At 70.9% G+C, this 55,411-nt stretch carries 65 protein-coding genes, 1 tRNA gene and 1 other RNA gene (1 of these 67 running past the window's edge); 27 read left to right on the forward strand and 40 right to left on the reverse strand.

Annotated features, from left to right (window positions below; translation table 11 throughout):
* The 36 genes from IEY55_RS18610 to IEY55_RS18785 all read right to left on the reverse strand — a co-directional run.
* Positions 1-197: the 5' portion of a hypothetical protein gene (locus IEY55_RS18610; protein ID WP_189059587.1), read on the reverse strand. The gene continues 67 nt to the left of window position 1, outside the view; the window shows 197 of its 264 coding nt (coding positions 1-197); the start codon lies at positions 195-197; the stop codon falls past the left edge of the window.
* Positions 198-199: 2 nt separating this feature from the next.
* A complete protein-coding gene (locus tag IEY55_RS18615; RefSeq protein ID WP_189059589.1) occupies positions 200-664 on the reverse strand; it encodes a hypothetical protein in 465 nt (154 codons plus the stop codon).
* A 63-nt stretch (positions 665-727) separates the two neighbouring features.
* Entirely contained in the window at positions 728-2,062 is a 1,335-nt protein-coding gene (locus IEY55_RS18620; RefSeq protein ID WP_189059591.1) for a major capsid protein, read from the reverse strand.
* Between the two features lie 197 nt (positions 2,063-2,259).
* Positions 2,260-3,105, reverse strand: coding sequence for an HK97 family phage prohead protease (locus tag IEY55_RS18625; RefSeq protein ID WP_189059593.1), 846 nt, complete (start codon positions 3,103-3,105; stop codon positions 2,260-2,262).
* Entirely contained in the window at positions 3,102-4,478 is a 1,377-nt protein-coding gene (locus tag IEY55_RS18630; protein WP_189059595.1) for a phage portal protein, read from the reverse strand. Before IEY55_RS18630 ends, IEY55_RS18625 begins: the two co-directional genes overlap by 4 nt.
* Positions 4,478-4,696: a hypothetical protein gene (locus IEY55_RS18635; protein ID WP_189059597.1), complete on the reverse strand. Its 219-nt coding sequence runs from the start codon at positions 4,694-4,696 to the stop codon at positions 4,478-4,480. The genes IEY55_RS18630 and IEY55_RS18635 overlap by 1 nt, the downstream gene beginning before the upstream one ends.
* A 14-nt stretch (positions 4,697-4,710) precedes the next feature.
* On the reverse strand, positions 4,711-6,198 hold the full coding sequence (locus IEY55_RS18640; protein WP_189059599.1) for a terminase large subunit domain-containing protein: 1,488 nt from the start codon (positions 6,196-6,198) through the stop codon (positions 4,711-4,713).
* Positions 6,146-6,676: a hypothetical protein gene (locus IEY55_RS32130; protein ID WP_229686523.1), complete on the reverse strand. Its 531-nt coding sequence runs from the start codon at positions 6,674-6,676 to the stop codon at positions 6,146-6,148. The genes IEY55_RS18640 and IEY55_RS32130 overlap by 53 nt, the downstream gene beginning before the upstream one ends.
* Positions 6,677-6,685: 9 nt before the next feature.
* Entirely contained in the window at positions 6,686-7,489 is an 804-nt protein-coding gene (locus tag IEY55_RS32815) for an HNH endonuclease (protein ID WP_308424770.1), read from the reverse strand.
* Positions 7,455-7,730 carry an HNH endonuclease gene (locus IEY55_RS18655; RefSeq protein WP_189059602.1) on the reverse strand — a complete coding sequence of 92 codons (276 nt, stop codon included), beginning with the start codon at positions 7,728-7,730 and terminating at the stop codon, positions 7,455-7,457. Before IEY55_RS18655 ends, IEY55_RS32815 begins: the two co-directional genes overlap by 35 nt.
* 165 nt (positions 7,731-7,895) lie before the next feature.
* Positions 7,896-7,964 (reverse strand) — tRNA-OTHER (locus IEY55_RS18660).
* 167 nt (positions 7,965-8,131) lie between these two features.
* Positions 8,132-8,977, reverse strand: a complete 846-nt coding sequence (locus IEY55_RS18665; RefSeq protein ID WP_189059604.1) for a hypothetical protein — start codon at positions 8,975-8,977, stop codon at positions 8,132-8,134.
* A gap of 191 nt (positions 8,978-9,168) precedes the next feature.
* Complete coding sequence (locus tag IEY55_RS18670; RefSeq protein ID WP_189059606.1) at positions 9,169-9,606, reverse strand: hypothetical protein; 438 nt, start codon at positions 9,604-9,606, stop codon at positions 9,169-9,171.
* Entirely contained in the window at positions 9,599-9,856 is a 258-nt protein-coding gene (locus IEY55_RS18675) for a hypothetical protein (protein ID WP_189059608.1), read from the reverse strand. The genes IEY55_RS18670 and IEY55_RS18675 overlap by 8 nt, the downstream gene beginning before the upstream one ends.
* Positions 9,857-9,892: 36 nt before the next feature.
* Complete coding sequence (locus tag IEY55_RS18680; RefSeq protein ID WP_189059610.1) at positions 9,893-10,795, reverse strand: DUF2637 domain-containing protein; 903 nt, start codon at positions 10,793-10,795, stop codon at positions 9,893-9,895.
* Complete coding sequence (locus tag IEY55_RS18685; protein ID WP_189059612.1) at positions 10,792-11,034, reverse strand: hypothetical protein; 243 nt, start codon at positions 11,032-11,034, stop codon at positions 10,792-10,794. Before IEY55_RS18685 ends, IEY55_RS18680 begins: the two co-directional genes overlap by 4 nt.
* A gap of 146 nt (positions 11,035-11,180) precedes the next feature.
* On the reverse strand, positions 11,181-11,381 hold the full coding sequence (locus tag IEY55_RS18690) for a hypothetical protein (RefSeq protein ID WP_189059614.1): 201 nt from the start codon (positions 11,379-11,381) through the stop codon (positions 11,181-11,183).
* Positions 11,378-11,608 carry a hypothetical protein gene (locus tag IEY55_RS18695; RefSeq protein ID WP_189059616.1) on the reverse strand — a complete coding sequence of 77 codons (231 nt, stop codon included), beginning with the start codon at positions 11,606-11,608 and terminating at the stop codon, positions 11,378-11,380. The genes IEY55_RS18690 and IEY55_RS18695 overlap by 4 nt, the downstream gene beginning before the upstream one ends.
* Positions 11,605-12,210 (reverse strand): hypothetical protein, encoded by a 606-nt coding sequence (locus tag IEY55_RS18700; protein WP_189059618.1) that lies wholly within the window; start codon positions 12,208-12,210, stop codon positions 11,605-11,607. Before IEY55_RS18700 ends, IEY55_RS18695 begins: the two co-directional genes overlap by 4 nt.
* Complete coding sequence (locus tag IEY55_RS18705; protein WP_189059620.1) at positions 12,207-12,464, reverse strand: hypothetical protein; 258 nt, start codon at positions 12,462-12,464, stop codon at positions 12,207-12,209. The genes IEY55_RS18700 and IEY55_RS18705 overlap by 4 nt, the downstream gene beginning before the upstream one ends.
* Positions 12,454-13,602 carry a helix-turn-helix domain-containing protein gene (locus IEY55_RS18710; protein ID WP_189059622.1) on the reverse strand — a complete coding sequence of 383 codons (1,149 nt, stop codon included), beginning with the start codon at positions 13,600-13,602 and terminating at the stop codon, positions 12,454-12,456. The genes IEY55_RS18705 and IEY55_RS18710 overlap by 11 nt, the downstream gene beginning before the upstream one ends.
* Before the next feature lie 118 nt (positions 13,603-13,720).
* A complete protein-coding gene (locus IEY55_RS18715; protein ID WP_189059624.1) occupies positions 13,721-14,119 on the reverse strand; it encodes a hypothetical protein in 399 nt (132 codons plus the stop codon).
* The gene (locus IEY55_RS18720) at positions 14,112-14,366 is read right to left on the reverse strand and encodes a hypothetical protein (RefSeq protein WP_189059626.1); all 255 of its coding nucleotides are present in this window, start codon (positions 14,364-14,366) and stop codon (positions 14,112-14,114) included. The genes IEY55_RS18715 and IEY55_RS18720 overlap by 8 nt, the downstream gene beginning before the upstream one ends.
* Positions 14,345-14,545 carry a hypothetical protein gene (locus IEY55_RS18725; protein ID WP_189059628.1) on the reverse strand — a complete coding sequence of 67 codons (201 nt, stop codon included), beginning with the start codon at positions 14,543-14,545 and terminating at the stop codon, positions 14,345-14,347. Before IEY55_RS18725 ends, IEY55_RS18720 begins: the two co-directional genes overlap by 22 nt.
* Positions 14,538-15,248, reverse strand: a complete 711-nt coding sequence (locus IEY55_RS18730) for a hypothetical protein (RefSeq protein ID WP_189059630.1) — start codon at positions 15,246-15,248, stop codon at positions 14,538-14,540. Before IEY55_RS18730 ends, IEY55_RS18725 begins: the two co-directional genes overlap by 8 nt.
* The gene (locus tag IEY55_RS18735; protein WP_189059632.1) at positions 15,238-15,609 is read right to left on the reverse strand and encodes a response regulator transcription factor; all 372 of its coding nucleotides are present in this window, start codon (positions 15,607-15,609) and stop codon (positions 15,238-15,240) included. The genes IEY55_RS18730 and IEY55_RS18735 overlap by 11 nt, the downstream gene beginning before the upstream one ends.
* Entirely contained in the window at positions 15,606-16,082 is a 477-nt protein-coding gene (locus IEY55_RS18740) for a helix-turn-helix transcriptional regulator (RefSeq protein WP_189059633.1), read from the reverse strand. The genes IEY55_RS18735 and IEY55_RS18740 overlap by 4 nt, the downstream gene beginning before the upstream one ends.
* Complete coding sequence (locus tag IEY55_RS18745) at positions 16,079-16,285, reverse strand: hypothetical protein (RefSeq protein ID WP_189059635.1); 207 nt, start codon at positions 16,283-16,285, stop codon at positions 16,079-16,081. Before IEY55_RS18745 ends, IEY55_RS18740 begins: the two co-directional genes overlap by 4 nt.
* 242 nt (positions 16,286-16,527) lie before the next feature.
* Complete coding sequence (locus IEY55_RS18750; RefSeq protein ID WP_189059637.1) at positions 16,528-16,962, reverse strand: hypothetical protein; 435 nt, start codon at positions 16,960-16,962, stop codon at positions 16,528-16,530.
* On the reverse strand, positions 16,959-17,189 hold the full coding sequence (locus tag IEY55_RS18755; RefSeq protein WP_189059639.1) for a hypothetical protein: 231 nt from the start codon (positions 17,187-17,189) through the stop codon (positions 16,959-16,961). Before IEY55_RS18755 ends, IEY55_RS18750 begins: the two co-directional genes overlap by 4 nt.
* The gene (locus IEY55_RS18760) at positions 17,186-17,629 is read right to left on the reverse strand and encodes a hypothetical protein (protein ID WP_189059641.1); all 444 of its coding nucleotides are present in this window, start codon (positions 17,627-17,629) and stop codon (positions 17,186-17,188) included. Before IEY55_RS18760 ends, IEY55_RS18755 begins: the two co-directional genes overlap by 4 nt.
* Positions 17,622-17,909 (reverse strand): hypothetical protein, encoded by a 288-nt coding sequence (locus IEY55_RS18765; protein WP_189059642.1) that lies wholly within the window; start codon positions 17,907-17,909, stop codon positions 17,622-17,624. The genes IEY55_RS18760 and IEY55_RS18765 overlap by 8 nt, the downstream gene beginning before the upstream one ends.
* Entirely contained in the window at positions 17,906-18,301 is a 396-nt protein-coding gene (locus tag IEY55_RS18770) for a hypothetical protein (protein WP_189059644.1), read from the reverse strand. The genes IEY55_RS18765 and IEY55_RS18770 overlap by 4 nt, the downstream gene beginning before the upstream one ends.
* Positions 18,298-18,882 carry a hypothetical protein gene (locus IEY55_RS18775; RefSeq protein ID WP_189059646.1) on the reverse strand — a complete coding sequence of 195 codons (585 nt, stop codon included), beginning with the start codon at positions 18,880-18,882 and terminating at the stop codon, positions 18,298-18,300. Before IEY55_RS18775 ends, IEY55_RS18770 begins: the two co-directional genes overlap by 4 nt.
* 129 nt (positions 18,883-19,011) lie before the next feature.
* Positions 19,012-19,224: a helix-turn-helix domain-containing protein gene (locus tag IEY55_RS18780; protein WP_189059648.1), complete on the reverse strand. Its 213-nt coding sequence runs from the start codon at positions 19,222-19,224 to the stop codon at positions 19,012-19,014.
* Entirely contained in the window at positions 19,221-19,490 is a 270-nt protein-coding gene (locus IEY55_RS18785) for a helix-turn-helix domain-containing protein (RefSeq protein WP_268239333.1), read from the reverse strand. The genes IEY55_RS18780 and IEY55_RS18785 overlap by 4 nt, the downstream gene beginning before the upstream one ends.
* 182 nt (positions 19,491-19,672) lie before the next feature.
* Between IEY55_RS18785 and IEY55_RS18790 the strand changes: the two genes are divergently transcribed.
* The 4 genes from IEY55_RS18790 to IEY55_RS18800 all read left to right on the forward strand — a co-directional run bounded on the left by IEY55_RS18790 (position 19,673) and on the right by IEY55_RS18800 (position 23,332).
* Positions 19,673-20,077, forward strand: a complete 405-nt coding sequence (locus IEY55_RS18790; protein ID WP_189059652.1) for a hypothetical protein — start codon at positions 19,673-19,675, stop codon at positions 20,075-20,077.
* Positions 20,078-20,989: 912 nt separating this feature from the next.
* Positions 20,990-22,210 carry a site-specific integrase gene (locus IEY55_RS18795; RefSeq protein ID WP_189059654.1) on the forward strand — a complete coding sequence of 407 codons (1,221 nt, stop codon included), beginning with the start codon at positions 20,990-20,992 and terminating at the stop codon, positions 22,208-22,210.
* Positions 22,211-22,302: 92 nt separating this feature from the next.
* Entirely contained in the window at positions 22,303-22,434 is a 132-nt protein-coding gene (locus IEY55_RS32575; protein WP_268239334.1) for a hypothetical protein, read from the forward strand.
* Positions 22,427-23,332, forward strand: a complete 906-nt coding sequence (locus IEY55_RS18800; RefSeq protein WP_189059656.1) for an SURF1 family cytochrome oxidase biogenesis protein — start codon at positions 22,427-22,429, stop codon at positions 23,330-23,332. The genes IEY55_RS32575 and IEY55_RS18800 overlap by 8 nt, the downstream gene beginning before the upstream one ends.
* A 173-nt stretch (positions 23,333-23,505) precedes the next feature.
* Here the strand turns inward: IEY55_RS18800 and IEY55_RS18805 are convergent, their stop codons facing one another.
* Positions 23,506-24,477, reverse strand: coding sequence for a cobalamin biosynthesis protein (locus IEY55_RS18805; protein ID WP_189059658.1), 972 nt, complete (start codon positions 24,475-24,477; stop codon positions 23,506-23,508).
* 121 nt (positions 24,478-24,598) lie between these two features.
* Here IEY55_RS18805 and IEY55_RS18810 point away from each other — a divergent pair, with 121 nt between their 5' ends.
* From IEY55_RS18810 to IEY55_RS18830, 5 genes are all read left to right on the forward strand, one after another.
* A complete protein-coding gene (locus tag IEY55_RS18810) occupies positions 24,599-26,146 on the forward strand; it encodes a TIGR02677 family protein (RefSeq protein ID WP_229686525.1) in 1,548 nt (515 codons plus the stop codon).
* Entirely contained in the window at positions 26,143-27,339 is a 1,197-nt protein-coding gene (locus IEY55_RS18815) for a TIGR02678 family protein (RefSeq protein WP_189059660.1), read from the forward strand. The genes IEY55_RS18810 and IEY55_RS18815 overlap by 4 nt, the downstream gene beginning before the upstream one ends.
* Positions 27,340-27,423: 84 nt before the next feature.
* A complete protein-coding gene (locus IEY55_RS18820; RefSeq protein ID WP_189059662.1) occupies positions 27,424-31,620 on the forward strand; it encodes a TIGR02680 family protein in 4,197 nt (1,398 codons plus the stop codon).
* A 6-nt stretch (positions 31,621-31,626) separates the two neighbouring features.
* Positions 31,627-32,301 carry a TIGR02679 domain-containing protein gene (locus IEY55_RS18825; protein WP_189059663.1) on the forward strand — a complete coding sequence of 225 codons (675 nt, stop codon included), beginning with the start codon at positions 31,627-31,629 and terminating at the stop codon, positions 32,299-32,301.
* A gap of 146 nt (positions 32,302-32,447) precedes the next feature.
* Entirely contained in the window at positions 32,448-33,305 is an 858-nt protein-coding gene (locus IEY55_RS18830; RefSeq protein WP_189059665.1) for an esterase/lipase family protein, read from the forward strand.
* Between the two features lie 168 nt (positions 33,306-33,473).
* Here the strand turns inward: IEY55_RS18830 and IEY55_RS18835 are convergent, their stop codons facing one another.
* Positions 33,474-33,896 (reverse strand): hypothetical protein, encoded by a 423-nt coding sequence (locus tag IEY55_RS18835; protein WP_189059667.1) that lies wholly within the window; start codon positions 33,894-33,896, stop codon positions 33,474-33,476.
* A gap of 279 nt (positions 33,897-34,175) precedes the next feature.
* On the opposite strand from IEY55_RS18835, the gene cobC reads away from it, so the two are divergent.
* From cobC to IEY55_RS18925, 18 genes are all read left to right on the forward strand, one after another.
* The gene (gene cobC / locus IEY55_RS18840) at positions 34,176-35,252 is read left to right on the forward strand and encodes an Rv2231c family histidinol phosphate aminotransferase CobC (RefSeq protein ID WP_189059669.1); all 1,077 of its coding nucleotides are present in this window, start codon (positions 34,176-34,178) and stop codon (positions 35,250-35,252) included.
* Positions 35,249-36,418 carry a Nif3-like dinuclear metal center hexameric protein gene (locus IEY55_RS18845; RefSeq protein ID WP_189059671.1) on the forward strand — a complete coding sequence of 390 codons (1,170 nt, stop codon included), beginning with the start codon at positions 35,249-35,251 and terminating at the stop codon, positions 36,416-36,418. The genes cobC and IEY55_RS18845 overlap by 4 nt, the downstream gene beginning before the upstream one ends.
* Entirely contained in the window at positions 36,415-37,152 is a 738-nt protein-coding gene (locus IEY55_RS18850; protein WP_189059673.1) for a zinc ribbon domain-containing protein, read from the forward strand. Before IEY55_RS18845 ends, IEY55_RS18850 begins: the two co-directional genes overlap by 4 nt.
* The gene (locus tag IEY55_RS18855; protein ID WP_189059675.1) at positions 37,149-38,285 is read left to right on the forward strand and encodes a bifunctional RNase H/acid phosphatase; all 1,137 of its coding nucleotides are present in this window, start codon (positions 37,149-37,151) and stop codon (positions 38,283-38,285) included. The genes IEY55_RS18850 and IEY55_RS18855 overlap by 4 nt, the downstream gene beginning before the upstream one ends.
* A 127-nt stretch (positions 38,286-38,412) precedes the next feature.
* An RNA gene (gene rnpB / locus IEY55_RS18860) (RNase P RNA component class A) lies at positions 38,413-38,811 on the forward strand.
* 320 nt (positions 38,812-39,131) lie between these two features.
* Entirely contained in the window at positions 39,132-40,577 is a 1,446-nt protein-coding gene (locus IEY55_RS18865) for a serine/threonine-protein kinase (protein ID WP_268239335.1), read from the forward strand.
* A gap of 1,262 nt (positions 40,578-41,839) precedes the next feature.
* Positions 41,840-42,100: a hypothetical protein gene (locus tag IEY55_RS18870; protein WP_189059676.1), complete on the forward strand. Its 261-nt coding sequence runs from the start codon at positions 41,840-41,842 to the stop codon at positions 42,098-42,100.
* Between the two features lie 4 nt (positions 42,101-42,104).
* On the forward strand, positions 42,105-42,563 hold the full coding sequence (locus IEY55_RS18875) for a hypothetical protein (protein ID WP_189059678.1): 459 nt from the start codon (positions 42,105-42,107) through the stop codon (positions 42,561-42,563).
* On the forward strand, positions 42,529-45,432 hold the full coding sequence (locus IEY55_RS18880) for an ATP-binding protein (protein WP_229686527.1): 2,904 nt from the start codon (positions 42,529-42,531) through the stop codon (positions 45,430-45,432). Before IEY55_RS18875 ends, IEY55_RS18880 begins: the two co-directional genes overlap by 35 nt.
* Positions 45,429-47,411 carry a hypothetical protein gene (locus tag IEY55_RS18885; RefSeq protein ID WP_189059680.1) on the forward strand — a complete coding sequence of 661 codons (1,983 nt, stop codon included), beginning with the start codon at positions 45,429-45,431 and terminating at the stop codon, positions 47,409-47,411. The genes IEY55_RS18880 and IEY55_RS18885 overlap by 4 nt, the downstream gene beginning before the upstream one ends.
* 19 nt (positions 47,412-47,430) lie before the next feature.
* Positions 47,431-48,027 carry a hypothetical protein gene (locus tag IEY55_RS18890; RefSeq protein WP_189059682.1) on the forward strand — a complete coding sequence of 199 codons (597 nt, stop codon included), beginning with the start codon at positions 47,431-47,433 and terminating at the stop codon, positions 48,025-48,027.
* A 1-nt stretch (position 48,028) separates the two neighbouring features.
* A complete protein-coding gene (locus tag IEY55_RS18895; protein ID WP_189059684.1) occupies positions 48,029-48,997 on the forward strand; it encodes a C40 family peptidase in 969 nt (322 codons plus the stop codon).
* A gap of 121 nt (positions 48,998-49,118) precedes the next feature.
* Positions 49,119-49,571 carry a hypothetical protein gene (locus IEY55_RS18900; RefSeq protein ID WP_189059686.1) on the forward strand — a complete coding sequence of 151 codons (453 nt, stop codon included), beginning with the start codon at positions 49,119-49,121 and terminating at the stop codon, positions 49,569-49,571.
* A gap of 111 nt (positions 49,572-49,682) precedes the next feature.
* Positions 49,683-49,877 carry a hypothetical protein gene (locus IEY55_RS18905; protein WP_189059688.1) on the forward strand — a complete coding sequence of 65 codons (195 nt, stop codon included), beginning with the start codon at positions 49,683-49,685 and terminating at the stop codon, positions 49,875-49,877.
* Between the two features lie 189 nt (positions 49,878-50,066).
* Complete coding sequence (gene npdG / locus IEY55_RS18910; RefSeq protein WP_189059690.1) at positions 50,067-50,732, forward strand: NADPH-dependent F420 reductase; 666 nt, start codon at positions 50,067-50,069, stop codon at positions 50,730-50,732.
* 79 nt (positions 50,733-50,811) lie between these two features.
* A complete protein-coding gene (locus tag IEY55_RS18915; RefSeq protein WP_189059723.1) occupies positions 50,812-51,576 on the forward strand; it encodes a helical backbone metal receptor in 765 nt (254 codons plus the stop codon).
* A gap of 58 nt (positions 51,577-51,634) precedes the next feature.
* Positions 51,635-52,672 (forward strand): DNA polymerase IV, encoded by a 1,038-nt coding sequence (locus tag IEY55_RS18920; protein ID WP_189059691.1) that lies wholly within the window; start codon positions 51,635-51,637, stop codon positions 52,670-52,672.
* A 211-nt stretch (positions 52,673-52,883) separates the two neighbouring features.
* The gene (locus tag IEY55_RS18925; protein WP_189059693.1) at positions 52,884-53,861 is read left to right on the forward strand and encodes a glutathione S-transferase family protein; all 978 of its coding nucleotides are present in this window, start codon (positions 52,884-52,886) and stop codon (positions 53,859-53,861) included.
* Between the two features lie 101 nt (positions 53,862-53,962).
* Here the strand turns inward: IEY55_RS18925 and panB are convergent, their stop codons facing one another.
* Both panB and IEY55_RS18935 read right to left on the reverse strand, forming a co-directional pair.
* The gene (gene panB, locus IEY55_RS18930) at positions 53,963-54,841 is read right to left on the reverse strand and encodes a 3-methyl-2-oxobutanoate hydroxymethyltransferase (protein WP_189059695.1); all 879 of its coding nucleotides are present in this window, start codon (positions 54,839-54,841) and stop codon (positions 53,963-53,965) included.
* A gap of 229 nt (positions 54,842-55,070) precedes the next feature.
* Complete coding sequence (locus IEY55_RS18935) at positions 55,071-55,370, reverse strand: DivIVA domain-containing protein (protein WP_189059697.1); 300 nt, start codon at positions 55,368-55,370, stop codon at positions 55,071-55,073.
* Positions 55,371-55,411 lie beyond the last annotated feature (41 nt).

The raw sequence follows: 55,411 nt of genomic DNA on the forward strand, positions 1-55,411 counted from the left end.
GGCTCGTCCGGTTCCGGTTCGACCTCCGGTGCCGGCGGGGGTGACGGTGCCACCGGGGCCAGGGTGTCCGGCGAGTCACGGTTGACCCACTCCGCCTCCTCAGCCTCCAAGTCGACCTCGGTGTCGGGCTGCCAGGGCCCGTAGCGGCGGCCGTTGTGCTCGGCCCGGTAGGCGTGCTGGACGGTGTAGCGGGGCATGACTAGATCCCCTCCAGTGCCAGGATCACCCACACCGTGACCGCCAGGTCCGAGCTGGTGCCATCCCAGCTGGAGTTGGTGGTGATCTCCGCACCGATCTTGTCGTCCTTGGCGAACGGGATCGTGCCGCGCAACACGGTCGCGGACTTGGCGGTCTCGGTGGTGATGGCCAGCGCCAGATCGGTCTTCTCGGTGCCGCCGATCGTGGGCCCGATGTCGAGCTGGCCGGCCGTGGCCGCGGCCGTCAGATGCGCCGAGATCGCGATAATTTCGCCCTCAAAAGGCATCACGTAGGCGTCGTTCGCCGGGTAGTCGAACGTGGCGTCCGACGTTCCCGCCGAGAACACCATGTTCATGATCTCGAGCTGCACATCGGTTTGCGATGCGGCGACCTGGTCCTGGGTGAACAGCAGCGGCACCATCTGCCCCTTGCTGATCATCCGCTCGATTTGCGTGGGGCGGGACACGATGTCTCCTCCAAGCAGTGCCGGCCGGGCGAAGCATCACCCGGCCGGCGTCTGATCAGCAATTCACAGGGAAATGTTGCGCAGCGTGGCGGCGGCCTCGATCCCGGACGCCGCACCAGTCGGCGTAAATCGCCCGAAACCCATCCGCAAGGAATACACGATGCGGGTCTGGTCGGTGGCCGGGAGCCGCTCGGTTTCCACCCGCACCCGCCGTCGCCACCCGACCTTGAACGCGCGCCGGTTGAAAGCGATCACCTGGCCCTTGGTGTTGTTGGCGGCCGTGTTCGACACCTTGCCGTCGTCTTCGGTCTTGGACACCGCGATGGAGGGGATGTGCGGGTGACCCTGGATCCGGGCCAGTTCCCCGTTGAGGACGGTGGCCGCGGGGCCGTACTTGTCGACGGTGAGCACCTCGTCCAGAAGCGCGATCTTGTCCGCGGTCTCCGGATCCGACACGTACACCAGGTCGTTCATGTCGGTGGGGTGGCCCCAGTCGACCTTGCGCGTGGTGTCAATCATTTTGCCGCGCAGGTCGTTGAGCAGGCTCAACGTCACCGCGCCGGCCGCATTGACGTCGTTACCGGTGTTGTCCACCAGGGCAGCGTGCCGAATGCCATCAAAGGCGAGGTAATGCTTGGTATCGGCCGGGTCGGCATCGTCCAAATTAATGTTACCGGTGCCGGCATTGGTGGTGTCGCCATTCAGCACCAACGAATCGGAATGGAACCCGATGGACAGCCCGGCCTGACGGCGCAGGAACGGGATGAACGGGATAATGGAATCCTCTTCCATCTCACCCGACCACATCTGGTGGATCACGAATTTCTTGGCATCCACCTGAACGCGCTCGCTGCCAGTCTTGACGGTGGCGTAGTTGCTCGAGTTGTTCGCCGTCGACTCCGACACGAACAGCATCTCCGGGAAATCAACCTCAACCGGAAGGAACGCGGTCGGGTCGGTCATCTCGAACGTGTCGATCAGTCCGAAAACCCGCGACTCGCGGCGGGCGGCCTCCCACAGCTCCCCCACGTACTGGTTGCCGATCAGTTCCTTGCCGAACCCGGTCTCGGCGGTGTCCATGGCTCGGATCGCGGACTGATAGGCGCCGGTGAGCTCGTATTTGCCTTCGCGGGCCAGCGCGCGGTCGCCGCCGCGGAACCACCGCAGCGGGATCCGCGGGAACATGTCATCGATCGCCTTGCGGTCGATCTCCCGCACCTTCTCGGCCGGCAGGTAGCAGGCGTTCGAGATCGCCTCGAACGTGCGGGTCAGCTCCTCCGACGGTCCCTCGTACACCCCGCCGGAGACCTTGCGCTGACCGCGCAAGCTCTCCTGCATTTCAAACAGGAATTCGATGTCAGATAGGGATAGACCCCAGCGGGCGTACTTGGTGCCCACCAACGTCCGGTCCGGCGTGGCCGGGCCGAACTTCAGCTTGCGGACGAACTCCGGGTCGGACTCGACGATCTGGGACAGGTTGGTACGCACGAGTTCGGCGAGCCGGGTGTCCGAGATGGATTCGGACAGCTTCTCGTCCAGGGCGGACATGCGCTGCCGGACTTCGCTTGCCAGCGTGTCCAGAGTGATCTGCTCACTCATCGGCTGTGCTCCTCGAGATGGAAGGCTGCGAGGAGGTCCTGCGCAGCGCTGCTTTCGATACGGGTGGGGACATCGGTGAGGGACTGGGTGCCCGCGGAGGCGTCCAGCTCAACCACGGTCGTGTCATGGGAAGCGACCGCGTCACGCTTCTGGTCCGCCGGGACGGGCCCACGTTCCGCGATTGCCCGAAACTCCCGGGCGATGGCTACGCCCATCAACAACGGATCAGCAGATGCGGCCAGCTCGTGAGCAACCTTGACGGTGACCCACCGGCCCATCGGCTCGTCGACGATGTCGACGATCCCGGGTAGGACGTCGAGTTCGGTCAGGCCGTCGAGCTCGGGGGCCTCGAGGAGCCGTGCCAGGGTGGCGGTGCGTCCGGACTCGACCACCGCCGCAGCGTCCATCGGCACCGAGACCGCGGAGAGCTCGAGGAGTTCCCACTCCTCGGCCACACCCCCGCCCCAGTAGGAGCCCTTGCCGCCTTCCCACTTGGTGACGTCGAACCCGATGGACGCTGCGTTCATCCAGCCGTCGCGGTACTTCTTCTCGATCCGCCGCGCGAAGTCGTCGTCTTGGTCGAACTCGACGTCGATGAGCAGCCGCGGACCGTCGACCTCCACGCCGGTGGCACGGCCGATCGGCAGGTCGTCGCGGGAGAAGTAGCGATGCCCGTAGAGGAACACCGGATTGGCCCGGTACCGGTCGAGCTGAGCGCCGGTCATCCGCAGGTCGATGTTGTCTCCCTTGCGGCCCTCGGTGGCGGCGACGAACCGGATCGGGCCTGCGCCGGCGCGGGTGGCCTCCCGGTCGACGTAGCCACGGGTGTAGGCGAGGGTCATCGCAGACTCCAGAAGGGAAGATCCAACGCGGACAGCAGAGCCCGCGCCTCGTCGTCGCCGTTGGTCGGTGGCGGAGGTCCGCCAGTCGGCAGCGCGGTGGGCGAGGTGTCGCCCTGCGGCTGGCTGCCGGCGGACGTGACCGCGGCCTTGTTGACCGGCGCCCACCACACGTCCCCCCAGTCGACCGGGGGCATGCCGTGCTTCTTGCGCCACTCGTTGACCGTCAGCGCACCGACCTCGATGGCCTGACGTTCCCGGTCCCACGCCTCGGACTGGGACTCCTGCAGTGCGGCGATGCGGGAGAAGTCGAACGCGACGTGGTCGGGTGTGGAACGGCCGCGGCGCCCGAACATCGGCAGGAACTGCTCCTCGAGTTCCTGCGCACGCAGCGTCAGGTCCGGCACCAACGAGTGTTCCCACAGGGCCTTTTGGAACTCGCGCAGGTTGGCCAGGGTGGCGTGCTCGAGATCGTTGAGCAGCGGCGCCGGGACGCCGAAGGCGTTGGCCACCTGGCGCAGCGTCAGCCCGAGACCGTTGATGAACTCGGCATCCTTGGGGGTGATGTTGACCGGCTTGAACTGCGCTTCGTAGCGCATCACGGCCCATCGGTGTGCCTTGTCGGCGCCGGCGAACCGCTTCTGCAACCGCTCCTCGAGCTCGCGGGCTTGTTCCGAGGTGAACTGAACGTTGGCGGGCGGAACGACCATGCCGGCGATCTGCAATCCCTGGCTGTGCAGGTTGCGGTTGGCCTTCATCATCGCCGACGCGGTATCCGCCGCGAGCCGTGCGGCCGCGATCGGGCTGAGCGCCGAAAACTCGTCGAGCGGGTTGGGGTAGCGCTGCCACACGATTTCATCCGGGCGGAACGAAATAACCTGGCGTGTTCCGTCCGTTCCCACGACGTTCGACTCATACAGGAAACCGGCGAGGTAGTTGTTCTCGTTCGGTACCGGCTTGACTCGGCTCGGCTTGAGCCACCAGATCTCTTGTGGCTCACCGCGGAACTTCTCGACGGCCCAGACGGTCTCGCCCCACACGTCCATGCACAGCGAGTCCATGCGTGCCAACCTGGCCTGTGTCCAGAATGGGTTGACGAACCGCAGCAACTTCGCCGCGGCCGAGTCGGGCAGCTCCCGTTTGTCCTCGTCGCGGCCCCGATACACCCGCAGCGGCACACTGGAGGCCAGCTTCGCCCGCAGCGACGCGGCGGCGAACACCTCGTTGCTGGTGACGATGTAGTCGCCGTAGTTCTCCGGGCTGAACAGCTCGTCGTCGTGGCCGTGCGCCTTCTCGAATGGCTCGACCACGGCCGGGCCGACCGGCCACGACCGGCGCCGATCCTGTACCGCCCGCATACGCTCCAGCAGTCCCATCACGGCCCCTCGTCCCTGCGGCCGGATGCCTGCTCCCAGCCGACGACGGCTGCGGACCACATCCACGCGGCCACCACCCACACGACCCGATAGGACAGACACGCGAGTAGGCCGGCGAGGAAGAACGGGACGGCCAGGAGCGTCAACAGCAGACGGGCAGGCCGGAACTCGGCGGCCTTGGCTTGGATGCGGTCCGCGGTCGCGACGATCGACGCCATGCCGCCCCCTTTCCTCACGCCATGAGCGATCCCTCGAGCACGACTTGGTCCTCGATGTGCGCCCGGGTGGTGTGCCCCCAGGCGGCCAGCGTCACCGCCACCAGGGGCGAGATGTCCACCGACAGGCCCCGGCGGGCCCACGCCCAGGCATCGCCCAGGGGGCGCCGTTGCGCGCCGGCAATCGCGGCGTTGAGCACCGGCTGATCCAGGTGTCGCAGCGTCGTGCCGTTCCGGTCGGTGATCGCGTCATAGATCTGGCCACACGCTTGGGCCACGTCCCGGGCGGTCGTGAGTGTCACGTCCACGCCCTTCGCCTCGATCGGGGCGATCAGGGAGCCTGCGGGTCCGCCGGCGTCGATCACGACCGCGCACGGGTGCCAGCGGTCGCGGAGCTCGACCACCCGGTCGATCGCCCAGCCGGTTCCGGCCCGGTGGTCGACGATCTCCACGTGCAGCAGTCCGTCCTCGCGACGGCCGGCGGCGGCGATGGAGGTGAACGCCCGTTCCGGTGTGGTGTCCACAGCGAACGCGATCGGGTCGACCAGACGGGAGCGGGGATCAGCCAGCGCCGTCCACAGTTCGGTGTCGATTGCGCCGCCGCCGACCCGCGGCTTGGGCCAGATGCCCAAGATTTCACGGGCGAACTCGACATCTCCCATGGATCTGCGTAGCCGCAGGATCGTCTCTTCGGTGATGCGGATGCCCAACGCCGGGTTGCTCGCCGCCCACAGTGACCGATCGTCCAGGTCGATGTCGGTGAGGTTGTCCAGATCCCCGGCGATGCCCCAGTCTCGCCAGCCCAGCGAGTCGTCCCCGCCGGCCTCGCCGCGGGCCCGCAAGCTGTAGAGGACGTCGCCGCTGTCGTTGTCCAGCGGTGGCGTGCTGGTGTAGATGATCTGCGGGTTGGGCCTGGCGTTCATGGTCGGCATGAGCGCCGCGTGCTGGACACCGGTGTAGGCGAACGTCTCGTCGATGAGGTTCAGGTCACCGGAGAAGCCCCGGCCGCTGGACTTGCTGCGGGCGATGAACTTCAACCGCTGGCCCGTGTCGAGACGCTCGACGCTCTCCTCACCGTTGGTGTTGATGACCTTGAGAAGGATGCCGCCGACATCGATGAGGTTGTCGGTGATCGGCGTGCCCAACCGGCGAAGCAGTGTCAGGACACGGCGGAAGCTCTCCATCGCGGTCTTGTATTCGTGGGCCGACCACATGATCAGCTGCTCACCGAGGAGCAGTAGCCCGGCCAACGCCCTGCCTTCGAGGATGCAGCCCTTTCCGTTCTGGCGGCTGACCATCTCGCCGTACTCGAAACAGGCCCACTTGCCGTCCTCGCGCACACCGAGCAGCCGGTCAAGTGCACGTTCTTGCCAGAAGTCCGGGGGCTGTCCGGCCCGTCGCAGCAACTCGGCCGCCTCCGGGCCGTAGGTGTGCACCGCCGGCGGGCCCAGCTCAACCCGCGGGTGACGCGCGCCGCGCAGCGATCCGGGCGGTGAGGTCGGCAAGACCACCCACCTCCCCCTGGACGGCCGGAGACGACCTGGTCGAACGGGTGGTCGCGGCGCGCAGCTCGGCGACAAGCTGTTTCAGCACCGCGGCCTGTTGGCGGGCCTCGGCCAGCGCCCGGTCAACGACGACCGTCACGGGCCCGCCGTCCTCGCCCGCGTTCTCCAGCTGCAGCCAGTCCCGGCCATCCAGCTGGGCATGCAACCGGTCGAGCCGGTCGGCGATCCGGCACGCCTCCCGCAGCAGCGTGGCCTGCAGCGGCGGGAGCTCGCCGGCGGCGGTGACCTCATCCCACAGTCGGCGGCCGCGGGCGCCGAGCTCATCACGTACTGGCTCCGGTCGAGGCGGTGCCGGAGGTGTTGGCGGGGCTGTGGAATCTCGCCGGGCGTATGGGCAGCGCTGCGGCCGGCACAGTGAGTGGTCGCCGCGCTGGTGCCGTCGGAAGCGCTGTGCGCGGAGGGTCGACGAATCAGCCATCGGAGGCCCCTAACCGATGAGGGCAAGCTGCTGGGATCCGCCGGTGCCCTTGCGGCTGTTGCAGCCGAAGTGCGCGAGCTGGACGTTTGCCCTGGTGTCATCACCACCCGCGGCCAGCGGAACGACGTGGTCAATCGTGGGCGACAAGGGATGCGGTGCCTTGTACGAAAGTCGGACCTTCCGCCCGCAGAGGCCGCACCTGCTGTTGTCTCGGACGACGATTTCGGCCAACGTGTACGGCTCCGACCCGACACGCCGTTTCAGGGCCCTGCGACGCCGGTTTGCTTGCTGCCATCGCTCCCGCTGCTGAGCATGGCGCGCTTCGATGGCCTCGGGAGCCGGCGGCGGAGCTGATGCAAGACTCAGCTTCCGACCGCATGACGGTGAGCAGGTCCTTACCGTCTGCTTGCTCGGGAAATACAGCGTTCCGCACCATTCGCATACCCGCGGCGGACGCCACTTCCGTACTCCGAAGGATTCACGCCGTTGTCGCCGACAGAGTCGGCACATTCGTTGACCAGCAGGAAGCGAGCCGTTCGTGGAGTACAGCAGACGCCCACAGCACGAACAGGGAGTGTCTGGCTTCTTGCCCACGCAGACACCTCCGCCTTCCGGGGTGCAACGTCGGCAGCGCGCAGCGTTATGCCCCTGACCTGCGGAAATGGTCTGGAATCGCTGCGGCGGCGCGGGGGGATAAAGGTGACCTCGGCGCGTGGTCACCAAGCCCCAGGTCAGCGTGATTTTCAGGGGGTTACCCGGTCCCGGGGGCCCGGCGCGGTCACCACCGGCGAGACGTGCGCGAACGGGTGACATCCGGTCGGTTGCCGCGCCGGGAGTTGCACCCGTAGTGAGCGGGCCGCAGGTTCGACAGGTCGACCTCCGGCCCTCCTCGGGACAAGGGCGCTACGTGGTCGGTGCTCTTGGACCATCGTGTCCGCGGTGGGGCGGTGTAGTCGATGGGGTGACCACAGATCCAGCACACCCCCGACTCGGCGTGCACCGCGGCTGTGGCCTGGCGCCAGCGGTGACCGGAACGGCCGGGGCTGCGGGGCATAGCTGTCACCTTCCCGCAAGGTCTGACGACGGCGACGCGGCAGTTCCCTAACGGGCCTCCACCTGGGTCGACATCGGTCCACCGTGTGTCGCCGCCGCCACGGACCTCACGGCACCCCGCATCTCGGACCAACCCAGGGAGCGACCCTGTGGTTTCCCGAGATCGGGCCGGGGGCGGGATTTGAACCCGCGGCCTCCTGTGCACCGGCGCGCTGCCCGACTGCGCTACCCCGGCGGTTTGCTAGCGGCCAGACTCTAGTGGGTCAGTGCTGCCGTGTCTTCCGGGTATGGCTAGGCCCCGCACCCTGGGGGTTGGTGCGGGGCCTAGCTCGTGATCGCCGCTGACTCTACTGGCCAGGTAATCACACGGTACGTTCGGTGCTGGTCAGTGGGCAAGCGCGACTACGCCGGCATGTCGTTGCGACGGTGGCGATAGGACGCGAGCGCCTCACGTCGGCTCCAGGCTGGACGGGATTTGTCGCCGTGCCGTGTCCATCCATCCTCAGCCGCCCAGCGACGTAGTGTCCCGACAGGAACACCGAGTTGGACCGAGAGCTCGTCATAAGCGGCGGTGGTGTCGCCAGGGTTTCCCAGCGCGGCACCGAGCTCATCCCAGTGCGCTCGCTCCCAACTGGCTCCGCAGACCCGACAACGGATCCGCTCGGCGTCCGGCCGCACGCGCAGCGGCGCACCACAGACCGAGCCGTCCTGGTCCGGCGACGGAGCAGGACAAGATCCGATGGGAACAGAGCCCGGCCGAGGGCGCAGTTGGTCATCGAGGGCGTGCTGCAGCTCGCGGAGCTCCCGGTACATCTCATCGATCCACGGCTGCTGACGGAGCCAGCTCAGCAGGCCGAGGAGCCACCGGACGTCGCCGGCCACGGTCGGTGGCTGCGGCGCGGCGTTGCCACTCTCCTCGGCGGCCGCGCGGATCCAGGAGTCGAGGACGGCGGGAACGGAGTAGGCGCCGCATCCGTCCTGGGCGGACCGGATGTCGGTCATGGCGACCACGGTGAGCTGGATGGGGACGGATGGTCCGGGGCCGGTGCGTCGTCCGCTGGTGGCCCCGGACCGTTCGGGTATGAGCTGCTCGTCCTGGTCGAGGAGAGCGTAGTCGTCGACGATCCGCCGCAGCAGATCACGCACACGTAGACCGCATGGCCGGCAGGTCAGGTAGCCGTTCTCGGCCGGATAGGGCAGGCCGTCCGGGTCCTCCGGGTCGCGGCAGCCCAGGACACAGCGGATCATGCCGACAGTCTGCGCCTACCGGCCACGAGACGGCGAGGGCCAGTCAGAACGGATGGTCGGCGCACTCGCAGAACCGGCCGGGCACGCCCGGTTCGCCGGGTCGCCACACAGGACGCGCCGTGCACTTCGCGCAGATGAGGATGCAGTCGGTGAGGTTCATCATGCCTCCGTGCTGTCGTGACGGCGCAGTCCTACGGCGTTGCCCAACGGAGCATGGTGCCGCAGACGTTGAGGATGGCGGCCACGTTGTTCGACCACTGCTGGTCGCTGTCGACGGACTCGATAAGAGCGCTGAACTGTTCCTGGTCATCGAGGTAGCGGGCGAAGACGAGTCGTCCCGCCCAGCACACGGCCGGGTCGACGTGTTCGGCCTCGACGATGCGGCCGGAGACGGCGTCCATGAAGCCAAGTCGCCCAAGTGCAGGCGCGCGTTCTGGGCCCGGCGTGTGCTTGAGCATGGTGTCGATCCAGGCGATCAGGAGATCGGGGATGACCTCGGCGCCGTAGGTGTCGGCGATGCGCTGCAGGTGTTGGCGGGCGTCGTGCCAGCGTTCGTCGCGGGCGGCCAGCAGGGCGTCGGCCGCCAGGGGGTACCACGGGGGCGTGGTGTCGTGGGTGGTGTCAGCCACGAATAGCCTCCGGGAGATCGTGCGGGACGTTGATGATGCGGCGTACGCGTTCCACGACGTCGTTGCCTCGATTCCAGGCGCGCTCGCAGTGGTTGTCGAATGCCTGTTGGGAGACCCAGGTGTCTCCGTTGGGTGTGTCCAGCAGGTAGAAGGTGCCGGTGCGGCATTCGCCGGCCCAGGCACACCATGCTCCGGTTCCGTCGAGGGCGACGAGCAGGGGCGGGGTGTCGTGGGTATCGGTGGGATTCACAGGAGCCTCCAGGAGCAGCGGGTCTTTTCTGGTGGGTCAGGCTGGTGAACGTTCTGGTGCCGTGCTGGCGGCTGGCGGTCTGGCGGGATCGCCAGCGCGGCCGCCAGTGGGCGCCAGGAGGGCGAAACCGCTGATGACCATGAGGCCGTCGACCACCAGGGGGCCGACGCTGGCGGCGAGGACGCTGTAGCCCCAGGCCGCCAGGAGATCGTGGATGTGGCCGTAGGAGATGACGGCGGATCCAAGGGCGACGATGCCGACGCCGCCGTAGCGGGCGAGGATCCAGGCCCAGCCGCGTGGCCAGCGGACGCGCGCGAGAACCTCGACGGACAGCAGCAGGGCGGTGGGCCAGACCGCGGCGCCGATTTGGGCGGCGAGGGTGGGTGTCCAGTCCGCGTTGGCGCTAGGTGGTGGGAGCCAGGCCGCCAGGACGTTGGCGGCGATGCTGACGAGGCTGCCGAAGATGAAGCCTGTCCAGGCCACCAGCCGGCCGCCGGTGGGTGCGGTGGTGGGCTGGTGTTCGCCGGGATCGCTGGTGCTGGTGGTCGGGCTCGGCGGGGCTGGCGGCTCGTGGCTGGCTGGGTTGTCGGGCTGGCGGGATGGCGGTGGGTCGTTGGCGCCCGTGTTGTCGGCAGCAGCGGGGCCGGTTGCCGGTTCTGGTGGCGGTGGGTCGCCAGGTTCACCAGTCCCCGGTTCTGGTGGCGGTGCGGTGGTGGTGTTGGTGGCCGGCTGGCGACTGGCTGGTGCCAGGGTGCGGCGCGCGGTGGCGGTGGTGTTCTCCAGGCGGTCGAGGATCTGGCGGATCTGGTGTTCGGTGGCGCCGGTCTCCTTGCGGAGGGTGGGCCGTCCTGGCGGTCGCCTACCGGCGCGGCGCGCGTCCTCGAGCAGCTGGCGGATCCGGTGTTCCAGGTCGACGCCGTTGGTGGCGGTGGTGGTCACTGGTGGCGACCCCTCCAGGCGATGAGGGCGAACAGTGCGAGGTCGACGAGGGCGGCTACGAGGTGGCCGACGCGGTCGCGGTCGCTGTGGGCGAGGAGGGCGAGGGCTAGGTGGCCGAGCATCAGGCCGAGGAAGGCGCCGGCGGTGATCTGGCGGAGTGTGGTCATGTGGTGTTTCGGCGGCGGTTGGCGGCAGTTCTGCAGTGCGGCGTTGATGTCGTCGAGTGGTGGGACAGGCATCGGGTGTCCTCAGGGGCGGTGTGGGTCATTGGTCGTCGGGCGCCTGCTGGGTGGTGTTGCAGCTCAGGGCGGTGGCGCAGCCGTTGAGCAGGGCGGCCAGTCCGATGACGGCGGCCGGTGCGGTGAGGTAGAGGAGCTGTTGGGGGTCATGGCCGGATGTGTCGCTCTCCTGTGCGGGGCTTGTGGCCGCGGCAGTGGGGGCAGTAGTCGCGGTCGCGGCCCAGGAGCCAGCCGTTGGCTTGGGCGTCGCGGGCGGCCTGCTCGGCGTCGCGGGTGGGGACGGTGCGGGTGTTGCAGGTGCCGTATCGGAAGTGGCGGTCACAGACGTAGGTGATGAATCGGGTCACTGCCGCTCCTGGTGAGGGTTGTTCTGACGCTGTAGGCGATTGCGGTCGTCGGGATGCAAGTGGCCGAAGTGCCAGCCAATGCCGGCCGGGCAGCGGTAGGCGTTGAGCCGGCCGTCGGGGTGGAGGTTTTTGGCGGCGCGGCGCGCGTTCTTGCGGGTGGTGTAGGCGTTTTTCCTGCAGCGGGAGCACCAGCCGAACCAGCCGGGAATGAAGTCGCGAACATTCATCGCGCCTCCTCGCGGACCTCGGTGACGGGGCCGTAGTGGCGGGTGAGCTGGTGCCATGCGAGGGGGTCGTTGTCCAGGACAACGCTCTCGTCGAGGGTCTCGTAGAGCAGGAGCCAGCCGTTGGCGTGGCGTACCCAGGTGCGGCCGTTGTACGCGCGGACGGTGGTGATCTCGGGCCCGGGTTCAGGGTCGCCGTGGCGCCAGTGGCGGGGTGTGGTGTCCATGTGCTGGCGTTGGGCGTGGAGTTGGCCGGCGTAGGTGAGGACGGCGCGGAGTTGGTCGATCGGGGTGGGCCCGACAGCGGCATGGGACAGGTCGAGTGCGCGGAGGTCGACCTCGACTAGGCGCATGAGCTCGCGACAGAGTTCGACCTTGCGCTGGTTGGCGTGCTGGGTGAGTTCCCGCCAGCCGTCGAGTTCGCCGGCGATGCGGCGCAGGACGGGGCCGTAGACGTCGTGTGCGGCGCGGGCCAGAGCGTGGTAGTAGCGCATGCCGGGAGGCGTGGGGCGGAAGAGCTGCCGGTCGGCCTTGGCGAGGGCCTGGGCGGCGTGGTCGACCAGTTCCTGGTTCGGGTTGTCGTCGGGTGTCCTGAGTTCGCTCACGGGTGGCTCCTGGTGCGGGTGCGGAGGGCGGCGCGGCACAGGGCGATGCCGCGGCGGTTGATCTCGTCCTGTCGGGGGTGGCGGGGTTCGGGCAGTGGCCGGTGGGCCAGGTTCGGTTTGCACACGGGGCAGGGGACGGGGTTGTCGACGTCGTACTGCTGCCAGCCGCGGTGGCAGTGGTGCGGGCGGGCGGGGCTCGGGTGGGGGGTGTCGTCCTCGTCGTCGAGGAGTTCTCCGGTGGGGTCACGACGCATCTCGCATCACCGCCTTGGGGTGGCATCGGGGGCAGGGGCTGGCGCGGCCGTCGTCGTCCCACACGAGCCGGTAGGCGGGTGGTTCGCCGGGGCGGCCGTCGCACTGTCCGCACAGTGGCGGGGGGCCCTGACGTGATGGGGGCGGCGTGGGGCGGGCGCGGTGGAGGGGCAGGTAGGCGAGGAGCTGGGCGTCGTCGGTGGTCCGCAGGGCGGCGGCCAGATCACTGGGGCGGTGGTGGCGGGTGAACGCGTCGACGATGGCGGCGGCCTCGGGTCGGGTCACGTCCAGCCGGTAGGCCACCGTGCGTACGCAGGGGTGGTCCGGGGCGGTCTCGGGCACGGGAGTCTCCTGGGGTGGCGGGTGTTGCGGGGTGGTGTCGTCGGCCGGTGGGCGCGGGGGTGGCAGTACCGCGGCGACGGGCAGGGGGTCGTTCTCGCGCGCATACGCGTGTGCGTGCGCGGTCTCCTGGTCACCTAAAGGTGACCAGAGTCGGGTGGTCTCTTGTGTGGGTTGGTCACTACGCGCGCGACACCCAGGTGGCACGAGTTCTGCCGTGGAGGCGACACCGGTGTCACCAGTTTCACTGTCCACAGGGCACGGGTTGGCTTCTGATGCCAGAGCTGTGGCATCTGTTCCCGAGTTGTCCACAGGCGCCGGGTCCACAACTGGTGCCACCCAGGCGGCACCAGTTGTGGACAACTCGGAACCGGTGTCTGCCGGGGCGTGGCCGGTGTTCTCGGTGTCGGTGCCAGGAGTGGCATCTGTTTCCGGTGCCGGCTCGGTGTCGCGCTCGGCCGGGTCGAGCAGCTCGACGCGCTCGAGCAGGTCGGTGGGGATGGTGAGCCGGTACTCGGTGGCACGCCGGCCACGGCCGCGGCCGCCGCCGCGCCGTACCACCTGCAGCAGGCCGAGCTTGGTGCGCAGGTAGGCCAGGCAGCGGGCCACGGTGCGCAGGCTGTGTCCGGTGATCTCGGCCAACGTCTTGTTGCCGGGGAAGATCCGGGTGCCGTCGGGGTCGGCGTAACTGGCCAACAGGAACCCGTAGGATTTGATGGTCCATGGCAACGTCCTGATGCGACGCAGGATCCGCTCCCACTCGAAGCGGCCACATGGCATCAGTTCCGCAGAAGATGTCATCAGTTCCATGGGCGTTCCTGTCGGGGTGGGGCGGCCGCCGGTCCATGGCCGGTGGCCGCCCTGACGGTCGTATGACAGGCGACCCGGATCGGGTCAGGGGTACGGGCGTGGTCCCGGGTTAGGAACCGGCCCCGCTGTGGGTGCCGAAGCCACCGCGCAGGATCGGACCTCCAGCGGCGGGGACACCCCGGGCGATGGCGCCGTGGGTGGGGCGCCGGAAACTCCCCTTGGCGGGGGCGACGCGCTGGCCCACGGCCGGCGCGCGACGGTCACCACCGGTGGTGCTGTAGAAGAACCACAGGGTGCCGTCACCGGAGACGTCGTCGTAGTCGTCGTCGCAGCGGTCGTCCGCGACCCGTTGCTGGGTCGCCGGATCCACGCACACCGCGGCGTAGTCGTACACGGGTGCGGGTTCGTCGCAGCCGGCCAGCAGCAGGGCGGCGACCGCGGCCGTCAGTGGCGCGGCCACCCTGGCCGACCGCAACCGACGCCGGCCGCCACGATCCCTGTCACGCACAGTCGCGGCACCTCTTCCGCTCCGACAGCTGCTGCGGTAGCGGGGTCGGATGCAGCGGTGCGAGGAGCCGGTGGTGGCCGCATGGCAGACACAGCAGCCAGTCCCGGGTCACCACACGCCGGCCGGGACGGTGACACACCACGCACGGGGCGGGCTCGATCACGTTGAGGGCCCGATCCTGCTCGGCCGGAACCACGGCGGTGACAGCGGTGACGAACGGCATCGCTACCACCAGCCCAGCAGCCACAACGACAACGGGACGATCAATGCCCAGTACGCGAGCAGCAGGACCGCGAGCGCGGCCGCGTCGCGCCGACAACCGTCGCGCCAGGTCCGGACAGTCACAGCGATGCCGTAGACTGTGATGCCCAGGGCCACCGCGGGCATGAGGATCGTGCGGATCGTGTCGACTAGGTGCTCATCCATCGCCGTCCTCCCCACCCTGCTCGAGTCGCGGCAGCGGCCGGCAGAACGGGCACTGTGGACCGTGATGGGCGCGGCCGCAGCGGGCGCAGTACCACGGCGACGGAAGTTGACTGGTGCCGGTGAGCCGCGCGTCCGGGTCCCCGGGGGTGCACCGGCACCGGCCGCGGCGCGCGGGTGCGGCCGCCAGTTTTCGCTCGGCCTGCTCGAGCTGCTGCATGACGTGATGCAGACGTTCCTGCAACCAGTCGGCGCGACGCTGCCACCGTCGCTCCATGGCCTGGAGCGCGAGGATCCGGTCCCGGCCGGCGCGGACCTGCTCGGCCGTGACCACCGGGGCAACGTTCACTCCGAGATCAGCGAGCAGTGACCGCAGACCGCGGTGATAGGAGTTCGCTGCGTCACGCTGACGCTTCCATAACTCCTTCACAAGCTCGCCGTCCGGGTGCACATGGCCCAGTACCACAGCGAGCTCAGCGAGGGGCTGGATCGGCCAGCCGGCGACGTCCTGATCTCGGAGCCCCGGAGGCGAGGGCGTGATCTCCGGAGTGAGATAACGCCAGTAGTGATACGGCTCGCGACCGATCGGCAGCTTGATCACACGACGGGCACACAGTGCGAGAGGATGATCCTCGGGATGGACGCGGACGGTACCCAGTGGATCGGTGGCCGGATCCCCGGCGGGCAGGAGAGAGTCAGTCGCCATGGTCGGTCACCTCCACGCGGTCGGTCACGTCCATGCCGCGCTGCCGCAGCAGCACGGCCACGTTGCGGGCCAGGCGTTGAGGCCACCGGGAGTCGTGACCGCCGACCGCGGCCGCGACCACCAATGCCTGTTCGAGTTCCCGTTCAGACACCGCCCGGCTCGGTACGCGCAGCAGCCCGTGGAGGTAGCCCAGGTGCACTGCGTGCGCCCGGTTCCGCGCCCCCAGCTTCCGGAACAGGTGCCGGATGTGGGTTTTGACGGTGCTTTCCTCGAGGTACATCAGGCGGGCGATCTCGATGTTGGTGCGCCCCTGGGACAGGTGCACCAGTAGTTCGCGCCGCCGCGGCGACAGGGATGTCATGCCTGGGCCTCCTCGCTGCCGTGGCATGGGGATTCCGGTGCGGCGAGCAGGCCGGCGAGGTGGGCGAGATGCACGGCGTGCGTGATGTTGCGGGCGCCCAGCATGTACCGCACGGCCGCCACGTGGTGCTCCACGCGCCGGGTGGTGATGCCGAGGAACCGGGCGGCGCTCTCCTGGGTGTGTCCCTCGGCCAACAGGCGCAGTACCTCACGCTGCTGAACAGAGATCATCGGCGCTGGGTCGTCGCCGGCCAGCGCACGCCGACCCGCGTCGGTGAGGACATAGGGAACCTCGGTGCTGTCGGCCGGCGAGGACGGCACCTCGATCAATCCGGCCTGGACCAGGCGCCGTACGGCGGCGGCCTGCGTCCTGGTGACGCGGTGGGGATGCCAACCCGTCTCGTCACGACGGGCGATGATCGCCCACTGCGCGACGCGGGACAGCGTGCGGGCAAGAAGCGGGGTTGGTCTCATGACGTCTCCGGTGGCGTGGTCGTGATCTCGCTGACGTGCACCAGATGCCCCAGTCCGTCCGGGGTGTGGCCGTAGAGGACCCGGTCGTCGATCTGGGCCTCGACCGTGAACTCCACCGTGGTCTCGACTTGGCCGTACAGCGGGAAACGGGTGGTGACGGTGACGGTCTGGCCGGCCAGCGGATGCGCCGTCTCGTGACTCACCGGCCGGCCGCTGTCGCACGGGTCCGGCGTAGGGGATGATGATGTGGACACGAGATTCCTCTGGGATGTTCTCGGTGTTGTTGACGGGGTGTCACCGCTGCGGGCGGACACGAGTCCGCCCGCAGCGAGCAACAGCGCGACGGCCAGCACCACGCAACAGCCACTGCCCTGCCCCCGCGGCGGACCCTGCGGCAGCCAGCGGGCATGGCGATGCAATGGCCGACCATCCGAAGTGGACCGACTCACGCGGTGGACTCCGCCGGCGTGAGAGGCCACCGCAGCGCGTTCAGATCCACCCGTAGCGGTTCGCCACGACTCGGCGGCGGCAACTGCCGAGCCAACGCCGCGGCGGTCTCGTCGAAGGCCGACGCCTTCACCACGACCCGGACACCGGTCTCGGGCAGCCGGCCGGCGGCGACGATCTCGACCTCGACGACCGACGCCGTGAGCTGCCCGTACCGGTGATGCAGCTCGATCACGACCTCGTCCAGGCTCTCCGCCCAGGCGGTGAACTCGGGCACCCTGGCCACCGCGAACGACGCCCGCACACTGATCTGAACGGGAGCGGATCCCTCGGCGGCCGTGAGGTAGACGCCCACCGGAGCGGGAAGCCCCGGCCGGGCAGCGACGTGAGTACCCAGCGCGTCATGCGCCGCCCACAGCGAGGTGGTGCTCATTCGGGACCTCTTTCCGGAGAGACGCCATGCAGGACACTCCGGGCCATCAGACGGGCGCCCTCGGCGAGGAGCACGTCCGCAGCGCGTCGAGACGCGATCTCGTCGACCACGCGTGCGAGTGCGGTGACGTCCAGGGCCGTCGGGCCGAGTTGCCATTCCGCCGCGCGGGCCAGCAGCTCGTCGGCCACCTCAGCCTGGGTGGTGCTGGTGTCGTCGCGGTCGGTCATGCCCGCTCACCGTTTTCGGCCAGCAGCGGCGTACAGCGCCACTCCACTTGCTCGACGGTGCGGGTCCGTGTGACCGTCGGCGCCGCGGCCACGACCTCGGGGTCTGGCACCTCTTCGGTCACCGTCTCGGTGCCGACCACCACGCGCTCACACACCCGCTCACGCTCGGCATAGACGTACAGGGTGACGGGTCCCCACGTGAGGTTGACGCCGAAGTACTTGCCGTCGGAGTCCTTGGTGATCTGGGCGCCGTGCCGCTTGCCGGCGCGGGCGAACGCGGCCAGGAGTGCCTTGTGGTCGTTCTCGCCGCTGAAGAGAGGACTGATGATGCGTTCCAGGGAATAGCGGAGCCGCTCCGCGAGTGCCGGATTGTCCTCGATCAGGTCGGCGAGTGCGCGCAGGCCCGCGGCCTGCTGTTGGGCAAAGGTCAGTTCAGACATCGGGGTGTCCTTCCGTGGACAGTCGCCGCCACAGCCACACCGCGGCGCAGGGCACGGCGACAGCAACGACGAAGAAGAGGAACAGGGCGAGGAACTGCCCGAGCCGGGACAGTCCCCAGTAGGCGGTCAGAACCGCGTGCGCAGCGATGGCGACCATGCCCAGCGCGACGGCGGCCAGGGCCAGCAGCGTGAGCACGGCCACGGCAAGGTTGATCGCGTCCGCAACGCGCTCGAGCACAACGTCCCAGCGGGGACGGTGCGACCGGGAGGACGTGGTCATCGGCGACACCTCCGTGCCGCCGCCGACGCCTGGTCGGCCCAGCGGCGCAGCGGACCCAGGCCGAGCGTGACTCGCTCGAACCGGGCCACCGGCGGGATCTCAGAGGCGGGGATCTGCAGCACCGACCACACCCGCAGCGACAGCTGTCCGAGCAGGCCGTGGACGTGGACGAACGGCCCGTGGTCCAGGCACCGCAGCTCGATACGGACTTCGTCGAGGCTGCGCGCCCATGCCAGCAGCCCGGCGGGCTCCGGGCGCCCGAGATGCGCGGCGACGTCGTTCTGGCTGGTGGCCAGAGCGAGTTCGGCCAGGTCGGGCAACTCGTGGTCGACCATGTGCCGGCCGAGAGTGACCAGCGCCGGACCCTGGGCGTAGGAGGTGACGGCGGTCATCGCGGGCCACCCCCGTCCGTGGGCCGGCGGACCTCGGTCAACGCGTCCCTCGCCCGGCCGCCCAGCTCGAGGTCGAGGGCGAGGGCTGCCGAGCGCGCCGGAAACTGGATCCACCGACTGGATGAGGCCAGCCGGCATCCGTAGGAGGCGCCGCCGCGGGCCAGGTGGGAGGCCACCTGGGCGGCGTCACGCAGGTGCGTAGTCGGCCAGGCGATCACCACGTCGACCACACCCAGCACCACCAGGTGCTCCTCGTCGATGCCGAACTCGGCGGCCTCCGGGGAGGCGTAGCCATCCGCCGTCAGATGGCAGGTACACGACCAGGCCCACCAGTCGGCGTGCCCGGTGATCGTGACCGTGTGATCCGCCGCGGCCAGCACATCGCGGGCCAACTGCTCAGCCGAGCACGGGTCCCCGCACCGGCGGTGCCGACCGGATTCGTGATCGGCCAGGGCCTGACGCAGCACATAGGAGGCGTTCGGGTCACCGCCGGTCGCGGTGAGATGGTCGATCGCGGCCGCCAACACCCGGTCCGCCGGCGAACGGACGGTTCTGGCCTCGATAGGTTGTGACTGGGTCATGAGAGTCGATTCCTCTCGTGATCAAGGCGGGCCGTATCCGGGGAAGCGGGTGCGGCCCGCCGTCCATCTGTGCGGTGGTGGTGCCCGCACCGGCCGCGGATGAGAGGCCGGCACGGCCGGTGCGGGGGTCTAGGCCGACCGCAGACGCGGTCCGCGCCGGCGGGTCCGCTGCTGGAGTCCGCGGATCCACGCGTCGGCGTCCTGCTGGTGGATCAGCCAGCGGCCGCCGTCACAGCGCTGATGGCCGACCAGCTGGCCGGCGCGCAGCGCCTTCTCGACGGTCTTGGGGTGCATGCGGGCGTAGTCCGCGACCTCGGCAGGGGTCATCCAGGGCGTGGTCATGCGGCACCTGCCCGGGGAGCAGTCGTCGGGAAGTCGCCGCTCGTGAGCGCCTCCACTGGGACCTTCAGTGCCTTGGCGAGGGTGGCCAGGAGGCGAGGACGAGGGCGGCAGATGTTGCGTTCGATCTTGGACAGTTGCGAGGGGTTGACCGGCTGACCGGCCTTGCGGCAGCGCGCAGCCAGATCGCGCAGGGTCAACCCGCTTTGCTCGCGCCGCATGCGGATGGCTCTGCCATCTACAGGGGTGCTAATGCGGCCATGTGCCATGATGCGCAGGCTACCGGTAGTAGGCACAGGTGACAACAGATTGACACAGATTTTGGCTCGGACCTAGGAGGGGTGACCCCTCACGCGGAGGCTCGCGGCGTTGCAAGCTGCGTTAATCTGGAGTAGCTACGCGTAAGTAACGAAGAACGTGCGAACCAAAGCCGGGGACCAAGGGGCGAGTGTTGACCGAGCGGAATCCGCGAGAACGGCTCGCCGACGCGATGGAGCGGCGACGACTCGAGCTGCGGATGCGATGGAAGGACGTCGCAGCAGCGGGTGACATCGCCTACGAGACGTTGCGCGCGATCCGCAAGGGCAAAGGCGACGAGATCCGCGGACTCACGAAGGTGGCAATCGAGACCGCTCTTCGGTGGGCGCCGGGAAGCGTCGACGTGATCTTGTCCGGGGGCGAGCCAACGCCGCTCGAACAGCCGCAGCCTCCGAGCTTCCCAGTGAACGCCGCCGATCCCGTCGAGCGAGACATCTGGGCGATCACGGTGCTACCCGAAGACATTCGGTGGGCCTACATCCAGATGTACCGCCGCCATGTCCGCGACAACCCGGACGAGCATCGTCGTCACGCGTGACTGTCTGCAACGCTTTGGTTACATCTTGCAGCTCTGGGTGACGTGATGTAGCCCACAAGCGCACCCTCCGTTGGGTGATCATCGCCGCCGCTCTTCTGACTCTCACCCTTGCTCTGGTTGCCTTCATCGCCTACGCGCTTCGCGAGTTCCGAAGACTCCACCAGCGGGACCGCCATCTGGCGGAGAGCATGGACCTCGCGTGGGCCCGTCTTGCGGGTCACGAGATGGCGCTGAGGGGTTTCTTCCTGGCACGTGCGCAGGGACATGACGTGGGAGAACACCGCACGGAACGACATCTGTGGTCTGTCCCGGTGGTTATCGTGGCCGCACTCGCCGGCGGTGCGATATGGCTCTGGCGTCGCGTCCTGCAGTACCCGGCAGTCACCGCCGCTGTGGCCGGCGCAGCCGGGCTTGGCACAATCGTTGCCCTCCTGCCCGGCAACCAGCCGGCCACCACTCCTCCCGACGCTCCTCCCCGCACGCCACGCCCCGTGATCACATCCGTCACCAGCACACCCTCGATCTCGACACCGTCCCGCTCCTCGGCCGCGGTCTCGTCTCGACCAACGGAGTCGACGTCGCCCGCGAGTTCGAGTCCTGCGCTTCTCGCACGAACACCGCGCGCCCTTCGACCTACCGCCGTCGGGGCGGGCCCGTCCCCGCGGTCCACTCAGGACGCCGTCGTGGGGTCGAGCTCCGCAGGCACCACCGTTGCCCCGGCGGTCGCCGAATCCGACCGTGACGGCCGCGGCCGGGGTGATGCCAAGCGCCACCGGCTGTGCCGGGATATCCCACCCGGGCTCGGGAATGCCTGCCCGGATCGGGGCCGTGATGACTCTGACGACGACTCCGATGACGATTAGCGCCATCGGAGAGATCTCTATCCGCCACAACGACAGGAGAAAGGATCGGATGGCCAGCGCCGAAAAGATGGGACCCGGGAAGTGGAGAGGCGTCTACCGGGACGCCAACGGAAAGAAATGCCACACCAAGGCGCCGTACTACCGCACGAAGAACGAGGCGCGCAACGCGGCGAACGAGGAGGAGGTGAAGGCCCGCCGGCGAGCGGCACCCCGCAACGGGGCGTTGCCGGCGACGACGACCTGGGACCAGTGGTGGGACCTGCTCAGCACCACGCGCACGTTCGAGGTCACCGACACCGGCCGAGTCGAGGCGAGCATGGTCAAGGCCCACATCCGTCCCCGATGGGCCGGAGTGGCCTTGAACCAGATCAGTCGGCCGAAAGTCCAGGCGTGGATCGACAATTTGGAGTCGCGAAAGCCACCGCTCTCGGCCAATTATATCCGGCGTATTTACACCACGTTCGCGGCGACCATCAATCTCGCGGTCACCGAGGAGATCCTTATTGCCTCGCCCTGCGTGAGAATCACATTACCCCGGGTGCCCAAGCAGCCCAAGCCGTATGCGACGGACGGTCATCTGGCCACGCTCAAAACCCAGCTGCATCAGCGTTTGCAGGACGCGGTGGACTTCGGGTTCGAGACTGGCCTGCGGCCGGGCGAACTCGCCGGCCTCCACGTCCACCGTGTGGACGTGGAGGCCAAGCTGCTGGTCGTCGCTGAGGTCTACGTCGGTGGCCAGCACCTCATCCGGCCCTTCCCGAAGGACAAGGACTCGCGGACGGTGCCGCTGTCGGAGAAGGCGGTGGCGATCGTGCGGCGGTGCCTGGCCAGCCGGACGCTGGACGGAGGATGCGGTATCCCGCACGCCGACGGGCGGCCGTGCTCGAGCGCCCTGGTGTTCCTCGCGCCGCGCGGCGGAGTCATCAGGCCCCGCACGTTTTCCGACCATCTCCGCAGGGCCAGCACCGCCGCCAAGATGCCACGCCGCACGCCCTACACCTTGCGCCGGGGATACGCCACGCGCCTGGCGGAGTCCGGAGTCAACGCGTTCGAAATCGCGCGGGTGATGGGGCACGGCAGCCTGGACCAGTCCCAGGAGTACGTCCAGGAGACACCGGCAGCGCGGGCACGGGTGCTGCGCGCTCTCGGCGATCCACCGACCTTGACTGCGGTGGAAGGAGGCGCGGGGACTGGGACAGACCCTGGGACACACCTCGACTCCCAGACACTCCCCGGGACTCCCTCGCGCACCGAGGAAAACGTGGGATGACCAGCCGGAACACCCCCTCAGACTCCCTGACGTTCCCCGAGGCTCCCAAACCCTGTTTTTCCAGGTCACGTGATAGTGCGTACCGTTGTCGGGTGCGCGTCATCCACCTCGGCTTGCAGGAACGCCGGGCCCTCGGCTCGGCCCCGCCGCCGGCGGTGGCGTACCCGATCACCCGCACCGCCGCTCCCACCCGCCGACGTGCCCGGAGCCATCCCGATGCGTGAGCTGAAGGTCCTGCTCAAGCCCGGCTGGCTGGCGATGACGTTGCTGGTCGTGGCGTTCGCGGTGCTCAGCTTCACCGTCCTCGCCCCCTGGCAGTACCACCGCCACGAGGACAAGAAGGCCCGGGCGGACGCGGTACAGACCGCGCAGGCCACCCCGCCGGCCCCGCTGGACCAGGTCCTGCCCCACGGCCAGGCCCCGGACGGCGGCACCGAGTGGCGGCAGGTCACCGTCACCGGCACCTACCTGCCCGAGGGGGAGACCCTCGCCCGCCTGCGCACCGTCCTCGGCGAGGCCGCCTACGAGGTGCTCACCCCGTTCCGCACCATCGACGGCAGCGTCGTGCTGGTCAACCGCGGCTTCGTGCGCCCGGTGCAGAACAGGGGCCGGGGCAACACGGTTCCCGACTACACCGCCCCACCCACCGGCCAGGTCACCCTCACCGCCTGCCTCCGCCGGGACGAGACGGACACCAGCAACCGGGACGTCCTCACCGAGGGCGGCCACCGGCAGGTGTACGCGATCAGCTCCGCCACGGTCGGCAAGGCCGTGAACCTCGACATTCGTCCCGGCTACCTGGAACTCGTGGCCGACCAGCCCGGTGTGCTGGGCGTGCTCCCGCTGCCCGATCTCGGGCTCGGCCCGCACCTGGCGTACTCACTGCAGTGGGTGGCGTTCGGCGTGATGGCCCTGCTCGGCCTGGGTTACTACGCGTACCGGGAGGTGCGGCCGGCTCGGCCGAAAGTGTCTGTGCATGCCGCCCTGGCCGAGGACGAACCGTACGAAGTGCAACCACGCCGTGGTGAGCAAGTCTTTGACCGCGGTGGTGACCAGGTCTCACGACGAGCGGATCCGACGACCAGCACGACCAGCACGTCTGACCCCGCACACGGGCTCTGACCGCCCCCGTTGCACGCGGCGAGCGTTCACCTGGAAGTCGCCGCAAAAAGAGGCGGTCGCAGAACACGGCAGAACAGGGATGATCCGGGCCTGGGGCCATCGATCCTTGAAACGCTCCGCCGGCCCTGGGGCACCCCAACGGCGGCCCGTTCCCACGCGGGGGCCGCTCGCACTCACCGCCGACGTCGAAGCCCCAACACCAACGCCGTCGTGGTCGACACCGCCGCCGCCACCGAGCCCACCACCCGGGACAGCTCCACCGCACGGGTCACGTGCCCGGAGTCGGGGGATCGGCCCTCCCCGAGGATGGGCCGCTCCTCCACGGCGTGCCCGTAGGCGGTGCGCCCACCGAGCCGCACCTCCAGCGCGCCCGCGAACGCCGCCTCCACCTGGCCGGCGTTCGGGCTCGGATGCGCCGCGGCGTCCCGCCGCCACACCCGCCAGGCACCCGCCGCCGAACCACCCACCACCGGCGCGGACACCGCGGTGAGCGCGGCCGCCAGCCGGGACGGCAGCAGGTTGGCCAGGTCATCCAACCGAGCCGCCGCCCATCCGAACCGCCGGTACCGCGGCGATCGATGCCCCACCATCGCGTCCAGGGTGTTGATCGCCCGATAGCCCACCAAACCAGGCACACCCGCGACCGCACCCCAGAACAGCGGCGCCACCACCGCATCGGAGGTGTTCTCCGCGACCGACTCCACGGTGGCCCGCGCAAGACCCCGGCCGTCCAGCGAGTTCGGCTCCCGCCCACACAGGTGCGGCAGCCGCAACCGCGCGTCGGCGACCCGCCCGGAGTCCAGCGCCTCGCCCATCGCCGCGCCCTCCTGCGCCAGCGAGGCCCCACCCAGCACGGACCACGTCGCGGCGGCCGTGGCCGCAGCCTGCAACACCGGGCTGCGCCGCGTCAGCCGCTCAACGGCGGTGCCGAGCAACACCGTCCCACCAGCCAACAACGCCGTGTACACAACCCCGGATGCCTTGTGGTCGCGGTAAAGCGCCTTCTCCACCGCGGTCGCCGCCCGTCCGAACGCCGCGACCGGGTGCCCCCGGCGCGGGTCCCCGAACGCCGCGTCCGCGGCGACCCCGAGCAGCAGACCAACAGCGCGCCCCGCGCTCCCGGCCCCACCCCGCGAGCGACCCACCGGACCCCCTAGACGCTCCACCGGCCACCCGGCCGGGTTCCCCTGAACGTGTTGCGGGTGGCGACGTTAGCGCCCGCCGCCTGCGCGTCCACGAGCGGGCGGCCGGTTAGGGTTGCCGCCCGTGAGGGAGGACCAGGGGGAGCTGACCGCGGCCGTCCCCGACGGCGAGCGCCGGTTGCAGCTGTACGCGTACCTGCAGGCACGTGAGCACCAGCGCACCTACCTGGAGATCATGCGGCTGTTCGCCTCCACGCTGCTGGCCGACCTGTCCGCCGGCGAGGTGGCCGGCGCGCTGGCCGGCGCCGAGCGGGCCGGCCGCGTCGAGCCCGGCGAGTCGCGGATCGAGTCGGTGATTCCCCGGCTCCGCCAGCTCGTCGAGTGGGGGAACCTGGTGCACGGCCGCCGGGAGACGGTCGCCGCCAGCATCGCCGAGTTCCAGCACGGCAGCGCCCGTTACCAGGTCAGCAAGCTCGCGGTCCGGGTGCAGCGGGACGTCGACGAGCTGCTGCGGGTGCCCGAGGGCGCCCGCGAGGTGTCCCGCGAGCTGCTGCCCGCCATCGAGCGCGGCCTCCGCGAACTCACCAGGACCTTCCAGGTAGCCACCGGTGACGACCCGCGAGCCGCCCGACACGCGACCGAGTTGCTGTCCGAACAGGTCACCACCCTGTTCCTGCAGCACGCCGAACTGGCCGCCACCGTGCGGGACTTCTACGCCTACCTCGGGCACGTGCTCGCCCGGCACCACCTCGCGCCGGACGAGATCTCCGGCTTCCGGGACCTGCTCGTCGACTACATCCAGAAGGTCGTCGAGGACGTGCTGCGGCACACCCCGGCGATCGCCGACACCCTGGCCGGCCTCACCGGCCGCCGTGGCGAGCTGCTCACGCTGCTCGGCCCCGCCGAACGGTTGGGCGAGGACGTGGAGCGCTCCCGTGGCCGCACCGAGGACGACTGGCGGGAACTGACCGACTGGTTCGTGGACCGGCCCGGCCGGCCCAGCCAGGTCACCGCGCTGCGCGAGGCCACCGCCCGCGCCATCGGCTCGCTGCTGGCCAGCGTGAAGCGGGCGACCACCGGCGCTGGCCTGCTACCCGGCCGCCGCGCGGAGCTGCTGAAGCTCGCCAGGTGGTTCGACGAGGCCGGCCCGGACGGCGCGCACGCCCTCTACGCCGCCGCGTTCGGGCTGCACTCGGCGCGGCACCTGATGCCCGCCCCGGACCACGACGCCGACGACGAGCACACTCCGTGGCGGGACGGCCCGGTCCTCGACGTGTCGGTGAGCGTGCGCAGTCGCGGCGACCGTGGCGCACGCGGCCGCACCTCGCGCATCGTCGACGACCCCATGACCGAGCAGGCCCTGCTCGCCGAGGCCCGCGAGGTTGACGCGCAACGCACCGCCGCCGTGCGGGAGCTGGCCTCTGCCGCCCCTCGCCTGGGCGAGGCGCGGCTGTCCTCGGCCGCGTTGAGCGTGCTGTGCGATCTGCTCACCCTCGCGATGGCGCAACGAGAGCGTGCCGACGACACCGGCTCGGCCGCCGACCCGGTGCGCGGCCTGCGCCTCCGGTTGCGCCCCGAAGAAGGCCGCACGACCCGGATCAGCACCGCCGGCGGCGTGCTCACGTTGCACGACACCGCGATCGAGCTCGGGGCGGAGGGGAAGACCGAATGAGTGCCCACCCCGCCCTGCGTGTCCTGGACCGGCTGTCGGAGATCGACGCCGCGAACGTGGTGCGCTGCGCCCGCGTCCTGCTGCGCCGCCCGCTGGTGCGCGCCGGCGGCCCCGACGGCGACCTGCTGCCGCTGATGTACCGGCACCGCGAGCAGCTCCAGGAACTTTTCGTGGTCACCCTCGGATACCGCCTCGTGGTGGAACGCCGGTTCGCCCGCCTCTACAAGCTCGGCCCGGGCGACGACCCGACCCGCGGCGAACCCACCCTCACCCCACGCGGCTACGCCTACCTGGCGCTCACCCTGGCCGCACTCACCGGCGTCGGCCGGCAGGTGCTGCTCTCCCGCCTCGTCGCGGACGTCCGTGCCGCCGCGGTCGAGGCCGGCGTCACCGTCATCGACGACCAGCAGGACCGGCGCGCCCTCACCGCCGCGCTGCGGCACCTGCTCGCCCTCGGCGTGATCAGCGAGACCGAGGGAACGGTCGGCCCGTGGAGCGGTGACGCCCCCGTCGAAGCACTGATCACCATCGACACCGACCTGCTCGGCCTGCTGCTCTCCGGCCCGCTGTCCGAGTCGGGCGACCCGGCGGAGCTGATCGAGCTGGCCGCCCGCCGCCAGCAACACCCGGTGCGGCGCCGGCTCGTCGAGGACCCCGTGGTGCTCTACGCCGACCTCACCGGGGAACAGGCCGCGTGGTTGCGCAAGCACCACCGCCGGGAGTCGGTGTTGCTGGAACGGTGCTTCGGCCTGGTCACCGAGACCCGCCTGGAGGGCGTGGTCGCCACCGACCCGGAGGAGTACCTGACGGACCTGTCCCTCCCCGGCCCCGGTACGGTCGCCCGCATCGCCCTGCTCGCGCTGCGCGAGCTGCGGGAGCGCGACCCGCTGCCCGACGGCCGGCACGAGGTTCGGTTCGCCGAGGTGCGCGAGCAGGTGGCCGCGTTGGTCTCCGACTACCCGGCGGCCTGGTCCCGACAGGCCACCGAGGATCTGCACGCCCTCACCGAGGACGTCCTGGAGCTGTTGGTGCGCGTCGGCCTGGCCCGCCGCGACCCCGACACCGACGACCGGTGGCTGCTCAGCCCGGCGGTGCACCGCTGGTGGCCGGAGCCGGACGACACCCCGGGGCGGTCGTCGACCGAGTCGGCCGAACCCGAACCCCAGCCGGCGGGTTGGTCGCTGTTCGACTAGCCGAGCTGCTAGTCAGGACATGGCTCCCGGCCCGCCGGGCCGGCCGGGCGTGGGTGGAGCCACGAGCAAGGAACGGAGAGACAGTTGAGCCCAGACCGCTGGCGGCTGCACCGGGGTGGCATCGTCAACATCTGGCAGTACGCCGAACAGGTCTTCGACTTCTCCGGCGGCCGCGGGATCTTCCAGGGCACCAACGGCTCGGGCAAGTCCCGGACGCTGGAGCTGCTGCTCCCGCTCTGCCTGGACGGCGACCTGCGGCAGCTCGGCTCCAAGGGCTTCGACACGGTCAGCATCCGCCGGCTGATGTTGGACGACTACGACGGCGGCCCGAACCGCATCGGCTACGGCTGGGTGGAGCTGCGGCGCACTGGCGCCGAAGGCACGCCCGAGTACCTGACCTGCGGTGTCGGGGTGAAGGCGTCGAAGACCTCGCAGCAGGTCACCGACTCCTGGCGGTTCATCACCCCGACCCGCGTCGGCTACGGCCTCAAGCTCGCCGGCCCGGACCGTGTCCCGCTCGGCCCCGCCCAGCTGAAGGAGGCGATCGGCGCCGACTGCGTGCTCGACGACGCCCCGTTCCGCGCCAAGATCGCCGAGGCCGTCTACGGCATCCCCGCCGCCCGCTACACCGACCTGCTCCACCTGCAGCGCACGCTGCGCAACCCGGACGTCGGCCTGAAGGTCCTGGAGGGCCAGCTCGAGCAGATCCTCACCGACGCGCTGCCGCCGCTGGACGCCAGCCTGGTCGAGCAGCTGGCGACCTCGTTCGAGGACCTGGAGTCGATCCGCACCAACATCGCCCGCCTCACCACGGCCGACACCGCGCTGAGCGCCTTCCTGTCCACCTACCAGGGCTACGCGCTGGCGCAGCTGCGCACGGCCGGCGACCGGGTGGCCGGTGCCCGGGAGAACCTGCGCACGCTGCGCGCCGAAGTGGCGAAGCTGGCCGACCGCCTCGAAATCACCCAGCGGCAACGCACCGAGGCCGACGCCGAGGTCACCACCATGGAGGAGACCGAGCGCCAACTGGAGACGCGGATCGACGCGCTGAAGGCGTTGCCCGCCTATCAGGGCCTGCGCAACCTCCAGGACCGCGAGCAGCTGGTCGCCCGCGCCCGGGCGGCCGCGGAGTCCGCGCTGGAAACCGCCAGCCGGCAACGCGCCACCGAGGACCGTTCGGTGGACGCCGTGCTCACCGTGCTGCGGCGCCTCGACCAGGACGTGCGGGCCGCCACCGAGCTGTCGGCCCGTGGCCGGGATCAGCTCGCCGCGGCCGGGCTCGACGGCGCCGGCTGCCCGGCGCCCCCGGTGCTGCCGCCGGCCGAGGCGGTCGTGGTCACCGACAGCGTGCGCGCCAAGCCGGACCCGGACGCCGAGCCGCTGCCGATCGAGCGTCGCTCGCTGCCACCGGTCGACGGCGAGGCCCTGCTCGCCGAGCTGCGCGCCGCCGCGGACAGCGCCGGGGAGCTGGTGTCGGGCACGCGGCGCCGGTCCGCCCTCACCGAGACGCTGTGCCACCGCGCCACCGACCTGGACCGGCAGCGGGACCGGGTCGACGAGCTGCACCGCACCGCGCGCGAGGCGCAGATCGCGGCCACCGACGCTGCGGGCCGGCGCAACGAGGCCGACCAGCGGCTCGCCGACGCCGCCGAGCTGTGGTTGGAGCAGTGCCGCCAGTGGACGGGCGAGACCTGCTCGCAGGGTCGAGCCATCGACGCGGCTGGGCCGCTGGCCGAGCTGGCGGACGCCGAGCGCCCGGCCGTCCCCGCCGTGACGGACCTGGTCGGCTCCCGCACTGCCGCCCGGCAGGCACGGGAGGCCGTGCGGCAGTGGGCTGCCCCGCACCTGCGGACCGCCGCCCGCAAGGTGCACGCCGCCGAGCAGGACGTCGCCTCCGCCCGTACCGCCATCAGCGAGCGTGAGCGGGAGCTGACGGCGCTGCGGGGCGGGGTGCAGACGGAGCCCGACCGACCCCCGTTCGCCACTGCCGGGCGGGACCCGGCGGCCGGCGCGGCCTTCTACCGGCTGGTCGACTTCGCCGACGGTGCCACCGACGAGCAGCGGGCCGGCCTGGAGGCCGCCCTCCAGGCCAGCGGCCTGCTCACCGCCTGGGTGACCGCCGACGGTCGCGTGGCCGACCCGGCACCGGCCGACCTGCTGGCCACCCCGGCCGGGGTGGCCGGTGGGGCGAGCCTGGCCGATGTGCTGGTCCCCGCACCCGAGCCGGGCTGCCCCGTGCCGGCGGACCTCGTGCGCCAGGTCCTGGCTGCCGTGGCGCTCCTCGACGACCCGGCCGGAGAGTCGGCGCCGGCCGGGCTGGCCGTCTCCACCAGCGGGCGGTGGCGGGCCGGCGTGCTCGCCGGGACGTGGCGCAAGGACGCCGCCGAGTACGTGGGCGCCGGTGCCCGCGAGGCCGCCCGCCAGCGCCGCATCGCCCTGCTGGAGGACGAGCTGGAGCGGCTGCGTGGCGAGCTGGCCCGCGCCCAGCAGGACCTGGAGGAGGCCAGGGCCGGCCACGGCGCCTGGCAGGGTCACCTCGACGCGTTCCCCGACGACGGCGACCTCATCGCGGCGCACGCGACACTGGCCACCGCCCGGGACGCGGCCGCCGAGGCCGAGCGGCGGTCCGCCCACCTGCGCGAGCAGCACCACGAAGCCGAGGAACGATGGCAGGCCGCCCGCGCCGAACTGCACCGCGACGCCACCGAAGCGGGGCTGACCGCCGAGACCGGCGAGCTGGAGCGTGCCCACCGCGCCGCCGAGCAGGCCAGGGCCACCGTCGAGGAGCTCCGGCAGACCCTCGACGAGCGGTGTGCGCGCACCGTCGGCGACCTCACCGACGCCGTGCACCACCACCAGGCCGCGTTGACCGACCGCACCGAGGCCGAGGCGGCAGCGGACACGGCATGCACCGAGTACGCCGACCAGGCCGCGGCGTTGTCCGAGCTGACCGGCGCGATCGGCGGCGAGGCACAGCAGGTGGCCGACCAGCTCGCCGTGCTCGAGGAACAGCGGCGGGAACTGCGGCATGCCCTGCCCGGTGCCCGGGAACGCGTGGCCGCACTGCGGGAACAGGCCACGAGGGCCGAGACCCTGCTGGAGACCAAGCGGGCACAGCTCGGTGGTCGCGAGGAGGAGGTCGGACGGGTCTCCGCGGCCTTCCGGGACGCGTTGGCCACGCCCGGCCTGTGGGTGGCGGCGGTCGGCGTGCCCGAGGACGAGGAAACACCCGCCGGACCACCGACCGACGACCTCGACGCCACGCTCGCGGAACTGGAAGCGGCCCCGGAGCGCCGCGCGTTCTCCGAAGGCGCGGTCATCACCAAGCTGCAGGCCCTGCAGACCGCCCTGGCCGGCACCCATGACATCACCGCCGAGACCCACGCCGGGGTGCTCACGGTGACGGTCACCGGCGAGGACGGGCCACGCCCGGTCGCCGAGGCCGCGCACCGGGTCGCCACCAGGCTGGCCGAGCAACGCGGCTACCTCGGTGAGCGCTACCAGGACATCTTCGCGACCTACCTGATCCGCGATCTGGCCGAACGGCTGCGTGGCCAGATCGCGGTGGCCGAGGACCTGTGCCGGCGGATGAACGACGTGCTGGAGCGGGCCCGCTCCAGCCAAGGCGTGCACGTCCAGCTGGAGTGGCGGCCCTCGGCGGCCCTGGACGAGGGCACCCGGCAGGCGCTGGACCTGGTGCGCATGCCGTTCGCCGAGCGCACCGCCGAACAGGACGACGCGCTGCGGCGGGTGTTCACCGAGCGGATCGAGGCCGAGCGCGACGCCCACTCCACCGGCTACGCCGAGATCCTGGCCCGGGCGCTGGACTACCGGTCCTGGTACTCGTTCACGGTCCGGGTACGCGACACCGGGCCGGACGGCAAGCCCCGGGCGCGGCGGCTGCGTCAGCTCTCCTCCGGCGAGACCCGCCTGGTCTCCTACGTGACCCTGTTCGCGGCGGCGGCGTCCTTCTACGACGCCGTGGGCGTGGCGCCAGCGGAGTCCGAGGAGGCGGCCAGCCGTGCCGGTGCGGCCGGCCCGCTCCGGCTGGTGTTGCTCGACGAGGCGTTCGAGCGGCTGGACGACCCGACGATCGCCCGGCTGCTCGGCCTACTGGTCGACCTGGACATGGACTGGATCATCACCTGGCCCAGCGGCTGGGGCGTCTCGCCGAAGATCCCGCGCATGCACATCTACGACGTGCTGCGGCCCAGGACCGGCGCCGGAATCGCCTGCACCCACACCACCTGGGACGGTGCCGCCCTGGAACGGGCGGACTGAGCCGCCGTGGCCAGCGGGACCGCTCCCGACCCCGACCGGCCGGAGTTGGCCGAGCTGTGGCGGCTGGCCCGACAGGCCGTCGAGAGTGAACGCTCGGCATTCCGCCTGGAGGTGCCCGACGCCGCGACCGCGGAGGCCCTTGGCGCCGTCCTGGGCCGCCCGCTGCGCCATCCGGGCCGGGTCTCGCTGTCGTTGCGGGTGCTCCGCGACCGGCTCGCCCGGTTCGACCTTGACCTGGACCGGGTCCTGCGGTCGGTGCCGGGCGGCGCGGTGGCCGGGGCGGCCGGCCAGGACGAGGGGCGGCGCTTCGTCGAGCAGGTGCTCTCCGCCGCGCTGGCGGGGGAGGGGTTCGTCGGGGTGCCGTGGGCGGCGGCCTGGATCGACACCGTCGCCCGGGACGGCCGCGTCGTGCCGGCGCTGTTCCCCGCCCTGGCACGGCGGGCCGCCGCCATCCTGGCGGCTCTTCACCTCGAGCCCGGTTCCCCGCCCGGGCGCATGCTCGACCGCGCGGAGCTGGCCGCATCGGTGGCCGGCAGTGCCCACGCACTCGACGGTGACCAGCTCCTCGCCCGCCTGGTGCTGCAGGCAGCGGCGCTCGCGCACGGCTGCCCGTTCCCGCGATCGGATGCCGAGCGGGCGGCCCTGTGGCGGCGCTGTGGGGCGCGGGGGTCGACGCCCTGACGTCCCTCGTCGGGAGGTCGACAGGTCTGCCACGAACGGCGACCTGCGTGCCATCCCCGCGCACGCCCTGGTTCCATAACCTACTTTGAAGTAGGTTATGCCCGTCGCCGCAGGAACCCGGACAGAACCGCATTGAGGGAGGCCCGATGCGCGTCGTGCCGCGACGGCTCTTCGGTCGGCTTACCGCCCTGCTTTCCGCCCTGTTGATCGCCGGACTGGTGGGCGCGGCGCCGGCGAGCGCCGACCCGGCGCCGACCAGCCTGCTGACCCCGCCGGGCGCGAACGACTGGTCGTGCAAGCCTAGCGCCGAGCACCCCTACCCGGTGGTGCTCCTGCACGCCACGTTCCTGAACAGCTCGAGCTGGTCCGCCCTGGCTCCCACGCTCGCGCAGGAGGGCTACTGCGTCTACGCGCTCAACTACGGGGGCTCGTTCGTCGGCGGGGACCTCATCGGAGGACTGGGCCCGATGGCGAAGTCCGCCGAGCAGATCTCCGCATTCGTCGACCGGGTTCGGACGGCGACCAGCAGCGAGAAGGTCGACATCGTCGGACACTCCCAGGGCGGCATGCTGCCCCGGTACTACATGAAGTTCCTGGGCGGGGCGGACAAGGTGCACTCGCTGGTCGGGGTGGCCCCGGACAACCACGGCACCACCTGGGGCGCGATCGGCTGGCTGATCAGGTTCTTCCCACCGGCGACGAACCTCGTGTGCACGTCGTGCACCGAGCAGCTCCGCGACTCCGACTTCATCAAGAAGCTCAACGAGGGCGGGGAAACTCTGCCGGGGGTGCACTACACCGTCATCGCGACCAAGTACGACGAGTTCGCCACCCCGTACACCACGGCCTTCCTGGACGGCCCGGACGTCAAGAACATCACCATCCAGGACGTGTGCCCGAACAACCGGGTGGAGCACCTGGGACTACCGGCCGACCCGGACGCCGTCCACCTGGTGCTCAACGCACTCGACCCGGAGCACGCAACCCCCGTGCGCTGCTCCTGACGACCTCACCACTACTGACATGACCACTGCTGACATGCCTGCCGGCTGGGCGGGTCCGGGCCGGACCCGCCCAGCCGGCACTCTTCCCCTTCCGAAACGGGCGAGCCGTTGTCCGTGACAGTGGATGTGGTCTCCGCGCCCGTGACGTCGAGGGCACGCCCGATCGCGCTAGCCCTGCCGGCAGTCCGCCAGCTTCTTGCGTGCCTCGTCGACGGCCTTGCCGGCCTCGGTGGCCTTGGCGTTGGCGTTGTCGAGGTCCTCCTTGGCCTGCGTGCGGCTGGCGATGGCCTGCGTGGCGTCGGCCAGCAACCGGGCGACCTCGGCGCTCTCCGCCGCCGAATGACCACTGTTGGCGGCGGCATCGTCGGCCGTCTTGTTGGCCGCGTCGGCGGCCTTCCCGGCGTCGGCCAACCTGCCCTCGGCCGCCTTGACCACGGTCTCGGCCGCGCTCCTGGTCCGTTCCGCGGCTGTGACCGCCTTCTCCTGTTCGGTGCATGACGCGGCGCGGGAGCCGGAGTCGGAACCGTCGCAGGCGGCGACGAACGTGGCGGTCACGAGAGCGATCGCGGTCAATGCCGCCCTCATCGTCATGCGTGCCACTCTGTTGGTCCTCATGGTGATTGCCGTCCCCCTTGCCCAGGGCGTTCCGGTCGCGCCTCGACGAATCCGTCCACACAGGACACAGCCGCTGCGGCGGCCACACCCGTCTCGCTTGATCGGCGTGCCAAGGGCAGAGTTACCGAAATATGGGATGAGCCACAGAAGGGCGGATAGCGGGCCCGGTCGGACACGCGCCGGGGCGAGGTGTCCCTGCGACTCCCGCCGGGTCCGGCGGCGCCGCGATTCCCGCCGGGACCTAGACTCGGCGCGATGACCAGCGGGGATCACCAGGACGACGACGGGCGGCGGTTGCTCCGCCACCACGGCGACGTGGACACCGCACCCGGGCTGGTCGACTTCGCGGTCAACGTGCGGCGGGACCGCCCACCCACCTGGCTCCGCGACCGGCTCGCCGCCGCCCTCGACCGGCTCGGCTCCTACCCAGGTGCGGCCGACGACCTCGCAGCCCGCGCCGCAGTGGCGCAGCGACACGATCGGCACCCCGACGAGGTGCTGGTGCTCAACGGTGGCGCCGAGGGCTTCGCCCTGCTGCCCACGCTGCAACCCCGGCACGCCGCCCTCATCCATCCGTCCTTCACCGAGCCGGACGTGGTGCTCACCGACGCGGGCGTGCCCCTCACCCGCGTGCTTCTCGATCCCGCCGAGGACTACGCGCTCCGCCCGGAGCTGGTCCCCGACGACGCCGACCTGGTGGTACTGGGCAACCCCACCAACCCCACCTCGGTCCTCCACCCGGCGCAGGCGGTGTGCCGGCTGGCTCGCCGGGGTCGCGTTCTCGTCGTCGACGAGGCGTTCGCCGACGCGGTCCCGGGCGAACCCGCATCGCTCGCGGGCGACCGGACCACTCCCGGGCTTCTCGTCCTGCGCAGCCTCACCAAGACCTGGGCGCTGCCCGGCCTCCGCGCCGGCTACGCACTCGCGGCACCTGAGCTGCTCAACCGCCTCGCCGCTGGCCGGCCGCACTGGCCGGTGGGCACCCTGGTGTTGGAGGCGGTGCGAGCCTGCTGCGAACCGCACGCACTCGCCGAAGCAGAGACCGCCGCCCGACAAACGGCACGGCACCGCGCCGACCTGGCCGCCGCGCTCGCCGCTCTGCCGGGCGTCCAGGTGCGGCAACCGGCCGCCGCCCCCTTCCTTCTCCTGCGGGTGCCGGACGGACCCCGGGTGCGGGCCGGGCTCCGCGCCCGGGGCATCGCGGTGCGCCGCGCCGACACCTTCCCCGGCCTGGATCCCGACCACACCCGCGTCGCGGTGCGGACCCCCGAGCAGAACGCCCTGCTGGTCGCCGCACTGCGCGCCGAACTGACCATGGAGGTTTCCGCTTGAGCCCGACCGTCGCCGACGTCGTCGCGGTCCTGGAGGCCGCCTACCCGCCCGCGCTCGCCGAGCCGTGGGATGCGGTCGGCCTCGTCTGCGGCGACCCCGACGAGCCGGTGCGGCGGGTGCTCGTCTGCGTCGACCCGGTCGAGGTCGCCATCGACGAGGCGATCGAACGAGAGGCACAGCTCCTCGTCGCCCACCACCCGCTGATGTTGCGCGGCGTCAACGCCGTTCCCGCCAACAGCGCCAAAGGACGGGCGGTGCACCGCCTGATCCGTTCCGGGGCCGCCTTGTTCTGCGCGCACACCAACGCCGACTCGGCCGACCCGGGAGTCTCCGACGCCTTCGCCGAGGCACTCGGGCTCACCATCACCGGACCCTTGGATCCCAAGCCCGCCGAGCCGAAGGACGCGCTGAGCGTCACGGTGCCGGTGGGTGATGTCCAACGTCTGCTCGACGCGCTCGCCGAGGCAGGCGCCGGACGCATGGGCCGGTACGCCGACGCCGCGTGGTTCACCGACGGCACCGGCCAGTACCGGCCGCTCGACGGCGCGACGCCCACCCTCGGCACCGTCGGTGAGCTGCACCGGGAGCCGGAGACCCGGATCGAGACCGCATTCCCGCGGCATCGCCGACCCGCCGTGCTCGCCGCGCTGCACGCCACCCATCCGTACGAGTCCCCGGCCTACGACTTGCACGAGTTGGTCGCCGAGCCGTCGACCCGCGGCCTCGGCCGGATCGGGGAACTACCCGAAGCCGAGCCACTCGGGGACTTCGCCCAGCGTGTCGCCGACGCCCTGCCCACCACGGCGTGGGGTGTGCGCGCGGCCGGTGATCCGGACCGCCCGGTGCGCACGGTCGCGGTGTGCGGCGGCGCCGGCGACTCGTACCTGGACCGCGCCACCCGTGCCGGAGTGGACGCCTATGTCACCGCCGACCTGCGGCACCACCCGGCCGGCGAGCACCTGGCCCGCGGTGACGTGCCCGGCGTGACGGTGCCGGCCCTGGTCGACGTGGCGCACTGGGCCAGCGAGTGGCCCTGGTGCCACCAGGCGGCCGACGTCATCCGCACCGGTCTCGGCGGTACGGTCGAGGTTCTCGTCTCCACCCGCCGCACCGACCCGTGGACGGTCGGGGCGACACCCAGCCCGAGCCGGAGGAACCCCGCGTGAAAGCAGAACCCGCCGCCCAGCGACGGCTGCTCGACCTCGCCACGATCGACACCGAGCTGACCCGCGTCGCGCACCGCCGCCGCACGCTGCCCGAGCTCGCCGAGATCGTCGAGGTGGAGAAGGGCCTGCAGGCCCGGCGGGACGCCGTGGTCAAGGTCGAGACCACCCTGGGCGACCTGGACCGGGACACCCGCCGGCTGGAGACCGAGATCGAGCAGGTGCGTGCCCGCGAGGAGCGGGACCGCAAGCTGCTCGACGCCGGCACCGTGGGCGCCAAACAGACCGTGGACCTGCAGCACGAGCTGACCAGCCTGGCCCGCCGCCGCGGCGTCCTGGAGGACGAGCTGCTGGAGGTCATGGAGCGGCACGAGGCCGTCGAGATGGACGTCGCGTACGCCCGCGGGCAGCTGGCCGAGGCCGAGCAGAAGCTCGCCGAGGCGCAGGGCCGCCGCGACGCCGTCCTGGCCGACCTGGACGTGGTCGAGACCCGGCGCAGCGACGAGCGCAAGAGACTGGCCAGCGAGCTGCCCGGCGAGCTGGTGAGTCTCTACGAGCGGATCCGTGCCAACAAGGGTGCCGGTGCGGCGCTGCTGCGGGCCCGGCGGTGCGAGGCTTGCCGGCTGGAGCTGGACCGGATCGCCATCGCCGAGCTGCGCCAGGCGCTGTCCGACGACGTGGTGCGCTGCCCGGAGTGCGGCGTCATCCTGGTGCGCACCGGGGAGTCGGGCCTGTGAGGGCACTGGTCGAGTGCGACGGCGGCGCCCGGGGCAACCCCGGCCCGGCCGGGTACGGCGCGGTGGTGCGGGATGCGGACACCGGCGAGGTACTCGCCGAGCGGTCCGGCGGTCTCGGCGTGACCACCAACAACGTCGCCGAGTACGAGGGCCTGCTCGCCGGGCTGCGCGCCGCTGTGGAGCTGGGCGCCACCGACGTCGAGGTCCGGATGGACTCCAAGCTCATCGTCGAGCAGATGAGCGGGCGCTGGAAGGTCAAGCAGCCGCACCTCAAGCCGCTCGCCCTGGAGGCGAGCCGGCTGGCCCGCGGCCTCACCCGCGTCCGCTACACCTGGGTGCCGCGGGCCCGCAACGCCCACGCCGACCGGCTGGCCAACGAGGCGATGGACACCCAGGCCGGCAAGACCGTCACCCGGGGGGAGGAGGACCCGCCCGCGCCCGAGCGTCCGGCGCCGGCCCGCGGGGAGCACGATCGCCCAGAGCAGACGGGACCGCCCGCGGGCTGGACCGGCGCCGTCGGCGAGCCCACCCGCTTCTTCCTGCTCCGGCACGGCCAGACCGCGATGTCGGTGGAGCGCCGCTACTCGGGTCGGGGCGAGGTGCCGCTCACCGCGATCGGGGAGCAGCAGGCCACCGCGGCCGCGAAGCGGCTGGCGGGGGTGGACGGCATCACGGCCGTGGTCAGCTCGCCGCTCGGGCGCGCCAGGCAGACCGCGCAGGCCGTGGCCGACGCGATCGGCGTCGAGATGGTGGTGCACCAGGGCTTGGTGGAAACCGACTTCGGCGCGTGGGAGGGGCTGACCTTCGCCGAGGCGGCGGCCCGCGACCCGGAGGTGCACCGGCGGTGGCTCGGTGACCCGTCCGTTCCGCCCCCGGGCGGGGAGAGCTTCGACCAGGTCCACCGGCGGGTGCGGCGTGCCAGGGATGACCTGATCACTCGGTACGGCGGCACGGGCGTGGTGGTGGTCAGCCACGTGACGCCGATCAAGTGCCTGCTGCGCATGGCTCTGGACGTGGGGCCCTCGCTGCTGTTCCGGCTACACCTGGACCTGGCCTCGCTGTCCGTGGCCGAGTTCTACCCGGACGGCAACGCCTCGGTGCGCTTGGTCAACGACACCTCGTACCTGCGCTGACGGCACCGTGGCGTGATCGAGCCCTGCCGGGCGCGGTCCGTGTGCCGCGGGCTCCGGGGATCTGCGGCGCTCCCGGTGGGAGCCGGGGTTCCCAGTACGGCCAGGACGTACGATGGACGACAGCGGACGAGCTGACCGGGCGGCCGCGTCGGCACGCTCTGGCGTGTCGCCGAGGAAAGTCCGGACTCCACAGGGCAGGGTGGTTGTTAACGGCAACCCGGGGCGACCCGCGGGACAGTGCCACAGAAAGCAGACCGCCCGGCGATGCGTCGGGTAAGGGTGAAAGGGTGGTGTAAGAGACCACCAGTATCCCGGGTGACCGGGATGGCTCGGTAAACCCCACCCGGAGCAAGGCCAAAAGGGCGCCGCGTGCGGTGCCTGCGCAGGCGATCGAGGGTGGCCCGCCCGATGCCTGCGGGTAGGCCGCTCGAGCCTGCCGGCGACGGCAGGCCTAGATGGATGGCCGCCGAACGGGGCTCCGCAAGGACCCCGGGAACAGGATCCGGCTTACAGGTCAGCTCGTCCGCAGCCTCCCGGATCCCCGGTGCGGTCACGGTGTGGTCGGTCCCACCGGGTCCGCCAGTCGTGCCGACAGCGCGCGGCCCTGGGTTGCACGGCGTCGCCGTCCTGCGGCCGGAGTGGAGACTGCATGCTCCCACCCCTCTTACGTGGGACAGCGAAGGCAACGAGGCTTTCTGACTGCCGGAATTTCCGTGGACCGGCGGAACCTGGTATTGCACGGTGAAGCCGAGGGCGAAAACAACGGTGTCCGGACGCCGTCATGCCCCCGGCTGTCCGCCGTCCCCCCACCAAGAAAGCTCTGGCTCTGTGAAGGTGGGGGAGTCGGTGAGTACGAGGAGTGGAAGCGCTGCGATTCTGCCCGGACAGGTCGTAGAAGATCGGTACCGAATCGGCGAGCTGATAGGTGCCGGTGGCATGGCGGACGTGTTTTGTGCCGCGGACAGCCGGCTCGCACGCGAGGTTGCGGTCAAGGTTTTCCGGCCGGGAGCTGACGAGAAGGACCGTCAGCGGTTCCACCACGAGGCCGCCCTGCTCGCGGGACTGGACCACCCCGGACTCGTCCCGGTCTTTGATGCGGGCACCACCGGGAACGGAACCCCGTACCTGGTGATGCCACTGCTGTGCGGAGGCTCGCTCCGCGACGAGATCAATCGGGGCCCACTCGATCCGCGGTGGGTCGCCAACGTGGGTGCCGATCTGGCCGACGCCCTGGCCCATGTCCATGCCCGAGACGTGATTCACCGCGATATCAAGCCATCCAACATCCTTTTCGACTCCCAGGGCCGCAGTCGCCTGGCCGATTTCGGTATCTCGCGGCTGATCGACGCAACCCGGATCACGGCCTCCGGCATGCTCGTCGGCACCGCCGCGTATCTCGCACCGGAACAGGTGCGGGGGCAGCCGGTGGGCCCGGCCTCCGACATCTACTCGTTGGGGCTCGTTCTGCTGGAATGCGTCACGGGCGAGACCGAGTACACCGGACCGACGGTGGAAGTCGCGCTCGCGAGACTGAACCGTCCCCCGCGCATCCCGGCCACGCTGCCGACCTGGCTTGCCGAGGCATTGTCGGCGATGACAGCGATCGATCCGGCAGCACGACCGGATGCCGCAACCTGCGTGCGCCTCCTGCGCCCCGGACACAGTGGAGCAGTCGCGAGCACGGCAACGTCCACATTGACCGCGGTCCACGAGTTACCCGAGATCCGTAGCCCACGACGTCAAAAAGGGCGTCGGCGATGGTCCACGCTCCTCGGCGCAGCAGGAGCCAGCCTCACCTCGCTAGCTCTTCTTGCCTCCGATGTCGCCACCGGCACGACCACGATGGCCGAACTCTCCCCGGACACCAACACCTCGGCCGTGGCACCGGCCCCCGAGTTTGCTCCTGCCGGCTCCTCTCCCGACCAGGGTGCAGCCCCTGGTAACCCGGTGGGATCTCCAGGCGACACGACCAGAACCCCGGCCAACGGCAACGCCGCCCCAGCTGAGGGGAGCGAGCAGCCCACCACTCAGGAAAAGCCTGATCCGAATCCCGGCTCGGCCACTGGGGACACCACGGGTAACGCGAACATCGGGCGCCCTGCCGCCCCTCCGACCAACGGTGACGCCAACGAAGAACGGCGGGAGAGCAACGAGGAACGGGAGAGCGATAAGGCGGAGAAACCGGGGAACCGCGGCAGGGGGAAGGACAAGGAACACGGCAAGGGGAAGGGAGAACACGGGAGAGGCCAGCCCAGCGGCGGGGAGGCCGGCAAGGGCCGGGGGAATGGCTGAACGAAGGACGGGTTTCCGAGAGCCGAGCGAGACGCCGGGTGCGTAGCCACCGACGGTCTGCGCTCGTTAATGGGCAAGGACGCCAGCTGGGCGGAGCTCCGCGCCGCCGAGGGATCGGGATCGCATCCCCCGAACCCTTAGAGGGCCGAGGTTCCCGCGAGAAGTCCGCTGAAGCGCTCCACGGCAGGGACGCCCGAGATCCGTATGCACCGCACGCCATGTGAAGCATGAGCCGGTCGGGATGAGCTTTGCCTCGCGCTGATGCAGCCGCGCGGCGGGCGCTCGGAACCTCGGCGCCGGCCCACGCACCCCCTCCCACGCGCAGCCTGCGCACTCCGACGCAGGACGCGGAGGCTGACTCCGACGATCCCCGCCAGTAGGCCGGCTCCACGGCTCGCCCGCCCCTGCCTGGCGCCGTTGACGCATACCCGTTGGCATCATGCGGCCTCCCCGGGCCGACAGGGATCTCGGCTGCGCCAACCGGGGACTAGCCCGTTCCGGTGAGGAGATCGCTCGAACGTACGCGTGGGTTATGACACCGCGTCGCCCCGGTTCCTGGCGCGCACTCGGCGGGACGACGAACGACCGGGTCCGGGCAGGGGTCGGGTTCCCCGGTGTGCCAACGCCTCCCCACGCCGTGGCGGATGAGTGCACCGCGGGAACACCGGAAGATCCGGCGGCATACCGCCGAATGGCGGTTATTGCATCAATTTTCCTTACGATCGGGAAAAGGAAGGCGTCACCCGGCTCCGACTATCGGCTGACTTCCCGGTAGCCTCGTTGCGGCTCGTGCCCGGGCCGACACGCTCGGTCCGGGACGGCCCGGTCGGTCGTGCCATCGCCACGCCGGCACCGCATCGGTTGCCGGGGCAGGCGAGGTGCCCGGCCGGACCTCGACCATCCGCGGACGACAGGGCCGGTTTTGTGTTCTCGCAGCAGGGATCCGGGGCCGGTGCCGCCGCCCGCCCGTCGACGACCTCCGGTGGCTGCGCGTGCGTACCGTCGTCCCCCGCTCTCCCACAACGCTGTGTGACGGCGCAACTCGCAGGTGGGTGAAATGTCCCGGCACTTGGGAGATGACCGCGTCGGTGGTTCACCACACAACGGTCCCGAACGATGATGGTTGTCGGCCGGATCGGACGTATTCAGCACTCAGGGGTGGCCGTATGGTTCCACGCGGCTGGTCCCAGCATGTCCTCGGCCGGCAGGACCGGCGGGGACCGTGCCACCGTGCCACTGCTCCGCGTACCCGGGAGTAAGAGATGATCACCACGTCCCTGCAGCTGGCCCAGGAAGAGCTGGGCACACGCGGCCTCCAAGAGTGGATCGTCAACAATATGGTGCCGTTGCTGCTGCTGACGGTGGCCATACTCCTGCTGTGGCTGGGCGGGGGCCGTGGCGACAACGCCGGGGTCATGCGTCGGCTGGGCGGCGTGTTCGTCGCGCTCGCCATCATCGGGCTCGCCGTGACCGGGTCCGGTGTGGGAATCGGCAAGTGGATCGCCAGCCTGTTCAGCGGGTGAGGCCGTGCGTATCCGTACCGACGACGAGGTCTACCGGGTCGACGCCGTCTGGCTCGGCCCGCCCAGGGCGACCTTCCCCTGGCGGGTCCGCTACGTCGCCTACGGCGTGGGCATCGCCGTCTTCCTCCTCGTGCTCACCGTCGAACGACGGATGGGCATCGGCTTCAGCTTCTTCTCCACCGCGTGGGGTCTGGTGGTCACCATCGTGCTCACCAAGATCATATGCTCCCGGATCAACCACGAGCGACCGCTCACCGCGGTCAGCGTGATGTGGGGGCGGGAGCTCACCGCCCCCCGGGAGAGGCCCGCCGGCGCCGGCGGCGCGGTGACCGCCGCCCGGATCCGGGTCAACCCGACACGACCCCGGCCGCGCCGGGCGTCGTCCCGGCGCCCGCGCGGGTCCTGCGCCCGCATGAAGGAGGTACGCGGTGTTCGGAAAGCGGCGCAACCGGCGCGGCGGTGACCACCCCGCGGCCGACAGGCGGGTCTACAGCCGTCGTGGCCGACGGCTGCCGGGCGAGGCATCGATTCCCAGCTATACGCCCTCGATTGCCGCCCGCAGCATCGACGGCCATCTGCTGCGTACGTCCCAGGACGTCTACGCGTGGTACCGGCTCGCGCCGCAACGTTGGTCGTTCCGTTCCGACTCGCAACGCCAGGACCTCGTCTACGCCATCGCCGGCCAGTACGCCGAGTTGCAGGGGCGCTGGCTGCACCTGCGGGTGACCACGCGGCCCTACCCGATCCGGATGTGGGCCGAGGCGCACGTGCACAACGCCGTCAACCGGTTGCCCGACGCGCCCGGCGCGCTTTCCTTCGACGACTACATGATCGGCGAACAGCAGCAGCTGATGGGCCGCTCCATGGCGGAGAAGGAGGTGTACCTGGGGGTCCAGGTGCAGACCCGCAACGTCGTCGACCGCGCGGTGGAGCGCGCCGCTCCGGTGCTGCGCCGTATCTTCCCGGAGGCGGTGGACGCCGAGCTGGTGGCGCTGGACTCCGAGGTGGAGCACCTGGACCAGGTGATCGGCTCCTCCGGGCTGGAGGGCCGGCCGGCCACCGCCGAGGAGATGTCCTGGCTGATGCACCGCTCGTGCTCGCTGGGACTGCCCGCGCCGCGCAACATGCCCGCGGTCCCCGGCGCGGCCTGGGAACCGGAGGACTTGGCCAGCTTCACCGACGCCGCCGACTTCCACCAGGAGCCCTACGCACCCACCGTCGTCGTGCGCGGCCGCACCGGCTCCAACGCCGGAGTCCGGCGCCACGCCTGTGTCCTGACCGTCGGCACCATGCACGGTCTGCAGATCCCGGAGATCGATGACCCGTGGGTGCAGCGGTCCGACCGGCTGCCCGCGGCCGTGGAGTGGTCGGCCCGCATCTACGTGCGCCGTCCCGAGGACGTGGCCGGTGAGCTGCAGCGGCAGATGAACAAGGTGCGCTCGCAGGTCCGGCACTACACCGACGAGCACGAGCTGGAACCACCGCAGTCACTGGCCCGGCAGGCCGCCCGGGTGCTGGAGATCGACGACGAGATGACCTCCGGCTTCACCGCGCTGGCCACGCGGGTGCGTTCCTGGTGGCGGCTCGCGGTGTCCGGCCCCAGCGAACGGGATGCGCTGCGCCTGGCCCAGCAGCTGCTCGACCTCTACAAGCCGAAGATCGCCATCGAGCACCCCGAGGCGCAGTACGCGATGGCCCGGGAGTTCATCCCGGGAGAGCCGCTGGCCTCCGGCGCCTACATGCGCCGTGGCTCGGTGGTGTGGGCGGCCTCGTCCGTGCCCACCGCGACGGCCGAGGTTGGCGACCGCCGCGGCATCCTGCTCGGGGAAACCTGCACCGCCACCCGGCGTCCGGTCGCCTGGGACCCGTGGATGGCACAGGAGGTGCGGGACGGTTCCGGTCTCACCGCGATGGTCGCCGGTTTGGGTGGTGGCAAGTCGTTCCTTGGTGGTGGCGTCGTCTACAAGACGTTGCGTGCCGGCGCGCACTGGACCGTGCTCGACCCGTCTGGCCCGCTGGCGAACCTGTGTGCCCTGCCGGAGCTGCGGCCGTATGCGCGGCCGATCAATCTCCTCAATGCGCAGCCCGGGATTCTCAACCCCTACCGGGTGGTGGCCGAACCACAGCTGGAGCACTTCCTCGACGAGGACGACCCGGAACGGGCCTGGCGGCGGGAACGCGCGTTGGCCGCGGCGACCCGGCGCCGCCTGGTGCTGGACGTGTTGACCGGCCTGCTGCCCTACGAGGTCGCCCGGCTCGCGCAGACCCGGATCGTGTTGCTGCGCGCCGTGCGGACGGTCGGCGGCCGGCCGGACGCCCACCCCGGGTTGGTCTTCGACGCGTTGCGGCGCGATGCCAGTGACCACCACGAGCACGCGGTCGTGGTCGCCGACTTCCTCGACGAGATACGGGAACGCATGTCGCTGCTCATCCCCGAGCGCGACGCCGACCCGTACTCCGAGGCGCGGGACGACCGGCTCACCGTGCTCACCATGGCCGGGCTCACGCTGCCCAAGGACGGGGTGGGCCGTGAGCACTGGACCGACGCCGAGGCGCTGGGCGTGGAGCTGCTCAACCTGGCCGCCTGGCTGACCCAGCGCTCGATCTACGAGCGCCCGCGCGACGAGCGCAAGGGCGTGTGGATCGACGAGGCCTTCTTCCTGTCCGAGGTACCCACCGGCCGGGTGCTGATGAACCGGTTCGCCCGCGACTCCCGCAAGTGGAACGTCCGGGTCCTGCTGTCCTCCCAGATCCCGGCGGACTTCCTGCGGATCCAGGGATTCGTGTCCCTGCTCGACTCGGTGTTCGTCGGGCGGCTGGACGACGAGCACGCGCAGGCGGATGCGTTGCGGCTGTTGAAGGTTCCGGTGGGTGCCGGCTACGAACAGGTGGTCGCGAGCCTGGGCCGCCGGCCGGGTGGCGTGCGCACCGCCACCGAGCGGGACCGCGCGCCCCGGCAGTTCATCTTCGGCGACGGCGCCGGCGGTGTGGAGCGCATCCGCATCGACTTCAGCGGCGACCACCTCGCCCACCTGCGTGGGGCGCTGGACACCACGCCGGACGCGATGCGTGGCGAGCCCGAGGTGGCGGCCGACGTGCCTGGCGTCCCCGAGCCCGTCGCGGCGGGGTCCGCCACCCACCGGCCCGCCGTTGCCGAGCCCGACACGCTGGAGGTCGACGAGTTCGACGGCCTCGGCCTGGAGCCGGAGCCGGGCCTGGGCTCCGGGTTGGAGACGGCCGGTGTCGGCCACCGGGAGTGGGACGGCCCCGAGGGAGGCGGGTCCGGCGGGCGGTCCCGGGCGGACCGGTCCGGCCGGGACGGGCGGACATGACCACCCTGCTGGTGCTGGGGGCGGCGCTGGGCTGCCTGCTGCTCGCCCAGCGCCGACGGGCATCCCCGGCCGTGCCCGCAGCGGTCCCGCGCCGTCGTCGGCGCGGCCCGCTGCTCGTGGTCATCGCGTTGGTCGGCGCCCAGTCACTGCTCGGCGCGCCACCCGCGTTCGCCCAGAACTGCAAGGAGGCGCCCAACCCGGAACGCCCCGGCGCCGGCATGGTCGGTGCGCTCGACCCGGCACCGATGGGGACCGGCGAACCGGGCAGCGTCTACGACGAGGTCGGCTACGCCGGACTGGTCTGGCACACCTACGACCTGGGCTGTGGCCCCGAAGGCGTGCGCAACCCGAACGCGGTGATCGACACCTGGGCCGGCAACGAGCTGTTCAACGTCGGCAAGAACCTGGTGGGCGCCACCAACGGGCTGCACTACCTGCTGCTGTCCGGCGACCTGATGAAGCCGCTGGACGACCTGATCATGACCGGCACGATCGCGCTCTACAACAGCGTGTACGCGCCGTGGTTCGGGCTCGTCGCGCTGCTGCTGGCCATCGTGCTGTTCCGCCATATCTGGCGCGGCGACCTCGCCACGATCAGCAAGCGCGGCATGTGGGCGCTGGCGGCGATGTGGCTGGCCGCGGCCACCTACCTGACACCGCTGATCTACACCCACGCCCTCGACGCGATCCTGATCACCGGCACGTCCCAGGCACAGGCCGGGTTCCTGCGCGAGGTCGGCATCGACGAACGCAACGCCCTGCCGACCGTGCTGCACGACCAGGTCGTCTACCAGAACTGGAAACGGGGCGTGTTCGGCTCGCCGGACTCGCCGCAGGCCGAGCAACTCGGCCGGGACCTGGTGCGCGCGCAGGCCTGGACCAAGCAGGAGGTGGCCGAGGGCGCCGACGCCGGTTCCCCGGAACCGAAGAAGAACGCCTACAAGGAGCTGGCCAACCGGATGGGCAGTGCCTACGGCTACTTCCAGGGCGTGGACGGCAGTCGGGTCGGCGCCGGGTTCCTCGCCATGCTGCAGGGCCTGGCGTACGCGTTGTTCCAGTTCCTGGCCAAGGCGGCGATCCTGCTCGCCCAGGTGTTGCTGCGGGTGTTGATCCTGGCCGGCCCGGTCATCGGCCTGGTCGCGATGATCTTCCACGACGTGCTGCGCGCCGTGGGCCGCGCGATCGGCGCCGCACTGCTCAACGTGATCGTGCTCGCCGCGATGGCGGGCCTGCACACGCTGATGCTGACCTGGATTTTCGCTCCCGCGCGGGGTTTCTCGCTGCTCACCCAGATGTTGCTCGCCGGGTTGATCACCGTGGTGTTCCTCATCATCGGCAAGCCGGTGCGGCGGCTGTGGCAGATGGTCGAGCTGGGTGTGGGCGCCGTGGGCAGCGCGGTGCCCACCGCCGGCCCCGGCCTGTTCGGCCGGTTGCGGCGCCGGCCCGCCGGTCCCACGCCGCAGGACGAGTTCTGGGAGCAGGTGCGCGGGATGGACCCCGACGAGGTGGTCACCCCGCAGCGCACCCGGCGCCGGGGGCGGCCGGAGGCGGCCAGCCCGGTCACCGCACAGGCCGAGCGGGTCCGGCCGGCCGCCGCGGCCGCGTTGCCCGCCGGCGCGGCGGTGGCCGGTGCGGTCGCGGGTGCGATCGCCGGGCCCTCGCGCCGCTCGGACGACCCGCCGGCACTGCCCCCCGGCGGGGGTCCGCGCGGCCCGAACCGGGGCCCGGGCCGCGCGGCGGCCGCGTTGCCGTCCGGCCGCAGCCGGATGGTCGACACCTCGCCGGTGGCCGACCGCGGCTGGGACTACCACGGCGAGGACGCCGTGCTCGTGCCGTCCCGGGTCAACGGCTCCGGTCGCGCCGCCCGGGGCGGGCCCGAGCCGCGCCGGGCCGAGGTGGAGGTTGTCGCCGGACGACCGGTGTGGGTGGTGTACCGCCCGTCGCGGGGCATGGAGTTCCGCGACGGCGGCGTCCGCTGAGGCAGGGAGGGGGCAAACCGTGCCGATCCGTACCCACCGCGGCCGGGCCGCGGTCTACCGCAGGTTGTGGGGCTGGCCGCTGCGCTCGCCCCGGCATCTCGTCGTGGCCGTGCTCGGGTTCGCGGTGCTGGCCACCGGCGTCGGGTTGGTGTTGCCGGAGTACAGCGGCTCCGACACACCGGCGCCGACCACCGTGGTCGCACCGTCCACCAAGGTCACGATCAGCATCGGCCCGGGTGCCTCCGCGGAGCGGCGGACACCGCGGGTGACCACCTCGCTGCCGCAGGCGGCACCCCCGCCGGCCGCGCCGGCGCCGGAGGCGTTGACGGTCGCGGAGAACTGGGCCAAGGGCTGGGTCAACCACCCGGCGGGCATGACCACCGAGCAGTGGCTGGAGCAGCTGCGGCCCTACACGACCGAGGAGTACCTGACCGTCATGGGCACCGTGGATCCGGCCAACGTGCCGGCGACCAAGGTGACCGGCCGGGCCACCGCGCTGGAGGCGACCGCGAGTTCGGTGCAGGTGACGCTCCCCACCGATGCGGGGGACCTGCAGATCCTGGTGATCGCGAGCCCCTCCGGCTGGCGGGTGGCCGGCTACACCAAGGCGAGCTGACATGCGGATCGCGCTTCTCTCGGTGGTCATGGTCGCCGTGTTAGCCACCGTCGTCACGACGACGACCGGTGTGGTGCGCTCGGTGATCGGCGGTGGCGGCGACGAGAACACGACCTACGGCATCTGCGACGCGATGATCGGCGCCTGGCCGGAAGGCGGCCTGCCGCGGGCCGAGCAGGAAGTGCGCCGGCTCGGGGACGAGTCCAAGCGGATCGCGGCGCTCATCATCACCATCGGCAAGCAGCGGGACCTGCCGCCCAGGGCGTGGCAGATCGCGTTGCAGGCCGCCAGGCAGGAGTCCGGCATCCGCAACCTCACCTACGGCGACCGGGACTCGCTGGGAATCTTCCAGATCCGCGGCATGCACGGCTCGTTGCGGGAGCGGCTCGACGTCACGTGGCAGATCAACTGGTTCTACGACACGCTGGTGCGGATCCGGGGTTGGGAGCGGATGCGGCCCGGCGACGCGGCGCAGGCCGTGGAGCGCTCGGCGTTCCCGGACCGCTACCACCGCTGGGAGCCGATGGCCGTGCAGCTGGTGGCCGACATCGGCAACGTCGAGGACCCGACCGGCTGCTACGCAGCCCCACCGCCGTCGGAGTCGGCTTCCCGCGCGGTGTCGTTCGTCTTCGGTGAGCTGGGCGACGCCTATGAGTGGGGTGCCACCGGTCCGGACCGCTGGGACTGCTCGGCGCTGGTGCAGGCCGCCTACCGGGCGGGCGGGGTGCAGATCCCGCGGGTGACCTACGACCAGTGGAAGGCCGGCGCCTACATCCCGATCGAGCAGGTCCAGCCCGGTGACCTGGTCTTCTACGGGAACATGAACGACGTCCGGACGATCCATCACGTCGGGCTCTACATCGGCAACGGCGAGATGATCGAGGCGCCCTACACCGGGGCCAACGTCCGAAAGTCCAAGATCACGGTGTGGCCGGACCTGATCCCGTACGCGGTGCGCCCGGGCGTGTGATCGAGTGGCTTTCCCGTCAGTTCCCGTGAACGATCACAGGTGCTCGGGGGTGTGGGAGTCCGTGGGAGCCGACCGGGTGGGGCGTCCGGCAAGAAACTCCGACCACAGGGGAGGCAGACCGATGTTCACCAACGCCCCGATCCCGCGGCCGTCCGGACCGCCGGCGTCGAGTACCCCGCTGCGGGACTACCTCGGTGGTGCCCGGCACGGCGTGGACCCGGGGTACGTGGTGCTGCCGCGTTCGCTGGCCGAGTCGATGCCGTTGCCCTGGCAGCAGCAGATGGCGCACCTGCTCGCCGAGTTCCACCAGGCGTACGGCCATCTGCCGTGGCCGGTGTACCGGGTGGTGCCCTCGCGGTACGAGCGCCTGGTCGACCTCGACGAGGAGCAGCTGGCCGAGGTGGGCTGCCTGGTGGAGATCGACTCCGGCGGCGACCTGGTCTACCGCGACCGCTCCGGGCAGCGGATCGACGATCCGGAGAGCAAGCAGGTCCTGGTGTCCTGCCTGGACCCGATCCCGCGCAGCCCGGGCGGCGGGCACGTCCCGCCGGCTTCGCCACCCCAGCGGTGGTGACGGAATCGCCACACCAGGACGGGAGCGACCCCCCGAAGCCTCCGCACACTCTCGTGGCTCACCCTTCGCGGAGCGGATGACATGCGGGGGCGCGCATGGGACGCTGACCCCATGGCTGCTCCGGAGTCGGGTTGGTACTACTGCCTGAAGCACAACCGGGCTGAGCAAGGGTTCGAGTGCCGAGCTCAGGACCGCATGGGCCCGTACCCCGATGAGGCCACCGCCAAGCGCGCGTTGGAGATCGCGCGCGAGCGGACCGAACGGGAGGACGCCCGCGACCGCGCGTGGCGTGACGAAGACGACTGAGCCCGCACGGTGCGCGGTAGCAATGCCGGCCCGGGCGGCTGGGTGTGTTGCGAGGCACCCGTTTCCGGTGTGGGCGCGTGATCGCGTTCTCCCTGTCGTCGTGGCAGGGCGCTGGCTGCCCGCAGTTGGTAGGTTACTTATCGGTAGCCCGGTGCGGCTGCCCGGGTGGCTCGGCGGAAGGGGAGACCAGTGAGCGTGCGGGACCTGACCATCGGCGTTCTCGGCGGGACCGGGCCCCAGGGGCGGGGCCTGGCCTACCGCTGGGCCAAGGCGGGCCTGTCGGTCCTGATCGGCTCCCGGGACGCCGCCCGTGGCGAGGCGGCCGCGGCCGAACTGCGCTCGGCGACCGGGTCGGACAGCGTTGGGGGCGCGGACAACACCGAGGTCGCCGCGCGCGCCGACATCGTGGTTGTGGCGGTGCCGTGGGATGCGCACGCGGCCACCTTGGGCCCGCTGCGGGAGGCTCTGGCCGACAAGATCGTCGTCGACTGTGTGAACCCGCTCGGCTTTGACAAGAAGGGCCCGTACCAGCTGGAGGTTCCCGAAGGCAGTGCCGTGGAGCAGGCCGCGATGTTGTTGCCGGAAGCCCGGATGACCGCTGCCTTCCACCACGTGTCGGCCGTGCTGCTGGTCGACGTGGAGGTGGAGAAGGTCGACACCGACGTGTTGGTGCTGGGTGACGACCGGGAGGCCACGGACGTGGTGCGCGAGCTGGCCGAGCAGATCCCGGGAGTGCGGGGGATCTACGGCGGTCGGCTGCGGAACGCCGGCCAGGTCGAGGCGTTCACCGCCAACCTCATCGCCATCAACCGCCGCTACAAGGCGCACGCCGGAATCCGGATCACCGACGTCTGAATCGACGGCGGGCGCTGGTCGAGCCGGCCTGATGCGCCTGATTCCCGCCGTCGCAACGCCGGAAGGAGGCGCGGTGGCGTTGTTGGACGACCTCGGTGCCGAGGTTCCGCTGCAGGATCCGCCGTCACGCGTCGTCTCGCTCGTGCCGTCGTTGACGGAGGCGGTGGCGCTCACCGTGCCCGGGGTACTGGCGGGTGCCACCGACTACTGCACACATCCGTCCGATTTGGACATTCCGCGGGTCGGTGGCTCGAAATATCCGAAGGTGCAACGGGTTCTGGCCCTCGAACCGGATCTCGTGCTGGGCAACGCCGAGGAGAACCGGCCCGGCGATGTCGCCGAGCTGCGCGCGGCAGGAGTGCCCGTGTGGGTCACTGCCGCGCCGGCAACCGTCCCGGACGCGCTGCGCTCGCTGCGGAGACTCTTCGCTGAGGTTTTCGGTTTTCCTGTCGTGGACTGGCTCGCGGAGTCGGAGCGGGTCTGGGCTGAGCCGGAACCGTTGTGGGCCAACGCGATCATTCCGGTCTGGCGTAAGCCGTGGGTCGTGTTGGGCCGCGACACTTTCGCGGGCGACGTGCTGCGGCGACTGGGCGTGGGCAATGTGTATGCCGAGCACGAGGAGCGTTACCCGCGCCCGCGTTTGCCCGAACTACAGGGCTTTCTGACGTCGGGAGCAGCTGATCTCGTGGTGTTGCCGGACGAGCCGTACCTGTTCACGGCTGACGACGGCCCGGAAGCCTTTCCCGATGCGCGGTGTGCCCTGATCTCCGGACGTCATCTCACCTGGCACGGCCCGTCCCTCGTCGAAGCCCGGGAACTCCTCAGCCGCTCGCTCCGCGGCTGACCCCGGTGCCCGTCGCGCTCGGCTGGCTCGGGGGGCTTCGCCGCCGATACTGGATGGCGTGTCCACCATGGACTGGGTCCTGCACGTGGACCTCGACCAGTTCGTCGCGGCGGTCGAGGTGGCGCGCAGGCCCGAGCTGCGCGGCCGGCCGGTGGTGGTCGGCGGCGCCGGCGATCCGACCCAGCGGGGCGTGGTGGCCACCGCGTCCTACGAGGCACGCGAGTTCGGGGTCCACTCGGGTATGCCACTGCGCGTCGCGGCCAGACGGTGCCCGGAGGCGGTGTTCCTGCCGTCCGATCCGCCGGTCTACGAGGAGGTCTCCCAGCGCGTGATGGCGACCCTGCGGGCGTTCCCGGTGGTGGTCGAGGTCCTCGGCTGGGACGAGGCGTTCCTCGGCGCACACACCGCGGACCCGGAGGCGCTCGCCGCGGAGGTCCAGCGTGCGGTGGCCGCGGAGACCGGGTTGTCCTGCTCGGTCGGGATCGGGGACAACAAGCTCCGAGCCAAGATCGCCACCGGCTTTGCCAAACCGGCCGGGATCTATCGGCTGACCAGGGACAACTGGGTGGCGGTGATGGCCGGGCGGCCCACGGCCGCGCTGTGGGGCATCGGTCGCCGCACCGCGGCGAAGCTCGCCGAGGCGGGCCTGGCCACGGTCGCCGACCTGGCCAGGGCCGACCCGGACGAACTGGCCGGACGGTTCGGCCCGAAGTTGGGCCCGTGGTACCGGCTGCTGGCGCTCGGTGCCGGTGGCACCGAGGTGAGCACCACCCCGCCCGTGCCGCGCTCCCGGAGCCGGGAGGTCACCTTCCAGCAGGACCTGACCGACCCCGCCGAGATCGACGAGCAGATCGTCCAGCTCGCCCGGCATGTGGCTCGGGACGTGCTGGCGGAGGGGCGCCCGGCGGTGCGGGTCGCGGTCAAGGTCAGATTCGCGCCCTTCGTCACCAAGACCCACAGCCTCACCCTGCCCGCGCCGACCAACGACGCCGGGGACCTCGAGCACGCCGCGCTGGAGCTCGTGCGGAGGTTCGACCGGACCCGCCCGGTGCGCCTGCTGGGCGTGCGTGCGGAGTTCGACCAGCCTGCGGACTAGGTCAGCGTTCGCGACGTGCCGCAAGATCCCTCGCTCGTGATCTTGCCCAACCGCCTCAAGATCAACTACACTAGAAAATTAGGGGGTGGGCATTTAGCCATCCCCGTGAAGACTCCCCAGGGGGGTCGGCTGCCTCATGGCCCCACACCGCGGGATCGCTGCAGCCATCCGAGTGCCTGCGCAGGAGCCGACGGACGCCTACCGTCGAGGTATGACCGCACCACAGTTCACGCGGGAGACCTCCCGGCGGGGCGAGTTCGTGCGGCAGCCGAACCGCTTCACCGACCGCATCACCGCCGACGGCTCGTCCGGCTGGCCGGTGGAGCCCGGCCGCTACCGGCTCGTCGTCTCCCTGGCCTGTCCATGGGCGCACCGGTCCGTGATCGTCCGGCGGCTGCTCGGCCTGGAGGACGCGCTCTCGCTGGCCGTCGTCGACCCGATCCGCGACGAGCGGGGCTGGCGGTTCACCCTCGACCCCGGCGGCCGGGACCCCGTGCTCGGCATCGGGTTCCTGGCCGACGCCTACCGCGCCAGCGACCCGTCCTACGAGGGCCGCGTCACGGTCCCGGCCATCATCGACATCCGCACCGGCAAGGTCGCGACCAACGACTATCCCCAGATCACCCTCGACCTCTCGACCCAGTGGCGGGCCCTGCACCGGCCGGGAGCCCCCGATCTCTACCCGGAGCGTCTGCGCGAGGAAATCGACGCCATCAACGCCGATGTCTTCGGCGATGTCAACAACGGTGTCTACCGCTGTGGCTTCGCCACCACCCAGGAGGCATACGAGCAGGCGTACCGGGCACTGTTCGACCGTCTCGACGCGTTGAGCGAGCGGCTGGCCAACCAGCGCTACCTCGTCGGACACTCCATCACCGAGGCCGACATCCGGCTCTTCACCACGCTGGTCCGGTTCGACGCCGTCTACCACGGACACTTCAAGTGCAACCGGCACAAGCTGACCGAGATGCCGGTCCTGTGGGCCTACGCCCGCGATGTGTTCCAGACGCCCGGGTTCGGCGAGACCGTCGACTTCGACCACATCAAGCGGCACTACTACCGCACGCACGAGCAGCTGAACCTCAGCCGCATCGTCCCGCTGGGGCCCGACCTCTCCGGCTGGCACACCCCACACGGCCGGGAGGCGCTCGGCGGCTCGCCGTTCGGCGCCGACGCCACCCCGCCGTGAACCGTCCGTGCCAGGACTGCCGATTCACCGTGCTCTGATAGCGAATGCGCTCCCCGCAGTCACCGCGAGGAGCGCATTCGAGCACTACTCGACAGAAGAAATCAGTGGAAGACGTGCTCCGGGCCGGGGAACTCCCCGGCACGAACCTCGTCGCGGAACTGGGACGCGGCATCGGCGAGCGCCCCGGCCAGGTCGGCGTACCGCTTCACGAACCGCGGCGCCTTGCCCCGTCGCAGGCCTGCCATGTCCTGCCACACCAACACCTGGGCGTCGCAGTCCGGGCCGGCGCCGATTCCCACCGTGGGGATGCGCAGGTCGCCGGTGATCAGCTTGGCGACCTCTGCCGGAACCATCTCCAGCACCACGGAGAACGCCCCGGCCTCCTGCAACGCCATCGCGTCCGCGTGCAGTTCGTCGCCCGCGACGCCCCGGCCCTGTACCCGGTAGCCGCCCAGCACGTGCTCGCTCTGCGGGGTGAAGCCGATGTGTCCCATGACGGGCACACCGGCCGCCACCATCGCCTCCACCAGCGGCGCGTACCGTCGACCACCCTCCAGCTTGACCGCGTGCGCGCCACCTTCCTTCATCAGTCGGATGGCGTTGCGCAGCCCCTCCTCGGTGGAGACCTCGTAGGAGCCGAAGGGCATGTCGGCCACGACCAGGGATCGGCGCACCGAGCGGGTCACCGCGCGGACCAGCGGAAGCATCTCGTCGACGGTCACCGGGAGGGTGGTGTCGTGGCCGTAGACGTTGTTGGCCGCCGAGTCACCGACGAGCAGCACGGGAATGCCCGCCTCATCGAAGATCTGTGCCGTGTACATGTCGTAGGCGGTGAGCATCGGCCACGGCTCACCGCGTTCCTTGAGCTCACGCAGGTGGTGGACGCGTACCCGCTTCGTCGGTGCGGGCTTGGCGGCCGCTCCGGAGCCGTAGGGGGCGGTGGTTTCCTCACCGCCGGACACGCCTGAAACAGCAGTCATCGTTGACCGTCCTTCCCCTCGAGGCCCGCATCCGCGGGTCCCCGTGGTCGCGCTGAAGGTGTGTGGATCGAGCGTGACACGCCGTCCGCCGGAGGACAGCCCCGTGCGAGCAGCTTCACAACCGGACCCGGATGGGCACGCTGTCGGTACCCGGTCACACCGATCCGGACCGGGGTCCGAGGTGACCCTGCGTGGCGACGGCTACGCGCGGCACACGGCCGTGCCCGGCCTAGCCGACATCGCCGCGGCCGGTCGGGTCCGCCTCCTCGGACCGTTCCTCACGGGCCCGTAGCTCCCGCTCGACCCGGTCCAGGAACTCGTCGACCTCGTCCTCGGCGAATCCACCGCGGCCCAGCGTCGCGCCGAACTCGATCTCGCGCACGTCCTGCGCGGTGACCTTGCTCTTCCCGTCGAGCGTGTCGGCGACGGCGAGCAGGAAGTCCACCACCTCCCGCTCCTTGTACCCGCGACGGCCGAAACCGGTGGTGGAGAACTCGGCGTTGCGGACGTCGTCCCCGGTGAGCGCCATGATCTCCCCTTCGGGTTAGGGAACGCGCCGAGCGTAACCAC

Origin of the sequence: Longimycelium tulufanense (genome assembly GCF_014645795.1) — a bacterium.
Classification (GTDB): Bacteria; Actinomycetota; Actinomycetes; order Mycobacteriales; family Pseudonocardiaceae; genus Longimycelium; species Longimycelium tulufanense.

Excerpts from the sequence above, each read along its gene's own strand:
- IEY55_RS18830 (WP_189059665.1), top strand. The coding sequence starts at position 32,448 with ATGCGCGTCGTGCCGCGACGGCTCTTCGGTCGGCTTACCGCCCTGCTT.
- IEY55_RS18730 (WP_189059630.1), bottom strand. The coding sequence starts at position 15,248 with ATGGCGACTGACTCTCTCCTGCCCGCCGGGGATCCGGCCACCGATCCA.
- IEY55_RS18925 (WP_189059693.1), top strand. The coding sequence starts at position 52,884 with ATGACCGCACCACAGTTCACGCGGGAGACCTCCCGGCGGGGCGAGTTC.
- IEY55_RS18735 (WP_189059632.1), bottom strand. The coding sequence starts at position 15,609 with ATGACATCCCTGTCGCCGCGGCGGCGCGAACTACTGGTGCACCTGTCC.
- IEY55_RS18760 (WP_189059641.1), bottom strand. The coding sequence starts at position 17,629 with ATGTCTGAACTGACCTTTGCCCAACAGCAGGCCGCGGGCCTGCGCGCA.
- IEY55_RS18750 (WP_189059637.1), bottom strand. The coding sequence starts at position 16,962 with ATGAGCACCACCTCGCTGTGGGCGGCGCATGACGCGCTGGGTACTCAC.
- IEY55_RS32815 (WP_308424770.1), bottom strand. The coding sequence starts at position 7,489 with ATGTCACCCGTTCGCGCACGTCTCGCCGGTGGTGACCGCGCCGGGCCC.
- IEY55_RS18800 (WP_189059656.1), top strand. The coding sequence starts at position 22,427 with ATGCGTGAGCTGAAGGTCCTGCTCAAGCCCGGCTGGCTGGCGATGACG.
- IEY55_RS18935 (WP_189059697.1), bottom strand. The coding sequence starts at position 55,370 with ATGGCGCTCACCGGGGACGACGTCCGCAACGCCGAGTTCTCCACCACC.
- IEY55_RS18635 (WP_189059597.1), bottom strand. The coding sequence starts at position 4,696 with ATGGCGTCGATCGTCGCGACCGCGGACCGCATCCAAGCCAAGGCCGCC.
- IEY55_RS18655 (WP_189059602.1), bottom strand. The coding sequence starts at position 7,730 with ATGCCCCGCAGCCCCGGCCGTTCCGGTCACCGCTGGCGCCAGGCCACA.
- IEY55_RS18885 (WP_189059680.1), top strand. The coding sequence starts at position 45,429 with ATGACCACCCTGCTGGTGCTGGGGGCGGCGCTGGGCTGCCTGCTGCTC.
- IEY55_RS18755 (WP_189059639.1), bottom strand. The coding sequence starts at position 17,189 with ATGACCGACCGCGACGACACCAGCACCACCCAGGCTGAGGTGGCCGAC.
- IEY55_RS18870 (WP_189059676.1), top strand. The coding sequence starts at position 41,840 with ATGATCACCACGTCCCTGCAGCTGGCCCAGGAAGAGCTGGGCACACGC.
- IEY55_RS18625 (WP_189059593.1), bottom strand. The coding sequence starts at position 3,105 with ATGACCCTCGCCTACACCCGTGGCTACGTCGACCGGGAGGCCACCCGC.
- IEY55_RS18630 (WP_189059595.1), bottom strand. The coding sequence starts at position 4,478 with ATGGGACTGCTGGAGCGTATGCGGGCGGTACAGGATCGGCGCCGGTCG.
- IEY55_RS18795 (WP_189059654.1), top strand. The coding sequence starts at position 20,990 with ATGGCCAGCGCCGAAAAGATGGGACCCGGGAAGTGGAGAGGCGTCTAC.
- cobC (WP_189059669.1), top strand. The coding sequence starts at position 34,176 with ATGACCAGCGGGGATCACCAGGACGACGACGGGCGGCGGTTGCTCCGC.
- panB (WP_189059695.1), bottom strand. The coding sequence starts at position 54,841 with ATGACTGCTGTTTCAGGCGTGTCCGGCGGTGAGGAAACCACCGCCCCC.
- IEY55_RS18895 (WP_189059684.1), top strand. The coding sequence starts at position 48,029 with ATGCGGATCGCGCTTCTCTCGGTGGTCATGGTCGCCGTGTTAGCCACC.
- IEY55_RS18815 (WP_189059660.1), top strand. The coding sequence starts at position 26,143 with ATGAGTGCCCACCCCGCCCTGCGTGTCCTGGACCGGCTGTCGGAGATC.
- IEY55_RS18785 (WP_268239333.1), bottom strand. The coding sequence starts at position 19,490 with ATGGCACATGGCCGCATTAGCACCCCTGTAGATGGCAGAGCCATCCGC.
- IEY55_RS18695 (WP_189059616.1), bottom strand. The coding sequence starts at position 11,608 with ATGAATGTTCGCGACTTCATTCCCGGCTGGTTCGGCTGGTGCTCCCGC.
- IEY55_RS18740 (WP_189059633.1), bottom strand. The coding sequence starts at position 16,082 with ATGAGACCAACCCCGCTTCTTGCCCGCACGCTGTCCCGCGTCGCGCAG.
- IEY55_RS18685 (WP_189059612.1), bottom strand. The coding sequence starts at position 11,034 with ATGCCTGTCCCACCACTCGACGACATCAACGCCGCACTGCAGAACTGC.
- IEY55_RS18905 (WP_189059688.1), top strand. The coding sequence starts at position 49,683 with ATGGCTGCTCCGGAGTCGGGTTGGTACTACTGCCTGAAGCACAACCGG.
- IEY55_RS18765 (WP_189059642.1), bottom strand. The coding sequence starts at position 17,909 with ATGACCACGTCCTCCCGGTCGCACCGTCCCCGCTGGGACGTTGTGCTC.
- IEY55_RS18835 (WP_189059667.1), bottom strand. The coding sequence starts at position 33,896 with ATGACGATGAGGGCGGCATTGACCGCGATCGCTCTCGTGACCGCCACG.
- IEY55_RS18725 (WP_189059628.1), bottom strand. The coding sequence starts at position 14,545 with ATGGATGAGCACCTAGTCGACACGATCCGCACGATCCTCATGCCCGCG.
- IEY55_RS18770 (WP_189059644.1), bottom strand. The coding sequence starts at position 18,301 with ATGACCGCCGTCACCTCCTACGCCCAGGGTCCGGCGCTGGTCACTCTC.
- IEY55_RS18665 (WP_189059604.1), bottom strand. The coding sequence starts at position 8,977 with ATGATCCGCTGTGTCCTGGGCTGCCGCGACCCGGAGGACCCGGACGGC.
- IEY55_RS18780 (WP_189059648.1), bottom strand. The coding sequence starts at position 19,224 with ATGACCACGCCCTGGATGACCCCTGCCGAGGTCGCGGACTACGCCCGC.
- IEY55_RS32130 (WP_229686523.1), bottom strand. The coding sequence starts at position 6,676 with ATGGCTGATTCGTCGACCCTCCGCGCACAGCGCTTCCGACGGCACCAG.
- IEY55_RS18775 (WP_189059646.1), bottom strand. The coding sequence starts at position 18,882 with ATGACCCAGTCACAACCTATCGAGGCCAGAACCGTCCGTTCGCCGGCG.
- IEY55_RS18900 (WP_189059686.1), top strand. The coding sequence starts at position 49,119 with ATGTTCACCAACGCCCCGATCCCGCGGCCGTCCGGACCGCCGGCGTCG.
- IEY55_RS18705 (WP_189059620.1), bottom strand. The coding sequence starts at position 12,464 with ATGCGTCGTGACCCCACCGGAGAACTCCTCGACGACGAGGACGACACC.
- IEY55_RS18710 (WP_189059622.1), bottom strand. The coding sequence starts at position 13,602 with ATGACATCTTCTGCGGAACTGATGCCATGTGGCCGCTTCGAGTGGGAG.